Consider the following 57671-nt stretch of genomic DNA (forward strand, 5'->3'; position numbering starts at 1 on the left):
CTGCACCCCGTCCACGGTGACCTGGCTGACTCCCTTGATGTCCTTGAGGACGGGGACGACGGAGGTGTCCAGCGCGTCGGAGAGCGACTGCTGGTCGCGCCCGGCGGCGGAGGCGGCGAGGACGACGGTCGGGATGTCGTCGGTGCCGCCGGCCACGACCTGCGGGTCCACGCCGTCGGGCAGCTGGGCGCGGGCGCGGTTGACCGCCTGCTGGACGTCGGCGATGGTCCGGTCGGACTTGCCGCCGTAGTCGAACTGGGCCATGAGGACGGCTGAGCCCTCGCTGGCCGTCGAGTTCACGCTCGTGATGCCGTCCACGCCCTGGATGTTGTCTTCCAGGGGTTCGACGACCTGCTTCTCGACCACATCGGGCGAGGCGCCCTGGTATGGCGCGATGACCGAGACCATGGGCAGGTCGATGGAGGGCAGGAGCTGCTGTTTGAGCTGCGGGACGGCGATGGCGCCGAAGGCTATGGCGATGAGTGCCATGAGCGCTATCAGCCCACGCTGGACGAGGCTGAGGCGGGACAGCCAGGACATGGGTGCCAGGTCTCTCTCTCGGGACGGAGTGGTGCCGGTGGCCGCGGTGGTACGTACGTACGGGCAGACACCTGTGCCGCCTACACCTTCGCCCACCGGGGGCGCCGAGTTGTCCGCCCCAAGTCCCCTTCTCCCGCTGCCCGCGTACTACGGGCGGAGTACGTCAGCCTCCACCCGAGGGCCGCACGAGCCCGCTCTCGTACGCCGCCACGACCAACTGGGCCCGGTCGCGGGCGCCGAGCTTGGACATGGTGCGGTTGACATGCGTCTTGATCGTCAGCGGGCTGACATCGAGGCGCTCGGCGATCTCGTCGTTGGACAGACCCGCGCCGACCTGCGCGAGCACCTCACGCTCCCGGACGGTCAGCGCGGCCAGCCGGTCGCCCCCGGGCCCGTCAGGCCCCTCCTGGCCACCGCCCCCCGGGCCGCCCTGGGCGAGGAACCGGGCTATGAGGCCCTTGGTGGCCGCCGGGGACAGCAGGGCCTCGCCCTTGGCGGCCGTACGGATCGCGGAGAGCAGTTCGACGGGCTCGGCCCCCTTGCCGAGGAAGCCGGAGGCCCCGGCGCGCAGCGCGCCGACCACATAGTCGTCCACCTCGAACGTGGTGAGGATGACGACCTTCACCTGGGCGAGCGCGGGGTCGTCGCTGATGGCGCGGGTCGCGGCGAGGCCGTCGGTGCCGGGCATCCGGATGTCCATCAGCACCACGTCGGCGCCGCTCTCGCGCACCAGCCGCACCGCCTCGGCCCCGTCGGCCGCCTCGCCGACGACCTCCATGTCCGCCTCGGAATCGACCAGCACCCGGAACGCGCTGCGCAACAGCGCCTGGTCGTCGGCGAGTACGACGCGGATCATGCGGGGGTCTCCTTGGGGCGCGCTGTGGTCTCCAGCGGCAACCGTACGTGGATCCGGAATCCGCCGCCGGGCAGCGGACCGGTCTCGCACACGCCGTGCAGCGCCGCCGCCCGCTCCCGCATACCGATGAGACCGTGTCCCCCGGTCCCGGCTCCGGTCCGCGCATCGAGGCCGGACCCCGAACCGGAAGCGGAGGCGCCCGGCTCGGAACCGGGCTCGTGGCCGGGGCCGCGGTCCGTGCCGTCGTCGGCGCCCGCCCGGGTGGGGTGCCCGGCGCCGTCGTCCACGACGGTGATCTCCAGGTCGCCGCCCGCGCGGCGGATGCCGACCTCGGCGTGCGCGCCGCTGCCCACGTGCTTCTGGACGTTGGTGAGCGCCTCCTGCACGACCCGATAGGCCGTCAGGTCCACGGCAGAGGAGGGCTGTTGCTGCGGCACGCGCCCGGCGGGCGGCGGCGGTGCGGACAGGTCGAGGGAGGGATCGACGGACAGATCGACGGAGAGCCCGGCTCTGCGGAAGCCCGCCACGAGGTCGTCCAGCACCGCGAGCCCGGGGGCCGGTTCGGTGGGCGCCGCGCTCTCCCCGGACTGGCGCAGCAGCCCGACGGTGGTCTGCAACTCCCCCAGCGCGTGCCTGCTGGCCTCGCGTACATGGGCGAGGGCCTGTTTGGCCTGGTCGGGACGGGTGTCCATGACGTGTGAGGCGACGCCGGCCTGGACGTTGACCAGCGCGATGTGGTGGGCGACCACATCGTGCAGCTCCCGGGCGATGCGCATCCGCTCCTCGGCGACGCGCCGCCTGGCCTCCTCCTCGCGGGTGCGCTCGGCCCGCTCGGCGCGCTCGCGTATGGCGGCGACGAAGGCCCGCCTGTTGCGCGCGGCCTCGCCCACGGCAGCGGCCAGTCCCGTCCAGGCGAAGATGCCGAGGTTCTCCTGCGCGTACCAGGGCCGGGCGCCGAAGAGCATGGCGGCGCCGGTCAGCAGCACGACGGCGGCGGCACCCACGCGCCAGCCGGTGGTGCGGTCCATGGTGCTGGTGACGGTGTAGAGCGCGATGACCGCGCCGAGGACGAGAGGGACCTGGCGGTCGGAGCCGGCGCCCGCACCGGGGCCGATGACGAGGGCCGTGACCGAGATCAGGCTGGTGAGCGCCAGCACCGGCAGCGGCGCCCGGCGGCGCAGCACCAGCACTCCGCAGGCGAGCGCTGCCAGCAGCACCGTCCGTCCGCTGATCTCGTGCTGCGCGAAGTGGTGGGTGCCGTCGGAGGCGCGGGGTCCGGTGGCGGCGCCCAGGAGAATGAAGGCGAACGTGCCGAGCGCGACCAGAACATCGACGGCGTGGGGGTGTGCGCGAAGTCGCCCACGGATCTCGCTGAGTGTCACAGCAGGCACCGTATGCCCGGCTCTCTTGAAGTCTGCCGCTGTCCCGCTTCTCCGGGGCCGGGCGCGGCACCGGCTCCCGGCACCCGGCTCCCCGAGAAACGGGACAAGGGGGCTAGCCCGGAATGAGTCCTTCGTCGGTGAGCATCTCCCGTACCTCTTCGAGGGACGCCTCGGGTGAGGGGAGGATCAGCTCCGAGGGTTCGAGGGCGTCGTCGGGAAGGGGGGAGCCCAGCCGGCGCACCGCGTCCAGCAGCGCGCTCAAGGTACGGCGGAAGCCTGCCTCGTCGCCGCTCTCCATCTCGGCGAGCAGCTCGTCATCCAGCTTGTTCAGCTCGGTGAAGTGGCTGTCATCCAGCTTGACCTGGCCTTCACCCATGATCCTTACGATCATGCCGGTCTCCTTCGCGGGCTCGCGGTTCACTCCTTCTCGCGGGTCACTCCTTGTCGAACTTAGGTGTGTCCTGCGGCTGCTGTGCTCCCGACTGGCCCGTCTGGCCCTGCTGGCCGGCACCCTCGATGGCCTGCTGGCCACCGGAGGGGCCGCCCGCCAGCTCCGCCTTCATCCGCTGAAGCTCCAGCTCCACATCCGTACCGCCGGAGAGGCGGTCCAGCTCGGCGGTGATGTCGTCCTTGGCCATGCCGGACTGGTCGTCCAGCGCGCCGGAGGCGAGCAGCTCGTCGATCGCGCCGGAGCGGGCCTGGAGCTGTGCCGTCTTGTCCTCGGCCCGCTGGATGGCCATGCCGACGTCGCCCATCTCCTCGGAGATGCCGGAGAACGCCTCACCGATCCGGGTCTGCGCCTGGGCCGCGGTGTAGGTGGCCTTGATGGTCTCCTTCTTCGTCCGGAAGGCGTCCACCTTGGCCTGGAGGCGCTGGGCCGCCAGCGTCAGCTTCTCCTCCTCGCCCTGGAGCGTCTGGTGCTGCCCCTCCAGGTCGGTGACCTGCTGCTGGAGGGCCGCCCGGCGGGAGAGCGCCTCCCGGGCCAGGTCCTCGCGCCCGAGGGCGAGGGCCTTCTTGCCCTGGTCCTCCAGCTTGGTGGACTGCCCCTGGAGCTGGGTCATCTGCAGCTCAAGACGCTTGCGGGAGGTGGCGACGTCGGCCACGCCCCTGCGCACTTTCTGAAGCAGCTCCAGCTGCTTCTGGTAGGAGTAGTCAAGCGTTTCGCGCGGGTCCTCAGCCCGGTCCAGGGCCTTGTTGGCCTTCGCGCGGAAGATCATCCCCATACGCTTCATGACACCGCTCATGGGCCTCGCGCGCCCCCTTCGTAACGGACTCAAGCCCTCGGCACATATACAGACCCCAGGGTACGGGGCCTTGTTCCATTACCGCACCGTTCCAGCGTGGATGCGCTCCTCCTGTAGGACGATCAGGAGCGTGACCTCTCCGGCGCAGGGAGTAGGCGGCACTCAGCAGTGAGGACGGGCGTTGCGGGATCGTGCCCCCGGCGACTGGGGCCCACTCCTGACGACACCGTACTCTTGCAGTGTGTTCCGAAGCCGTTCGAAAGAAGGTCAGACCGCGTCACCCCAGGTGAGCGCGGCCGAGACCAAGCAGACCCGCGACCCCGAGGCGCCCAAGGGCCGCCCCACCCCCAAGCGCAGCGAGGCTCGGGGGCCACGGCGCTCCATGGCCTCGACGCCGATGAACCGCAAGGACGCCGTCAAGCGTCAGCGGGAGGCCCGGCGCGCCGACATGGCGAAGCAGCGCGAAGCGCTGGCCAGCGGCGACGAGCGCTACCTGCCCGCCCGCGACAAGGGCCCGGTGCGGCGCCTGGCGCGGGACTTCGTGGACTCGCGGTTCAGCGTGGCGGAGTTCTTCCTGCCCATGGCCGTGGTCATCCTCGTGCTGAGCATGCTCCCCTCGCTCCAGCTCAAGAACATCTCGCTGGTGCTGTGGCTCGTGGTGATCCTGTTGATCATCGTGGACTCGATCGGCGTGGCCGTACGCCTCAAGAAGCGGCTGCGGGAGCGCTACCCCGACGAGCCCAAGCGCGGCGCCGTCGCCTACGCGCTGATGCGGACCCTCCAGATGCGCCGGATGCGCCTGCCCAAGCCGCAGGTCGCTCGCGGCGAGAAGCCCTGATCCGGCAGGAGCTGCTCGCCCGGCAGCTCGATGAGGGCATCGCCGCTCACTTCGAGGTGGGGCGCCGGCTCCGGGTACTCGACGTCGGGCTGGGCGAGGGCAACCAGTCGCTGCGGCTCGTGCGCGCCGGGCACCAGGTCACCGGCCTGGAGTCCGATCCGGCGCTGCTGGACCGGGTGCGGGGTTCGCTGGAGCGGGAGCCGGAGGGCATACGCGAGCGGTTCCGTGTCGTGCCCGGAAGCGGCCAGGACACGGGCGCGCACTTCCTCCCCGGTACCTTCGACGTGGTGCTCTGCCACGACGTACTGGACCAGGCCCGCGACCCGCACAGCACGCTGGCCGGGCTCGCCCGGGTGCTGGACGCGGGCGGGCTGCTCTCGGTGGTGATACCGAACGTGACGGCGCGGGCGATGCGTCCCGGGCTGGCCGGGGACTGGCAGGGGACGCTGCGGGCCCTGGGCGGCCCGGCCGCCGAGGGGGCCGAGGACCCGGACCGTTTCCTGCGGCTGGAGTCGCTGACGTCGTTCCTGGCGCGGATCGGTGTGCCGCTGGTGCGGTGGTACGGGGTGGGGGTCTTCGCGCCGGGCGCCGCAGAAGATGCTGAGAACGCCGAGAACGCCGAGGCCAGGGTGGACGCCGAGGAGCGGGCCGGGCGCACCGACCCCTACCGTGCGGTGGCGGCCTCGCTGCACCTGTGCGGGGCACGCGGCTGATACGGGGCGCCGGGAGCTGAGGGGCTGGAGCCACACGGGAGTCCTTGACGACCGTCACCGGTTGAACCGGTGACGGTTGCGGACCGGGCCCCCGGCCCTACACCGGGGGCCCGTCCGCTTCGGTCAGTGCACATCGGCCCCGCAGGTCAGCGGGCGGGGCTCACTCGACGGCGCCCGTGCCCTCGGCGACCTCCGTCTCCTCGCCGCCCGAGGTCTGCGCGTGCAGGCTCATGGGGCCGTAGACGGTGGCGCCGTCCTCCAGCAGGGTCACCTGATCGGCTCCTCCGTCCAGCAGGTCCTTCCACACCTCGCCGATCCACGATTCCGCGTCCCCCTGGGTGGGGAACTCCTCGGGCTGGACCGCCGGTTCCGTCTCCGAGCCGTCGGACTTCTCGAACCGCCACGTCCACGCCATCAGTGCCTCCCGAGATCGCCGGTTGCTCCCGGAAGCGTAAGCGCTCCGCCAGAGGTCCGGTACGCGGTCCGCGGGAGAGCCGTGGCTTGTCGCGCAGTTCCCCGCGCCCCTTCGGGGCGCTCCCGAACCGCACCTGACTTCCCCGGCCCGCACCGGTCCCCGGCCCGCACCGGTCCCCTGTGCGCACGCGGCGGCGGGTCGCGAGACGATCGGGGGGTGGAACTCACTCTGCTCGGCACCGGCGAGCCCGCCGGACTCCCCCGACCCGACTGCCCCTGCGCGCGCTGCGCCGCCGCCACCGGCGAGGAGGCGCGGGCGGCGACCGCGCTGCTGATCGACGGCACCCTGCTGCTCGATCTGACCCCGGGGCCCGCCTTCGCCGCCGCGCGGGCCGGGCAGACACTCAGCGGGGTACGCCAGGTCCTGCTCTCCCACCCGCACGACGGACCCGCGCTGGAGGTGCCGGCCGGACTGCCCGCGCCCGTGCGGGTCGCGGACCGGCAGGAGCTGGCGCTCATCAGCGGGCACCGGGTGCGGGCGCTGGCGCTGGACGCGCCGGGCACCGGCTACGAGGTGACCGGGCCCGGCGGGGAGCGGCTGCTGTACCTGCCGCCGGGCACGGCGCCCGCCGGGGTCGGGGAGGCGGGCCGGCCGGGTCCCTCGTACGACATGGTGCTGCTGGACGTGCTCGGGCGGCCCGACGCGCTGGCGCGGCTGCGCGCGGTGGACGCCGTGGACGCGGCCACCGACGTACTGGCCGTCCACCTCGGGCACGACGGCGCGCCGGGCCCCGAACTGCACCGCCGGCTGGCCGCCGCAGGTGCCCGCGCGGTGCCGGACGGCACGACGCTCGCGGTCGGCGCCTACCACGCGGTCCCCGACGTGCCGCGCCGCACCCTCGTGCTGGGCGGGGCGCGCTCGGGCAAGTCGATGGAGGCGGAACGGAGGCTGGCTGCGTTCCCCGGCGTGGTGTACGTGGCCACCGGGGGCAGCCGCGAGGGCGATCCGGAGTGGGGCGACCGGGTGGCCGAGCACCGGGAGCGGCGCCCGGCGTCCTGGCGTACCGAGGAGACGTGCGACCTGGTGCCGCTGCTGGCGGCGGACGGGCCGCCGCTGCTGATCGACTGTCTGTCGCTGTGGCTGACGCATGAGATGGACGAGTTGGAGGCGTGGGACGACACTCTGTGGGCCAAGGGCGGCGCGGGCCGGCTGCGGGAGCGGGTCGGCGCGCTGGTGGCGGCGGTACGGGCCACGCGGCGGCGGATCGTGGCCGTCAGCAACGAGGTGGGCTCCGGGGTGGTGCCCGCCACCCCTGCCGGGCGGCGCTTCCGCGACGAACTGGGCCGCCTGAACGCGGCGTTCGCCGCCGAGTGCGAGCATGTGCTGCTCACCGTGGCGGGCATCGCCACCCCGCTGCGCTGAGTGCCGGGCCGCGCCGGGGCTCAGGCGGCGCCGGGGTGCCGCACGGGGTGGCGCACAGCCTGCCGTACGGGGTGGTGAAGGGCGGGTGGGCGTCACGTACGCTCAGCGACCATGAGTGAGCGCCTGGACCTGGACGACTTCTCCGACCTCATCGAGCGCCCCCACGGGAGGCTGCGCCGGGAGGCCGAGGAGCGTCGGACGCTGACCGGACTGCCGCCGCAAGCCCTGGGGCGGCTGGACGAGTTGGGCGAGTGGCTCGGCTCGGCGCAGGCCCGGGTGCCGGTACGCCCCGTTGCCGCGCCCCGGCTGGTGGTCTTCGCCGGTGACCACGGCGTGGCCGCACAGGGCGTCTCGGCCCGCGCCGCCGGAACCGCCGTCGAACTGGTGCGGGAGATGCTGGAGGGCGCCTCGCCCGCAGCGGTGCTGGCCCGGCGCTTCGAGGTACCGGTGCGCGTGGTGGACATGGCGCTGGACTGCGCCCCGGACGAGCTGCCCACCGAGGTGACCCGGCACCGGGTGCGCCGTTCCTCGGGCCGGCTGGACACCGAGGACGCGCTGACACCCGAGGAGGCCGAGGAGGCGTTCCGCGCGGGCATGGCCGTCGCCGACGAGGAGGCCGACGCCGGCACCGATCTGGTGGTGCTCGGTGACCTGAGCGTGGGCGGCACCACGGCGGCCGGGACGCTGATCGCCGCGCTGTGCGGCACGGACGCCTCGGTGGTGACCGGACGCGGCGGGGGCGGCATCGACGATCTGACGTGGATGCGCAAGTGTGCCGCGATCCGGGACGGGCTTCGCAGGGCCAGGCCGGTACTGGGCGACCAGCTCCAGCTGCTGGCCACGGTCGGCGGCGCCGACCTGACCGCGATGACGGGCTTCCTCCTCCAGTCGGCGGTGCGGCACACGCCGGTCATCCTGGACGGAGTGGTCTCGGCGGCGTGCGCGCTGGTGGGCCAGCGGGTCGCCTTCCGGGCCCCGGACTGGTGGCTGGCGGGCCAGACCACCGGCGAACCCGCGCAGGCCAAGGCGCTGGACCGGCTGGCCCTCGATCCGCTGCTCGACCAGGGCGTCGCGGTGGGCGGCGGCACCGGGGCACTGCTGGCGCTGCCGCTGGTGCGCGCCGCGGCGGCGCTGGCCGCCGAGCTGCCGGCCGGTGAGCCCGGCGAGCCCGATGGGAGCGCGCCCGGCGACGCGGAAGACGCGGGGGCGGACTCCACACCGGGTGGCCGGGGCGCGGTGGACGCCACCTGAGCCCCAGGGCCGTACCAGAGCTGAGCCCGGGGCCGTACGGAAGCTGAGCCCAGGGCCGGTACGGGGCGCGGACGCCGCGCCGCCGCGAACCACCGGCACCCCGCCGCGCACGGCCACCCGCCGTGCGGGCCCCGCATCGTCCCACTGTCCGTTTCACCCCACATGTCACATATGCTCCCCGCATGGGAGAGCACGTGCCCACATCAGCGCGCCCGGGGGCGCGCGAGTACGCCTCGGCCTTCGTCGTCTGGTATCTGCGGGCCGCCACCGTCGTCAATCTGCTCGGCGCGGTCTGGATCTCCTTCGGACGCGATCTCAAGCGGCACAACGACGGCGACTTCTTCACCCCCCACCTGGTGGCGCCCGGATTCACCGGCGCGCTGTTCGTAGCGGTGCTGGCCGTCACCATGCGGCGGCGCAAGCGCGCGGCGTGGATTCTCAACTTCGCCATGGGGGCCTTGGTCCTGGCGCTCTACACGGCGGTCATGGCGACCTTCCCCCAGCTGCGGACGCACGCGTTCAACTGGCTCTCGTGGTCGCTCACCGCCTTGTTCGTGCTCTGCCTGCTGGCCGGCCGCCGGGAGTTCCCCGCCAAGGGCGATCGCGCCAACCCCCGGCTGGCCCTGGCCGTCGCCTTCGGCGGGCTGCTGGTGACCACCGCTTTGGCCACCGTCCTGGTCACCGTCACCAACCAGTCGCCGCAGGGCAGCCGCTCGGACCTGGGCAGCCGGATGGCGTACGCGGTGGGGCGGCTGGTCTTCATCGCCGGTACCGAGGACCGGGTGGACGGCATCATCATCCCCGGCTGGGTCGATGTGTTCATCAACATCATGGCCGCGCTGCTGTTCCTGCTCGTCCTGCTGGCCGCCTTCCGCTCGCGCCGCGCGACCCCGCCCATGACCGCCGAGGACGAGGAGCAGCTGCGGCGGCTGCTGGCGCAGCACGGCGAGCGCGACTCCCTCGGCTACTTCGCGCTGCGCCGGGACAAGAGCGTCATCTGGTCCCCCACCGGGAAGGCCGCCATCGCCTACCGCGTCGTCGGCGGCGTCTCCCTCGCCTCCGCCGATCCCATCGGGGACCCCGAAGCCTGGCCCGGCGCCATCGACGCCTGGCTCGCCGAGGCCGAGGAGCACGCCTGGTCGCCCGCCGTGATGGGTGCCGGCGAGGTCGCGGGCACCGTCTACGCCCGGCACGGCCTGGCCGCGCTCGAACTGGGCGACGAAGCGATCGTGGAGACCGGGGACTTCACCCTGGAGGGCCGCGCGATGCGGGCCGTGCGGCAGGCGTACAACCGGGTGCAGCGCGCCGGGTACCAGGTGCGGGTCCGGCGCCACCAGGACATCCCGCCCGCCGAGATGGCCTGGCTGACCCAGCGCGCCGAGCGGTGGCGCGACGGGGAGAACGAGCGGGGTTTCTCCATGGCGCTCGGCCGGCTCGGGGACCCTTCCGACGGGCACTGCGTGATGGTCGAGTGCCGCGACTCCCAAGGCAGGCTGCGCGCGCTGCTCTCGTTCGTGCCCTGGGGACGCGAGGGGCTCTCGCTGGACTTGATGCGCCGCGACCGTGCGGCGGAGAACGGGCTGGTGGAGTTCGCCGTCCTGGAGCTGATCCAGCGTGCCCACGAGGTGCACGTCACCCAGATCTCGCTGAACTTCGCGATGTTCCGCTCCGTCTTCGAACGCGGGGCGCAGCTGGGCGCCGGGCCCGTGCTGCGGCTGTGGCGCTCGCTGTTGAGCTTCTTCTCGCGCTGGTGGCAGATCGAGTCGCTCTACCGCGCCAATGTGAAATACCGGCCGGTGTGGGAGCCGCGCTTCATCCTGTTCGCCAAGAGCAGCGAGCTGCCCAGGATCGGCTTCGCCGGCGCGGTCGCCGAGGGCTTCTTGGACATCCCCCTCGTCTCCCGCTTCATGAGGCGCACCCCGTGAGCGGCCCGGAGACCCCCAGGTGAGCGGCCCGGCCGCCGCCCGCGCCTGGGCGCTGGAGGCCGTACGGCGCGAGTGGCTGCCGCTGTGCCGGGACGCGCGGGACACGCTGGCGGCGCGCAAGGCCGCGGCCCTGCCCGTCACCCTCGGCTGCCTGTGTCTGGCCCTCGCCTTCCAGCTGTGGCAGGACTCCGGCCCCGGGGGGCACGCCATGGTGCACCGGCTCGGCGGGATCTCGGCGGGGCTGCCCTGGTGGGAGGCCCTGGCCCGCACACCCCTTTCGCTGTTCGTCCCGGCCGCCGACCTGCCGCTGTGGGGCGCGCTGGTCCAGGTGCTCGTCCTCTTCGGCCTCGCGGAGGCCACCGTGGGGTCCGCGCCCACGCTGGCGGTCGCCTACCTGGGGACGCTCGCCGGTACGTGGTACGCCCGGCTGGGCATCGCGCTCGGGCCCGGGTTCCCCGTCCTGGGGCTGCCTGCCGATACCGCCGCCATCCATGACACCGGCCCCTCGGCGGCCGTCGTGGCGCTGGTCGCGTATGTGGCCTGGTGCTACCGCGCGTGGCTCACCTGCGTGCTGGTGGTGCTGGCGATGGCCGCCGAGTACGCGCTGATGCCGAACCTCGCCGCGCGCGAACACCTGGCCGCCGTGGGCCTGGTGCTGGTGCTGTGCGCGCTGCGGGTGCTGCGCCCGCCCCGCGGACTCCGCCCGGCCCCTCGCCCGCGAGCGGCCCCCGGGTAGCCTGCACCCTCGTGAACAGCCCCCCGCCCGGTGCCGAGCGCGCCTCACTCGCCGAGGGCGTGCGGTTCGCCCTCGGCACGCTGACGCTGCTGCCGGTACGGGTCACCCGCTGGGACCGCCCCGCCGCGCGCCGGGGCATGGAGTGCGCCCCGCTGGCCGGGCTCGTGGTGGGGCTCGCCGCCTCGGCCGTCGCCACCGCGCTGCTGGTGTGCGGGGCCTCGGCGCTGCTCGCCGGGGCCGTGGCGGTGGCCGTGCCCGCCGTGCTCACCCGGGGCCTGCACCTGGACGGGCTGGCCGATGTCGCCGACGGGCTGGGCAGCGGCAAGCCCGCCGAAGAGGCCCTGCGGATCATGAAGCGGTCCGACATCGGCCCGTTCGGCGTCGTCACCCTCGTCCTTGTGCTGCTGGGGCAGGCCGCCGCGCTGGCTTCGCTCTACGGCGCGGGCTGGGCGGCCGGCGCGGCGGGGTGTGTCCTCGCGGCGCTGACGGGCCGCACGGCGCTGACCCTCGCCGCGCGGGAGGGGGTGCCGGCCGCCCGGAGCGGAGGGCTGGGCGCGGCCGTCGCCGGGGCGGTGCCCCGGACCGGCGCGCTGCTGGTGGCGGGCGCCGTCCTCGTTCTCGCCGCCGCGAGCGGACTCCCGGATCCGGGCAGGGCACTTGGCGCCGTGGCCGCCGCCGCGCTGGGGCTGGGGGCTTCCCAACTGCTGCTGCGGCACTGCCTGCGGCGGTTCGGCGGGGTGACCGGCGATGTCTTCGGCGCGCTCGCCGAGACCGCCGCGACGGTGACCCTCGTCGCGCTGACCGTTCTGTGACCGCTTGCCGCCGTCGCGGCGGTCCGCCGCGACGGCGGGGACGGCGGGGGCACAGCCCGGAGGTGACGCGCCGGCGGCACTCCCCACCCCTCAAACACTCGACGGGTACGGTCAGTTGGAGACCGCCGGGCCGTACCCGCCCCCGCCGCGCCGTCGCGCCGGGCAGGAAGCGGGTCGCGATACCGGCCCGCAAGGCGGGCAGAGGCGGGCATACGATGCCCGAAGCGTCGGAAGCCGTTGGCGTATCCCCTTCGGCCACTTCAAGGAAGAAGGTCACTCCCACCGTGTCAGCACTGACTCTCAGCACCTCGTCCGCGGCGGCACTGCGCGCGGACGCCGTCGTCGTCGGTATCGCCAAGGCGTCGTCGTCGGACAAGGCCGCCAAGGCCGCCGTCGTGGTCGCCCCCGGCGGCGAGACCGTGGACAAGGCGTTCGGCGGCAAGCTCGCCGCGACGCTGGAGACGCTCGGCGCCGGCGGCGGCGAGGGAGAGGTCACCAAGCTCCCGGCGCCGGCCGATGGCCTGAAGTCTCCCGTCGTCGTGGCCGTCGGCCTCGGGCAGGCGCCGGACAAGAAGGGCGCGTACGAGCCCGAGACGCTGCGCCGGGCCGCCGGTGCCGCGGCGCGCGCCCTGGCCGGGACGAAGAAGGCCGGCTTCGCGCTGCCCGCCGGGGACGCGGAGTCGGTGGCCGCCGTCGCCGAGGGCGCGCTGCTGGGCGCCTACTCCTTCACCGCCTACCGGGGCAAGGAGGACAAGGCGCGTCCGCAAAAGAACGAGAAGGACCAGAAGTCGCAGAAGGCCAAGGGCGCGGGCAAGGACGCGCCGCTGGCCGAGATCGCCCTGCTGGGTGCCAAGCCGCGGGACAAGGCGCACAAGGCCGCCGCCGACCGCGCGCTCGTCCTCGCCGAAGAGGTGCACCGCGCCCGCGACCTGGTCAACACCCCTGCCAACGGCCTGAACCCCAAGACCTTCGCCGCCGAGGCCAAGGCCGCGGCCAAGGAGCACGGCCTCACCGTCGAGGTGCTGGACGAGAAGGCACTGGCCAAGGGCGGCTACGGCGGCATCCTCGGCGTGGGTGTGGGCTCGGCGCAGCCGCCGCGGCTGGTGCGGATCGGCTACACCCACCCGAAGGCCAAGAAGTCCGTCGCGCTGGTCGGCAAGGGCATCACCTACGACTCGGGCGGCATCTCCCTCAAGCCCGCCGGTCACAACGAGACGATGAAGTGCGACATGAGCGGCGCCGCCGCCGTCTTCGCGGCCGTCGTCGCCGCGGCCCGGCTGGGGCTGAAGGCCAACGTCACCGGCTGGCTGGCGCTGGCCGAGAACATGCCCTCGGGTTCGGCCACCCGCCCCGGCGACGTGCTGACCATGTACAGCGGCAAGACCGTCGAGGTGCTCAACACCGACGCCGAGGGCCGGCTGGTGCTGGCGGACGCGCTGACCCGCGCCTGCGAGGAGAAGCCGGACGCACTGCTGGACGTGGCGACGCTGACCGGCGCGATGATGGTGGCGCTGGGCTCCCGCACCTTCGGGATCATGGCGAACGACGACGCGTTCCGCACCGCCGTGCACGAGGCGGCCGAGGAGGCGGGCGAGGGCGCCTGGCCGATGCCGATGCCCGCCCACCTGCGCAAGGACATCGACTCCCCGACCGCCGACATCGCCAACGTGGGGGGCCGCATGGGCGGTGGCCTGCTGGCCGGCGTCTTCCTGAACGAGTTCGTGACCGAGGGCACCGCCTGGGCACACCTGGACATCGCGGGCCCGGCCTTCAACGAGGCGGCACCGTTCGGCTACACACCCAAGGGCGGCACCGGCTCCGCCGTGCGCACGCTCGTACGGCTCGTGGAGCGCACCGCCACCGGGGAGACCGCGTGACGCGACAGGCCGCGTGACGGGAGACAGCGTGACCGGAGACAGTGTGACGCACGCGACCATGTGACGCGCTGCTGACGGCGCGTGCGCACAGCTCCGCCGCACAGCTCCGTCGCGCGGCTGACCGGCACGGTCACCGACGGCAGGCCCACGGCCCCGTTCGCTCTCGGCGATCGGGGCCGTGGACCTGGGGCCCTACTTTCAGGTACTGGGGGCCCGCGTCCCGGTTTCCCGCAACAAGTGCGAAGATGGTTTCCCGGCAGGACAGGGCCCCCGCACGGCTTGGCAGCAGCCAATCCGCTGACAACAGGGCCGAGCAGACGACAGCAGCGGCCGAACCTCAAGCCGCCCGGTCACAGGAGACCGGTTACGGCGTACCCATGCATGGAGGACGTGACGTGGCGAACGACGCCAGCACCGTTTTCGACCTAGTGATCCTCGGAGGCGGTAGCGGTGGCTATGCCGCTGCCTTTCGCGCCGCGCAGCTCGGTCTGGATGTCGCCCTCATCGAGAAGGACAAGGTGGGCGGCACCTGCCTGCACCGGGGCTGCATCCCGACCAAGGCGCTCCTGCACGCCGGCGAGATCGCCGACCAGTCGCGGGAGAGCGCCGAGTTCGGTGTCAAGAGCTCCTTCGAGGGCATCGACATGGCCGGTGTCCACAAGTACAAGGACGGCGTGATCTCGGGGCTCTACAAGGGCCTCCAGGGTCTGGTCTCCTCCCGCAAGGTGACGTATGTGGAGGGCACCGGGCGCCTGTCGTCACCGACCTCCGTGGACGTCAACGGGCAGCGCTACGAGGGCCGGCACATCCTGCTGGCGACCGGCTCGGTGCCCAAGTCCCTGCCGGGTCTGACCATCGACCACCAGCGCATCATCAGCTCCGACGACGCGCTGGTCCTGGACCGGGTCCCGAAGAACGCGATCATCCTGGGCGGCGGCGTCATCGGCGTCGAGTTCGCCTCCGTATGGAAGTCCTTCGGCACGGACGTGACCGTGATCGAGGGCCTCAAGCACCTGGTGCCGGTCGAGGACGAGAACAGCTCCAAGCTCCTGGAGCGGGCCTTCCGCAAGCGGGGCATCAAGTTCAACCTCGGCACCTTCTTCGACAAGGCCGAGTACACCGATGACGGTGTCAAGGTCACCCTGGCCGACGGCAAGGAGTTCGAGGCCGAGGTGCTGCTGGTCGCCATCGGCCGCGGCCCCGTCTCGGAGGGCCTGGGCTACGAGGAGGCCGGGGTCGCGATGGACCGCGGCTTCGTCACCGTCGATGAGTACTGCCGCACCAGCGTGCCGACGGTCTCCGCGGTCGGTGACCTCATCCCGACCCTCCAGCTCGCGCACGTCGGCTTCGCCGAGGGCATCCTCGTCGCCGAGCGGCTCGCCGGGCTGAACCCGGTGCCGGTGGACTACGCCGGGGTGCCGCGGGTGACCTACTGCAACCCGGAGGTGGCCTCCGTCGGCCTCACCGAGGAGCAGGCCAAGGAGCGGTACGGCGCGGACAAGATCGTCACGCTCAAGTACAACCTCGCGGGCAACGGCCGTAGCAAGATTCTGAAGACCACGGGCGAGGTCAAGCTCGTCCAGGTCCGCGACGGTGCCGTGGTCGGCGTCCACATGGTCGGTGACCGCATGGGTGAGCAGGTCGGCGAGGCCCAGCTCATCTACAACTGGGAGGCGCTGCCCGCCGAGGTGGCCCAGCTCATCCACGCCCACCCGACGCAGACGGAGGCACTCGGCGAGGCGCACCTCGCGCTGGCCGGGAAGCCGCTGCACTCCCACGACTGATCACCGAGTCCGTCAGGGCGCGACCCATCCGCACAGCTTTTAAGGAGCACCAGAAACCATGGCGGTTTCCGTAACCCTGCCGGCGCTCGGCGAGAGCGTCACCGAGGGCACCGTCACCCGCTGGCTGAAGGCCGAGGGTGAGCACATCGAGGCCGACGAGCCGCTGCTGGAGGTGTCCACCGACAAGGTCGACACCGAGATCCCGGCCCCCGCCTCCGGAACGCTGGCCTCCATCAAGGTGGCCGAGGACGAGACGGTCGAGGTCGGCGCCGAGCTGGCCGTCATCGGCGCGGCCTCTGGCACCCCGGCCCCCGGCGCCCCGGCCGCCGAGCCGGCGCAGGAGGCCGCCCCGGCCCCCGAGCCGCAGGCCGCACCCGCGCCGCAGGCCCCCGCACAGCCCGAGCCCGCCGCGGCCCCGGCGCCCGCCGCCGGTTCGGCCGAGGGCACCGAAGTGGTACTGCCCGCGCTGGGCGAGTCCGTCACCGAGGGCACCGTCACCCGCTGGCTCAAGCAGGTCGGCGAGGAGGTGGCCGAGGACGAGCCGCTGCTGGAGGTGTCCACCGACAAGGTCGACACCGAGATCCCGGCTCCGACGGCGGGCACGCTGCTGGAGATCGTGGTCGGCGAGGACGAGACGGCCGAGGTCGGCGCGAAGCTGGCCGTCATCGGCGCGGCCGGTGCCGCTCCGGCGCAGGCCGAGGCCCCCGCCCAGCCCGCCCCGGCACAGGCCCCCGCCCCGCAGCAGGCGGCGCCCGCGCAGGAGCAGCCCGCTCTCGCGCAGCCGGCCGCACCGCAGACGCCCCCGGAGCCGACCCCGGCCCAGCCGGCGCCCGCCCAGCCCGCCGCACCCACGCAGCCGGCCCCCACGCAGCCGGCCCCGGCGCAGCCCGCTCCGGCGGCCACCGCGCCCGCGGCTCCCGCCGCCCAGGTTCCGGCCGCGGCGCCCGAGAACGACGGCGCCTACGTCACGCCGCTGGTGCGCAAGCTGGCGGCCGAGCAGGGTGTGGACCTCTCCTCGGTGCGCGGCACCGGGGTGGGCGGCCGGATCCGCAAGCAGGACGTCATCGCGGCGGCCGAGTCCGCCAGGCAGGCGCCCGCCGCGGCCCCGGCGGCCTCCTCCGCGGCTGCGAAGTCGCCCAAGCTGGAGGCTTCGCCGCTGCGCGGCCAGACGGTCAAGATGCCGCGTATCCGCAAGCTCATCGCGGACAACATGATGAAGGCGCTGCACAGCCAGGCGCAGCTGTCCACCGTGGTCGAGGTGGACGTCACCCGCGTGATGAAGCTGCGGGCCCGCGCCAAGGACGCCTTCGCGGCGCGTGAGGGCGTCAAGCTCTCCCCGATGCCGTTCTTCGTTCAGGCGGCGGCCGAGGCGCTCAAGGCGCACCCGGCGGTCAACGCGCGGCTGAACGACGACGGCACCATCACGTACCACGACGTGGAGAACGTCGGTATCGCGGTGGACTCGGAGAAGGGCCTGATGGTCCCGGTCATCAAGGAGGCCGGGAACCTCAACCTGGCGGGCATCGCCCGCAAGACCGCCGAGTTGGCCAAGAAGGTCCGCGAAGGCGGCCTGGGCCCGGACGACATGTCCGGCGGCACGTTCACGATCAGCAACACCGGGTCGCGGGGCGCGCTCTTCGACACGATCATCGTGAACTACCCGCAGGTGGCCGAGCTGGGCATCGGTGCGACGGTGCGCCGCCCGATGGTCGTCAACCACCCGGACCTGGGCGAGACCATCGCGATCCGCGACATGGTCTACCTGACGCTCTCCTACGACCACCAGCTGGTGGACGGTGCCGATGCCGCCCGCTACCTGGCGGACGTCAAGGCCCGCCTGGAGGCAGGCGAGTTCGAGGGCGAGCTGGGTCTGTAGCCGCGGCCCCGGCCGACCGCCGGGTCCGCTCGCACATGACGGTGCCCCCGCCCTCCGGTGAATTCCACGGGCGGGGGCACCGTCATGTCGCGGTAGTCGCGGTACGCGAACGCGGGCGCGAGCACTCCAGCATGTGACTCCACTGCGGTGACGGATCACTCACCGTACGCAGTGGCACCGCGTGCCGGGTCAGGTCGTATCGTCTAGGGGCCCCACCCTCTCGTCGCGAGGAGTCCCCTCATGACCCCGCCCGTCGTCCAGTCGCTGCGCGAGCAGATCCGCGAGCACATCGTGGAGGGGATCGTCAGTGGCCGCTGGAAGCCGGGCGAGCGGATCGTGGAGCGCCGGATCGCGGTGGAGCTGGAGGTCAGCCAGACCCCGGTGCGCGAGGCCCTGCGGGAGCTGGAGACGCTGCGGCTGATCGAGTCGGCGCCGAACAAGGGCGTCCGGGTCAAGGAGCTGTCGGCCGCCGACCTGGAGGAGATCTACCCGGTCCGGGCGGGCCTGGAGCAGATCGCGGCGGAGCTGGCGGCCCCCCGGCTGGCAGGCGACGCCTCCGCGCTGCGCCCGCACGTCGAGGCCCTGTACGAGGCCGACCGGCTCGGCGACGGGGAGGCGCAGGTGCGGCACACGGTGGCCTTCCACCGCGAGCTGGTGCGCGCGGCGGGCAACAGCGTGCTGCTGCACACCTGGGAGGGCCTGGGGATCGAGGTGTGGACCGCGCTGTCGATCCGCTGGCTGGGGACGGTGCAGCAGTCGTACGCGGAAGAGCACGAGGCGGTGCTGGCCGCCATCGAGCGCCGCGATCCGGCCATCGGTCCCCTGGTCAAGGCCCACGTGCTGGGCTGCGCCCCGGCTCCCCGTTCGTAGCCCGCGCGGCAGGCGGCGGAAGGCACACCCCGACAGGACGCCGAGAGGCCCCTGGACACTCCGGGAGGGGCCGTCCGAGAGGTCCCGCGACCGCCCCCCAGGGCCCCCAGGAGGGACCCGGAGCGTGCTCCTGGGGGCAGGGAAGCGTGCTCTTCGGAGGGTGCGGGCCCGGCCGGAAATACCTGGCACAGAGTGCCCTGTTTCGGGGCACGGAATGCCAATTTCGGTGAGCGGACGGTTTTTACTCGGACATCCTTTGATCGATCATCGATCACAGGCGTACAGTCCCTTCGTTGGGTGCCCCCTGTCCTGCCCGTCAGGGTCCACAACCCACCGCACAACGCCCCCGTGACCCGTCCGAGGGCCCCCACGTCCGGAAGGTGGCCACCATGCCCGATCCCGTACGCCCGCCGTATCCGAGCGAGCTGGACCAGCTCCCGGACCGTGATCCCCAGGAGACCGGCGAGTGGCGCGAGTCGCTCGACGCTGTCACCGACCACGCGGGCGGCGACCGTGCCGCATACCTGGTACGTCGAACCGTCGAGCACGCCCGGCACAGCGGGCTGAACGTGCCCGGCCTGCTGGAGACGGACTACGTCAACACCATTCCCACCTCGGCCGAACCGGAGTTCCCGGGCGACGAGGCGCTGGAATCCCGCATCACCGCCTGGAACCGTTGGAACGCCGCCGCCATGGTCACCCGTGGCAGCCGCTCCGGCCTCGGCGGCCACATAGCGACCTTCGCCTCGGCGGCCTGGCTCTACGAGACCGGCTTCCAGCACTTCTTCCGCGGCAAGGAAGGCGCCGACGGGGGCTCGGGCGACCAGCTCTACGTCCAGGGCCACGCCTCCCCCGGCGTCTACGCCCGCGCCTTCCTCGACGGACGGCTCAGCGAGGACCACCTCGACCGCTTCCGCCAGGAGGCCGGGGGGGAGGGCCTGCCCTCCTACCCGCACCCGCGCCGCCTCCCCTGGCTGTGGGAGTTCCCGACGGTCTCCATGGGCCTGGGCCCGATCTCCGCGATCTACCAGGCGCGCTTCAACAACTACCTGGCCAACCGGGGCATCAAGGACACCGCCAACTCCCACGTGTGGGCGTTCCTCGGTGACGGCGAGATGGACGAGCCGGAGTCGACCGCCTCCCTCGCCCTCGCCGGGCGCGAGCAGCTCGACAACCTCACGTTCGTCATCAACTGCAACCTCCAGCGGCTCGACGGCCCCGTCCGCGCGAACTTCAAGATCGTGCAGGAGCTGGAGGCCCAGTTCCGGGCCGCCGGCTGGAACGTCATCAAAACCCTGTGGGGCGCCTCCTGGGACGAGGTCTTCGCGCTCGACACCACCGGCGCGCTCACCCGCCGCCTGCGCGAGGTGCCCGACGCGCAGTTCCAGACGTACGCCACCCGCGACGCCGCCTACATCCGCGAGCACTTCTTCGGGGCCTCCCCCGCGCTCGCCGAGATCGGCAAGCTCCTGACGGACGACAAGATCATCGAGCTGTTCAAGACCTCCCGCGCCGGCCATGAGCCGCGCAAGGTCTACGCGGCGTACAAGGCGGCCGTCGAACACAAGGGCGCCCCGACGGTGATCCTCGCCCAGACCGTCAAGGGCTGGACGCTCGGCCCCGGCTTCGAGTCGCGCAACGCCAACCACCAGATGAAGAAGCTCACCGGCAAGGAGTTCCGCGCCATGCGGGACCTGCTGGAGCTGCCCATCCCGGACAGCAAGCTCGACGACGACCTGGTGCCCTACATCCACCCCGGCCCCGACTCCCCCGAGGTGCGCTACCTCCAGGAGCGGCGCGCCGCCCTCGGCGGCCCGGCCCCGGCCCGCAAGGTGCACCCGGTCGGGCTGCCCTCCCCCGCCGACAAGCCGTTCGACGCGCTGAAGAAGGGCTCCGGCTCGCAGGAGATCGCCACCACCATGGCGCTGGTCCGGCTGGTCAAGGACCTGATGCGGGAAAAGGAGACCGGCAAGCGCTGGGTGCCGATCGTCCCCGACGAGGCGCGCACCTTCGGCATGGAGTCGCTCTTCCCGTCCGCCGGGATCTACTCCCCGCTCGGCCAGAACTACGACCCGGTCGACCGCGACCAGCTCCTGTACTACAAGGAAGCCAAGGACGGTCAGATCCTCAACGAGGGGATCACCGAAGCCGGTTCGCTGGCGGACTTCACCGCCGCCGCGACGTCGTACGCCACCCACGGCGAGCCGATGATCCCGTTCTACATCTTCTACTCGATGTTCGGGTTCCAGCGCACCGCCGACCAGTTCTGGGCACTCGCCGACCAGCTCGGCCGCGGCTTCGTCATCGGCGCCACGGCCGGCCGCACCACCATGACCGGCGAGGGCCTCCAGCACGCCGACGGCCACTCCCACCTGCTGGCCTCCACCAACCCGGCGGCCGTCTCCTACGACCCGGCGTTCGCCTACGAGGTCGGCGTCATCGTCAAGGACGGCCTGCGCCGCATGTACGGGCCGGACGCGGACCAGCAGGAAGACATCTTCTACTACCTGACGGTCTACAACGAGACCAAGGTCCAGCCGCCCATGCCGTCCGGTGACGGCGTCGAAGAGGGCATCCTCAAGGGCCTCTACCGCTTCCGCGAGGCGGACACGGCGGTGGCCGCCGCCGACGACGCCCCCCGCATCCAGCTGCTGGCCTCCGGTACGGCCATCCACTGGATCCTGGAGGCACAGCGCATCCTCGCCGAGGAGTGGGGCGTCGCCGCCGATGTGTGGTCGGCCCCGTCCTGGACGGAGCTGCGGCGCGAGGCCATGGACTGCGACGCGGCAGCGCTGCGCGGCGAGGCGCGGGTCCCGTATGTGACCCGCGCGCTGGAGGGCGCACCGGGCCCGGTACTGGCCGTCTCCGACTGGATGCGGGCCGTGCCCGACCAGATCTCCCAGTGGGTCGAGCAGGACTGGTCCTCGCTCGGCACGGACGGCTTCGGCCTCTCCGACACCCGGGAGGCCGCGCGCCGTCACTTCGGCGTGGACGCGGAGTCCGTCGTCGTCGCCGCGCTTTCCCGCTTGGCGCTGCGCGGGGATGTGAAGCCGGATGAGGTCCGGCGGGCTGCGGAGAAGTACGGGCTGGCGTAGCCCCCGGCCTCCGGCCGGGGGTGCCCCCAGCCTCCGGCCGGGGGTGCCCCCGTACTCGTCCCGCACCTGGAGGCTTCCGGTCCTTTGAGCGCTCTTGCTCGATGAGCGGGCGCTCAATGGTTCAGATGTGGCGTTCAGGGAACATGGGGCGAGCAAGGGCGGGGAGACGGGGCTTCCACGGGGACCCCACCCAACTGCCCCCCCCAGCCGGGGGGGGCAGTTGGGTGGGGTCCCGGACGGCGAGGCCAACGGCGTTGGGGGGGGCGAAGCCCCCGTCTCCCTACCTTTGTTCGCTCCCATGTTCCCTGAACGCCACATCTGAACCATTGAATGCGGGAGCATTGAGCAAGAGGGCTCAAAGGACCGGAAACCTACGGGGAGGGCACGCGTATGGGGGTACACCCGGCCGGAGGCTGGGGGCGTGCCTCGCGTCTCATCAAGATGGTGCTGCTTCTTCAGGCGCGGCGGGAGATGACCGCCGCGGAGCTCGCCGCAGAGCTGGAAGTCTCCGAACGCACCGTCTCCCGTGATGTGCTGGCGCTGTCCGAGGCGGGCGTGCCCGTGTACGCGGACCGGGGGCGGGCCGGGGGCTACCGGCTGGTGGGGGGCTATCGCACCCGGCTGACGGGGATGGGCCGCAGCGAGGCGGAGGCCCTGTTTCTGTCGGGGGTGCCGTCCGCGCTGCGGGACATGGGGCTGGCCGACGCGGCCTCGGCGGCGAAGCTGAAGGTCTCCGCCGCGTTGGATCCCGCGCTGCGGGACGCGCACGACAGCACCGCGCAGCGTTTCCATCTGGACGCGCCGGGCTGGTGGCAGGCTCCCGGGAGGCCCGCGCTGCTGCCCGCGCTCGCGGACGCCGTGTGGTCGGACCGGCGGGCCGCCGTCCGCTACCGCCGCAAGGACGGCGAGGTCGCGCGTGAACTGGAGCCGTACGGGCTGGTGCTGAAGGCGGGGCAGTGGTATCTCGCGGCGCGCGTGCCGGGGGGCGAGGGTGACCGGTACCGGGACGCGTGGCGGGTCTATCGCGTGGACCGGTTCACGGAGGTGACGGTTCACGATGACGTCTTCGCCCGGCAGGACGGCTTCGACCTGTCCGCGTTCTGGGCGGAGCACGCCGCCGCTTTCGCCCGCGCGATTCTGCGGGCCGAGGTGACCTTGCGGCTGTCGGAGGCGGGTGCGCGCCGACTGCGTCATGTCACCGACGGCGTCGCCGCCGAAGAGGCGCTGAGCGGCGGTTCCGTGGACGGCGAGGGGCGCACGACGGTGCGGCTGCGGGTGGAGAACGCGGAGGTCGCCTACAGCCAGCTGTCCGGGCTGGGGCCGGAGTGCGAGGTGCTGGCGCCGCCGTCGCTGCGTGCCCGTTTCGCGGAGGCGGCGCGGCGGACGGCGGCGCTGTACGCGGCGGACGACGGGGCTGCCGGGCCCGCCTCCGCCGCGGCGGATCAGCGGTAGCCGGTCACGTCCGCCGCTTTGCCGGGGTGCTGGATGTCGGTGATGTAGCGCCACGCGTCGGGCGCTGAGCCGTCCACGTCGGTGAAGCCGTAGACCTGGGCCAGGCCGCCGCTGGAGAGGGACTGGCCGTTGAAGCGGGCGAAGTCGGTGTCCGCGGCGAGCGCGGCGACGGCGCGGCCCACGTATACGGGGGTTTCGGAGATCGCGAAGTGCGGGTCCTGCGCGCAGCCCTCGCGCCAGTTCTCCTCGGTGACGTGGAAGTGGGTGTCGAGCATCGCCTCGGAGCGCAGCCAGCCGGGGGTGAGGCAGACGGCGGTCGTGCCGTGTTCCTTCGTCTCCTCGGCCAGCGCGCGGGCCAGTCGGAGGGGTCCGGCCTTGGCGAGGTCGTAGTAGACGGGCTCGCGGTAGTTGCGGTTGTACTCCTCGGTGCCGTCGGTGACCTCGACGACCAGCCCGCCGGGGCGCCGGATCAGCAGCGGCAGCGCGTAGTGGGCGGTGATCAGGTGGCTGTCGAGGCCGAGCCGCAGCACGCGCAGGCCGTCGGCCAGGTCGTGTTCCCAGATCTTCTTGCCGAATCCGACGAACCGGTCGCCGCCCCACAGGTCGTTGACCAGGATGTCGAGCCGTCCTTGCTCGTTGTCGATACGCGCCATCAGCTCGGCCACCTGTGCGGGCAGGAGATGATCGACCACGGCGGCCAGGCCGGTACCGCCGTGCTCCTGGCCGGCCTCGGTGGCCAGCTCGGCGGTCTCCTCGATGGTCTCGGTGGACCTGCCGACCTCGCTCACCCGGCGGGCCCCGGCGCCCGGGCGGCCGTCGCCGCGGGTGGTGCGGCCCGTCGCGTAGACCGTGGCGCCGGCGCGGCACAGCTCGACGGCCATGGCGCGGCCCGCTCCCCTGGTCGCCCCCGCGACGAGCGCGACCTTTCCGGCGAGCGGCCCCGGCCGGATTCCCGCGGTCCCGGCTGCCTCGTCCTCCGGGGCATCCCCTGTGGACCGTTCGCCGTGTGCGGCGTGTGCGTTCACGTACAGCTCCTCGTCCGATGCTTCCCTTACCGGCGACCACGCTGGCAGGAATACCGGTCAGCTTCTGTCGGGTATCGGGAGCGGGTTCCGGCCGCGTATAACGACACAGCCGCATCTGGCGCACTCCACGTGCGTGGCGGGGCCACAGGCCCGATGCTGGGGGCGTGATGGACGAGACGGAGTTCTGGGAGCTGATCGACTCCACCCGCCGGGCCGCCGAGGGCGACCCGGAGGAGCAGGCCGATCAGCTCGTCGCCCAGCTGACCAAGCTCGACCCGGAGGCCCTGACGTTCTTCGCCCGCCACTTCGAGTCCCGCTACAACCGCGCCTACCAGTGGGACTTGTGGGCAGCGGCCTGGATCCTGCTGGACGGCGCGAGCGACGATGTCTTCGACGCGTTCCGCTGCTGGCTCATCGGGCAGGGCCGGGAGGTCTTCGAGGGGGCGGCGCACGACGCCGACGCGCTGGCCGAGCTGCTTGCGGACTTCGACCCCGAGCTGGACGGCGAGGCGGAGGACCTGGGCTTCGCGGCGGACGAGGCGTACGAGCAGCTCACCGGCACCGTACTGCCCGACCTCGGGCTGCCCGAGCCGCCGCCCGATCCGGAGGGTGTGGCGCTGAACATGGAGGACCCGGCCGCGCTGGCCGAACGCCTGCCCGAGCTGTGGGCCCGGTTCAGAGCCGACGAGTAGCCCGTCCCCTCCGGCCTGTGGAGCGGGCCCGGCCGGTGGGCGGCCCAGGTCCGTGCGGCTGATCCGGCCCGCGGGGTGGCTCCGGTGCGGCGCGGCACGCGGTCTAAGGTCGCCCCATGCGTATCGCCGTCACCGGTTCCTCCGGACTCATCGGGTCCGCGCTCACCCGCTCCCTGCGCGCCGAGGGGCACGATGTCCTGCGCCTGGTGCGGCGGCCCGCGGCTGCCGCCGACGAGGTCGAGTGGAGCCCCGCCCGGCGGTACGTGGACACCTCGGGGCTCGCCGGCTGCGAGGCCGTCGTCCACCTGGCGGGGGCGGGGGTGGGCGACCACCGCTGGACCGCCGCGTACAAGCGGGAGCTGCTGGAGAGCCGGGTGCTCGGCACGACGGCCATCGCCGAGGCCCTCGCCTCGCTCGACGCGCCGCCGCACACGCTCATCGTCGGCACGGCCGTCGGCTACTACGGCGATACCGGCGACCGCGCCGTCGATGAGACGGCGGGGCCCGGCGAGGGCTTCCTCGCCGAGCTGTGCCAAGCGTGGGAGGCGTCCGCGCGGCCCGCGGAAGAGGCCGGAATCCGTACGGTGTACGGCCGGACAGGACTGGTGGTTTCCCGCCAAGGGGGCGCCTGGGGACGGCTCTTCCCCCTGTTCCGCGCCGGGCTCGGCGGACGGCTGGGGAACGGGCGCCAGTACTGGAGCCATATCGCGCTGCACGACCATGTGGCGGCGCTCAGGTTCCTGCTGGCGGAGCGGTCGCTCGCGGGGCCGGTGAACCTCACCGCGCCCGAGCCCGTCACCAACCGCGAGGCCACCGCGGCGATGGGGCGCGTGCTGCACCGCCCCACGCCGTTCGCGGTGCCCGGCTGGGCGCTGCGGATCGCGCTCGGGGAGTTCGCCTCGGACGTGCTGGGCAGCCAGCGGGTGGTGCCGACGGCGCTTTTGGGGGCGGGGTTCACTTTCGCGTTCCCCCGTCTCGACGACGCGATCCGCGCCGCGCTCGGCTGAGCCCGCGGTTCCCTCCCGCCGCCCGGCCGCCCCTGCTCCCGGGGTCCGGCCGCCGGGTGTGCCCCAGGGCGCCCCCTCGCGCGACGTACCGGTGGCGCGGTTCGCACGCCGACGCTACAACGCGGGTATGACGCGTGCCGCTTGGGGCATCAGGACGAGAGCGCACGCACAAACGGACCCGCACCGCGCGTCGACGACGGGGAGGAACCGTGCTGATCAGCAGCGCACGCGCAGGCTCAGGGCACACAGAAGAGGACGGTGAGGGAGCGGATGCCGTCGGCCGGGACGAGGCGGCGGATGTGGTGATCGTCGGTGCGGGGCTCGCGGGACTCGCCGCCGCGCACCGGCTGACGGACGCGGGACTCCGCGTCGTGGTGCTGGAGGCGGCCTCCCAGGTCGGCGGCAGGCTGCGTACCGAGCGGGTGGCGGGCTACCGCCTCGACCGGGGCCCGGGCCTGCTCACGCTGGACCAGGACGCGGGTGCTTTCGCACAGTTGCCCGCGCTGGACTCGCTGGTGCTGCGCCCGTTCGCGCCGGGCGCCCTGCTGCACTCCGAGGGCCGCAGCCTGCGCGTCGCGTCGCGCGGCGCGGACCGTACCTTCCGGACGGGGAGGGCCGCCAAAGCCGCCCGGGCAGCCGGGACCGCCAGGGGCGACCGGACCGCCGGGAGGAACAGCGCACACCCCGGAACCGGCGCGGCCGGGAGTGCGGCCGGAGGCGCCGCAGGCGGGGAAGAGACGCCCCGTGCGGAACTGCCCCCGCGCACACGGCTCGACCGGCGCACGAGGGGCACAGGGGGCGCGCTCACCACGGCGCGCGCGCTCTCCGGGGCCAGGAGCCGCGCCGATATGTCCGACGCGCTCGATCTGGCCCGGCTGCGCGCAGCGCTGGACCGCTATGCGGCGATGCCGCAGCAGAGTCTGCTGGAGCGGCCCGAACTCCCCGCTCTCCAGGCCCTGTCGGCGCGCGGGCTGCCCGCCCGTACGGTCGATTCGCTGGTGCGTCCGCTGCTGACGGCGCTGCTGTCCGACCCGGATCTGACGACGACCAGCCGGGTGGCGGACCTGACGCTGCGCGGTTTCGCGCGCGGGGGACTGTGCGTTCCGGCGGGCGGCCAGGGAGCGCTCCCCGAACTGCTGGCCGCCGCGCTGCCCGCCGGTACGGTCCGCACGGGCGTGCGGGTGACCTCGGTGAGCACCCACTCGGTGGGGACGGCGGGGCACGGTTCCTTCCCCTGCGAGGCGGTGCTGGTGGCGACGGGCGCCCGCTCGGCGGCCGAACTGCTGCCGGGGCTGCGCGTGCCCGGATTCCACCCGGTGACGGTGTTGCACCACGCGGTCGAAGAGCCGCTCCCCTGGAGCCGGTACGACCCGCGCGGGGCCTCGTTCACCGTCTGGGCCGGGCGGGCGCGGCGAACGGACCGCGCCGCGCACCGCACTCCGCGTATGCACCGCGCACCGCGCGTCGGCCGTCTGCCCCGCTCCGGACGCACGGAAGGCGGCGTTCCCTCCGGCGGACCGGGGGGCGGCGGACCGGGGCTCGGCGGACCGGGGGCCGACACGTATCCGGTCAGCCATACCTGGGTCGCCTCCGCCGTCGATCCCTCCCGCGCCGAGCCCGGCCGTACGCTCGTCACCTCCGTGGTGCTGGGCGCGCAGGCGGGCGAGCCGCCGGCGGCGCTGGACAAGGCCGCGCGGCTCCAGCTCTCCGGGGTCTACGGCACGTGCACGGACCGCTGGGAGCTGCTGGCCTCCTACTACGACCAGGACGCGGTCCCCGCGATGCCCGCGCCGCACGATCCGCGGCGGCCGGTGCGGGTGCTGGCCGGGCTGTATGTCTGCGGTGACCACAGGGACACCAGCACACCGCGCGGAGCGTTGCGTTCCGCCGAGCGTGCGACGGAGGAGATCCTGCGGGACTTCGGGCGTCCTGCGATGCCGGGAGAGCTTCCCGAGGAGACTGCCGCCTGATTCGAACAAAAATCCCGAACTCCCCAATGACCAGCGGGTTTTGTCAGTAGGGCGGGGTAGAATAGGGGGAGTTTCCAGCAAGCGCACCGACGATCTGGAGGAGGCCGTCGATGACTGCTGTCCGTACTCGCACCTCTCGTTCGCACCCCCGTCCCACCGCACATCAGCAGCCGTTGCCGAAGATGTCCACGCTGCCCGTCCTGCCGAAGAAGCCGCTGCCGGCCGGGCGCCCGAGGGAGTGGTACGAGACCCATAACCGCCAACTGAAGGCGATGCGCATCGCCATAGCGCTGCTCGACACCGGTGTCTACAGCGCAGCCCAGGCCGGCAATCCCACGATCAGGTACACCGCCGAGCGCATCGGGGTCCACCCCCCGTCCCTCACGACCTGCCACTTGGTGCGGGCCCTGCTCCCGTAACGGCCGCGCAGGGCGTCGGCCCACACGTCACATCCCTCGCCCCGTGCGCGTCCGGACGCGCACGGGGCGAGCGCCCCCAAAGGGGCGCGGGACCGTAGTCATGTGCGGCTCCGCCGCGTGGCGCGACCAGCCCAGCTCACACCCGCACCCTGCCAAACACCCCCAGAGGCATCCCGGACTCGGCACCGGCAGCAGCACGGTGGGCAACACAAAGACAGCCGGTCACACCCCGGAGCGCCACAGGCCAGGCCGCCTGGCCGCAGACGTGCCCAGTCCCGCCGGGCCGTCGAACGGCCAGTTCGGCGACGCATGGCGGCGCAGGTCGGCCTCCGTGTAGCGGCGGCAGTCGCGGTGCCACACGAGGATGCCCGACATCCAGTTCTCCAGCTCGCGCACATAGCCGTCGAGGGTGGCGCGCGCCTCGTCGTCCAGCGTGAAGTCGTCGTAGAGGACGGGCAGTTCGTGCGCCGCGACGTGCTGGAACTGGCGCATGCGCGAGGTCATCAGGTCATCCACGATGCGCAGCGCCGTCGGGTAGTCGCAGTCGAAGAAGTTGCGCACGACGAGCAGCCCGTTGTGGATCTCCCCCTCGAACTCGATCTCCTTCTGGTAGGAGAAGACGTCGTTGAGCAGGCAGCAGTAGTCGGCCGCCGCGTTCTCCAGGGACTTCACCGGGCGGCTGCGGTAGACCGCCTCCGGCACGGTGTCCGGGTGGGCGAGGCGGCACAGGCTCATGGTGAGGTCGGAGCCGAAGGTCAGCCGGCGCATCTCGATGTAGTCCACCGGGTCGGGGATACGGTTCTGCGCCTGGTTGTTCAGCTCCCACAGCCAGCTGTCGGCCATGACCTCGACGGCCCTGCGGAACGTGCGGCGTCCGGCCGCGCTCATCGGGCCCCCCGGACCCCCCTGGCACACCGTGCGCGTCCACAGGTCGGACAAGGCGCGCTCCAGCGGCCCTGCGGGCGGCGGCACGGGTTCGTCCTCGACGGGCATGAACGCGGAGAGCCGTTCCGTGCACAGCTTGGCCCCGGCCAGGTCGCGGGTGCGGCCGAAGCGGGCCGGATAGTAGTCATCGCCCCAGGTGCCCCAGGCCAGCCAGGCCGAGGTGAGGTCGAGCTGGTCAGGGGTGGCGCCGGGGTGGATGCCCGCCGCGCACAGCGGCAGGTCGTAGTCGCGGGCCAGCCGCTCGTCCCACACCCGGCCGCCGGGCACGTCGGGCTGCGGGCCCAGCAGGCCCGTCGCGTGCGCCCAGGCCACGACCCGTTCCCTGGCCCCGCCCAGGTGCGGGCTGAGCCGCGCGGTGAACGGCATCTCGAAGTCGGGCAGTCGGGAGGGGCCGGTGCGCTCGTACGGTACGTGGCTGAAGGCGCGGGCGCGCCGCACGTGGGCGCGGGCCCAGCTGGCCGCGAGGCCGGCCGCCGAGGTGCCGAGCCCGGTGGGCCCGAACGACGGTGCGGCGGGCGCCGCTGACGGGCTCCGGTGACCGGCTGCCCGGTTCATGTAGCGGCTGGAGCGCAGGTGCCATTCGTGACCGCCGGACTGCCAGTCCTGGAGCCCTTTGACGTACGCGGCGAGATCGGCGCGGGCCGCCGGTCCCAGGCCCTTCTCCTCGCACAGCGCGGGCACTTCGCTCAGCGCGGTGTGCTCGAACTGCTGGAGCCGGGAGGTGAGCAGGCCGTTGACGGATTCGGCCGCCTCCTGCGTGGTGCAGTCCAGGAACGTCTCCAGGACGAGGACGCCGTTGGACAGTTCGCCCTCCTCCTGGATCTCGCGCTCGTAGGAGAAGAGGTCGTTGCGCAGGTGCACGGCGTCCGAGAAGGAGTCGCGCAGCACGCACAGCGGGCGCGAGGCGGCCACCTCGGCGGGGACCTCGGCGTGCGCGGCGAACTCCACCAGCCCCGCCGACCAGGGGGCGCCGCCGACCTTGCGGCGCATCTCGATGTACTCGACGGGGTTGGGCACCCGGCCGATGTTGATGTTGGACAGCTCCCACAGCGACTCGTTGAGGAGGTTCTCGGTGCTCTCGGCGAAGCGGGCGCGCCAGCCCTCCGACATCGACGGCACGGTCCTGGCCCACAGGTCGGCCAGGCCCGCCTCGACGGGGTTGACCGGCTCGGGCACCGGCGCCGCGCCGTCCCGCGGCACCGACAGCGGCATGAACAGCGGCAGCCGGTCCAGATACGCCTTGGCGCCCTCGCGGTCCTGGCCGCGCTTGAACTCCTCCAGGAAGTGGTCGTCGAAGAAGAAGACCCACACGTACCAGTCGGTGACGAGGCTGAGGTCGGGCCCCGTGGCGTCCGGGTGGGTGTAGGAGCACAGGAGCGCGTAGTCGTGGTCTTCCAGATCCTGGGTGTCCCAGATCCCCGAGCCCTCCAGCATGCCCATCTCGCGGGCCCACTCGCGGGTGTGGGCGCGGGCCTCGTCGAGGTGGCGGTTGAGCCGGGCGGGGTAGGGGACGTAGAAGTCGGGCAGTTCGAAGGGTTGCGGCAACGTGTGGTTCCCCCCACTCAGGCACGGCGGACCGCGGCCTCGGCGGAGTCGGGCGACGGCCTCGGCGCGGCGGATTGCGGCCTCGACCTACCCCGGCGTCTCCCGGGGCCACCCTTTTACACTCGAAGGTGTGACACGTGGGCGGAGCCCGGTCGAACAGACCGGCCTCGAAACGCACTCCCCCTGTCCGCTGTTCCTGGCGAAGCAGGTGGGCGAGCCGGGCTCGTTCCCGCGGCGCCTGATGCCGTCTTCGGACGCCTCTTCGCGGGGGCGGCGGCCCCCGGGCCCGTTCGCCGCGCTCTGCCCGTGTGGAAGACTGCGGCGTACAACAATTCGATCGAGGCGGCAGAGGCCAGGAAGCCGGTGTGAACCCGGCACGGTCCCGCCACTGTGACCGGCCGGCGCCCGCGAACGCGCGGCGCCCGGCCGGGAGTCAGACACTGGGCTGCCGCCTTACCTCGACGCCAGGGGACGAGGATCCTCTGAGGAGGCGCCATGACTCGGCCGATACCGGCCGGGGCCCGCCGCGCTGTGCGCGCGGGCCTCACCTCGCTGCTGCTCTTCCCCCTTGCCGCCTGCGGTGGCGGCGGAGCGAAACCGGCCGCCGCGGGCGGCGGCACCCCCGCCAAGGGCTTTCCGTACACGGTCACCAACTGCGGGGTGAAGACGACCTTCACCGCACCGCCCAAGCGCGCCGTGACGATGAACCAGCACGTCACCGAGATCCTGCTGGCCCTCGGTCTCCAGGACAAGATGGCGGGCACCGCCTACCTCGACGACGCGATCTCGCCGCGCTACGCGAAGGCGTACGGCAAGGTCAAGGTGCTGGCCAAGAAGTACCCGTCCGCCGAGACACTGCTGGCGGCCGGCCCGGACTTCGTCTACGGGGGTTACGCCAGCGCCTTCGACAAGACGGAGGGCCGCGAGCGGGCCGCGCTCAAGGACAGCGGCGTCGCCACCCGGCTGAACCTGGAGAGCTGCACCAAGGACGCGGGGGTGGACACCCTCCACCGCGAGATACGCGAGGTGGGCCGCGTCTTCGGTGTCCCCGCGCGTGCCGAGGCCCTGCTCAAGCGGCAGGACCGGCAGCTCGCCGCGACGGCGAAGCGGCTCGAGGGCGTGCGGAAACCGTCCGTTTTCGTCTACGACAGCGGCGACAGTTCCGCGTTCACGGCGGGCGGCGCGGGGATCGGCAACGACATCGTGAGCCGGGCCGGGGGCCGCAACGTCTTTTCCGGCATCCACAAGACCTTCGCCGATGTGTCCTGGGAGAAAGTCGTCGCGCGCAAGCCGGAGGTCGTGGTGATCTACGACTACGGCGGCACTCCCGTCGCGGCGAAGAAGAAGCGGCTGCTGAACGACCCGGCGCTGGCGGACGTCCCGGCGATCAAGCATCGCCGCTTCGCCGTGCTCCCGCTCTCCTCGGCCGTGCTCGGCCCCCGGGTGCCGGACGCGGTGGACGCGCTGGCCCGGCAGCTCCACCCGGACGCGTAGGCCGTGGGGGGCGGAGGACGCGGGGGCCCGCTGCGGTTCCTCGTGGTGACCGGGGTGCTGGGCGCCCTGCTGGTGCTCGGCGCGGTGGCGGGGCTGGCGCTGGGGTCGGCCCGGATACCGGTCGGCGAGGTGTGGCGCGTGCTGACGGGGCAGGCGCAGGCGGGGCCGTTCACCACGATCGTGCTCGATGTGCGGCTGCCGCGGGTGCTGCTGGCCGCCGTGGTGGGGGCGGGGCTGGCGCTGGTGGGCACCGTGCTCCAGGCGCTGGTGCGCAACCCGCTGGCCGACCCGTTCCTGCTGGGCATCTCCTCGGGCGCCTCCACGGGGGCCGTCGTGGTGGTGGTGCTCGGGGTCGGCGCCGTCTCCATGCCGTTCGGCGCCTTTGTGGGGGCGATGGCCGCGCTGCTCGTCGTCTACGCGATGGCCCGGCGCGGCGGGACGCTGACCACGGGGCGGCTGGTGCTGGCGGGGGTGGCGGTGCAGTACGTGCTCTCCGCGCTGACGAGCCTGCTGCTGGTGACTTCCTCGCAGGCCGAGCATCTGCGGGCGATCCTGTTCTGGACGCTGGGCGGCCTGGGCCAGGCCCGCTGGCACAGCCTGCTGCTGCCTGCGCCGGCGCTGCTGGTGGGGCTCGTGCTGCTGCTGGCGCTGGCCAGGCCGCTGGATCTGCTGCTGGTCGGCGAGGAGGGTGCCACCGTGCTGGGGCTGGATGCCGGGCGGTTCCGCGCCGCGGCGTTCGTGCTGGCCTCGCTGGTGACAGCCGTGCTGGTGACGGCCGCGGGGGCGATCGGCTTCGTCGGGCTGATGGTGCCGCACGCGGCGCGGATGGCGGTCGGCGCGGCGCACCGCGCGCTGTTGCCGGTCTCGGCGCTGGGCGGGGCCGTCTTCCTGGTGCTGGCCGATCTGGCGGCGCGTACGGTCGCGGCGCCCGAGGAGATTCCGGTCGGGGTCCTGACGGCGCTGACGGGCGGCCCGTTCTTCCTGTGGCTGCTGCGGCGCGGACAGCGCGCCGAGGGGGTGCCGGCGTGAGCACACGGGAGGCGCGGGCGGGGGCGGCCCGGTTGCGGGTGGCGGAGGTCTCGTACGCCGTACGCGACCGCATGCTCCTCGACGGCGTGACGCTGGAGGCCGGCCCCGGGGAGACCGTGGGCGTCGTCGGTCCCAACGGCAGTGGCAAGACGACCCTGTTGCGCTGCGTCTACGGCACCCTCTCCCCCGCCGCCGGGCGCATCCTGCTGGACGGCGCGGAGGCGGCGGCGCTCGGCGTCAAGGAGCGGGCGCGGCGGGTGGCGGCGGTGCCGCAGGAGGCGAGCGGCGGCTTCGAACTGACCGTACGGCAGGTGGTGGCCATGGGCAGGTCCCCGCACAAGCGGTTCTGGGAGGCGGATACGGCCCGCGACGCGGAGTACATCGAGGCGGCTCTGGAGCGGACGGGCGGCACGGCGCTGGCCGAGCGGAACTTCGACGGGTTGTCCGGCGGCGAGAAGCAGCGCGCGCTGGTGGCCCGCGCGCTGGTCCAGGCGCCGTCCCTGCTCGTCCTCGACGAGCCGACCAACCACCTCGACGTGCGCTACCAGCTCGAACTCCTGGCCCTCGTGCGCGGCCTGGGCACCACCAACCTGCTGGCGCTGCACGACCTCAACCTCGCCGCGCACTTCTGCGACCGGCTGTATGTGCTCGACTCCGGCCGCGTCGTTCGCAGCGGCACGCCCGAGGAGGTGCTGACGGCGGAGATGCTGGCCGAGGTGTACGGCGTGCGGGCCGAGGTGAGCACCCATCCGACGACCGGGGCACCGACGGTGGTCTACCTGCCCCCGGACCCGGCCTCCGCACCCCGCGAAGGCCGGGTGAGCGCGCGATGAGGGAGCAAGGGGAGACCCAACACCCGCCCAGAGAAAGGGAGTTGGATGACCCTCCCGCACGGGCACTGGACGAGCTGACGGCGCTGACCGCTCTCACCGGGCTCGCCTCGGCGCACGGGGCCCGCTACCACCTCCTGGCGGGCGAGCCGCCACCCTCCGAGGCCGCCGCATGGCTGCCCGCCGACCGGCTGCTCGCGCCCGGCACCCCGGAGCTGGAGCGGCTCCTGGATGCCGAGCACCAGGGCAGCGGCCACCGTACACGGCACGCCGCCGCGCTCACCCTGATCGCCGTCTACGCCGGACGCGTCACGGCCGCCGCCGTACTGAACTGGGCACTGGACGGGCGAGTCTGGGACCTCCGGCCGCACAACGTCCTGGTCAGACCGGGGCAGCACGGTATCGACGGGGTCCGGATGCGCGTGCCGGCGCTGCTGGCCGACCCCGCGGCAGCACCGGGAGCGGCAGCAAAGGCCCGGCGAGCCGCGCTTCCCGCGCTGCACGAGGCGGTGCTGGACTCCCATCTGCTGCCGCTCGCCGAGGCGCTGCACCGCGCCACCCGGGCCGGTCTTCGGCAGTTGCACGGCGGGGTCGCACACGGCTGCGCCACGGCGCTGTGCGCTCCGCCGCGCCTGGACGCGGAGGAACTCGCCGCACGCTGGGCCGAGTTCACGGCGCCACTGCCCGCGCTGGCCCGGCTCGGGGAGCCGGTGGCGGTCGTCGGCGCCACCGGCCGCCGACACCTGCGCTATCTGCGCCGCACCTGTTGCCTCTACTACACCAGCGCGGAGTCCGTACGCTGCGCGAGCTGCTGCCTCACCCCGCGCGCCGAGCGGATCCGCGCCTACGCGGCCCGTCTCGGCGCCACTTGAGACGAGGCCGCCTCGGCGCCACCTGAGACGGCGCCGCCGCTGCCCGTGGACAGCGCCGTGGCGATCGTGGATACGATCGCCGTACTGCACCGGTATCGCACAGACGTACGGGGGATTTCAGGTGTTCGGAATAGTCAGGCCCTGCCGCCATCGCCTCTCCGAGGCGCTCAGAACCGAGTGGATGGCGCACCTGTGCGGGCTGTGCCTCACCTTGCGCGGGGACCACGGGCAGTTCGCGCGGATCGCCACCAACTACGACGGGCTGCTGGTGTCGGTGCTGACCGACGCGCAGACCGGCCGCGCCGACGCCGGCCGGCGCACCGCCGGGCCGTGCCCGCTGCGCGGTATGCGTACCGCCTCGGTGGCGCGGGGCGAGGGCGCGCGGCTGGCGGCCTCCGTCTCCCTCGTGCTGGCCTCGGCCAAGGTCCGCGACCACATCGCCGACGGCAACGGGATGCTGCGCCGCCGCCCGCTCGCCCTCGCCGCGCGCAAGGTCGCGCGCGGCTGGGACCGGGCCGGTGCGCGCTCGGGCGGCACGCTGGGCTTCGATACGGCGGTGCTGGTCGAGGCGGTGGACCGGCAGACCGGTATCGAACTGCTCGCGGGCCCCGGCACCCCGCTGACGGCCGTCACCGAGCCGACGGAGACGGCCACTTCGGCGGCGTTCGCCCACACCGCGAAGCTGGCGGGGCGGCCGGGGAACGCCGCGCCACTCGCCGAGGCCGGACGGCTGTTCGGGCGGCTGGCGCATCTGCTGGACGCCGTGGAGGACCGCGCGGCGGACGCCGCCGAGGGCGCCTGGAACCCGCTGACCGCCACCGGCGCCGGACTCGCCGAGGCGCGGCGGCTGTGTGACGACGCGCTGCACGGCATCCGCCTGGCGCTGCGCGAGGTCGAGTTCGCCGACCCGGCGCTGGCCCACACGCTGCTGGTGCACGAGCTGCCCCGTTCGGTGGACCGCGCGTTCGGCACCACCACCTGCGCCCACCAAGGGCAGCAGCCGGGCGGCCCGTACCCGTTCGGCCGGCAGCCACCGCAGGGTCAACCGGCCTACGGCCAGGGGCCGCTGGGGCTCAACGGGCCCCAGCACCCGTACGCGGGCGACCGGATACCGCCCGGCGGCGGAGACGGCGGCCACAGCGGCGGGCCGGGGGGCTCCGGCGGCTGGGGGCCCCACCTGCCGCCGGAGCCGCCCGGCCGGAAGCCGCCGCGCGGGCTCCTCGCCGGGTGCGGGGTGTTCCTGGGCCTGTGCTGCACCTGCAAGATGTGCTGCGCGAGCGAGTACGAGGGCCCCTGGTCCCGCAAGTCCCGCGAGGGCTGCTGCCAAAGCTGCGACGGTTGCGATTGCTGCGACAGCTGCGATTGCTGTGAGTGCTGCGGCTGTTGCGACTGCGGGGGCTGAGGCCGGACCTCGCCGTCCGACGCTCCACACCGGGCGGGCCGGTGCGGGGCAGCGCCGCGCGGGGCCGTGCGGTGCGGGTCCAGGATTCTGCAAGGACATGGCAAGGGATCCGTCACACCGGCCGGGCAGAGGCTCTTCAGAAGACGCGCAGCGATCTCGAAGAGTCGGGGGTGGCCCAGTTTGTCTGCGTTCGAAGAGGCATTACCTGCATTCGAAGAAGCACATGGCCTCATACACGCTCCGGGGAAGGAGCCGGGCGGCCGTCAGTGGCTCACCATGACGGACCGCAAGACGGTGCTGGTGGTCGTGCACACCGTCGTCTACGGGCGGCGGCTGCTCGACATCTTCCCGCTGCTGGGGGCGGACTTCAGGGTTCAGGTGCTGTTCACAGCGCCGCCGCACGCCTTCCAGGACGGCGTGGAGCAGTTCCTGCGGGGGCTCGGCAGCGCGGTGGTGCCATGGAGCCAGGCGGTGCGGATGCGCTTCGATCTGGCGCTGGCGGCCGGTCCGCGCGGCATGGAAGAGGTGCGGGCGCCGGTCGTCATGGTCCCGCACGGGGCGAACTTCCTGAAGCGCATGGTGGGAGAGGCCAACTCCCCGGTCCCCGGGCTGCGTCCGGGCGACCTGGCACCGGGCGGCGGGAAGCTGCCCGCCGCCGTGGTCCTCGCACACCGCGCCGACACGCGGGAGCTGGCCCGGACCTTCCCTGGGGCGCTGCCGCTCGCCGCGGTGGCCGGGGACCCGGTGCACGACCGGATGACGGCCAGCTTGCCGGCGCGGGAGCGCTACCGGGCGGCGCTCGGTCTGCGCGCGGGGCAGAAGCTGCTGGCGCTGACCACCACGTGGGGGCCGCGGTCGTTCTTCACCCGCTTCGAGGCGTTACTGCCCTGGCTCGCCGAGCAGGCAGGGCGGGCGGACATCCGCGTCGTGGCGCTCATCCACACCAACGTGTGGTCCGGCCACGGCGCGTGGCAGGTGCGGTCGTGGCTGTCCCGGTGCCGCGCGTGGGGCGTGCACCTCGTCCCGCCGACCGCCGACTGGCGTGCCACCGTCCTGGGCGCCGACTGGGTCATCGGCGATCACGGCTCGGCCACGCTCTACGCGACCCTGACCGGGGCCCCGGTCCTGCTGGCCGCGACACCCGAGCAGGAGATCAACCCGCGCTCCCCGGCCGCCGCGTTGGCCCGCGTCGCGCCCGCCCTCAGTCCGGCCCGCCCGCTGACGGAACAGCTCGCGTACGCGGCGGAGGAGTACCGGCCGGAGGAGTACGCGCCCATCACGAGCCGGATCACCTCGGAGCCGGGGCGGTTCAGCCGGAACATGCGCGCCTTGATGTACCGGCACCTGGGCCTGGGCCAGCCCGCCTACCCGGCCGAGACACGGCCCTTGCCGATGCCGCCGCCGCTGCGGGAAGGCGACGCGGACGAGGTGTGGGAGGTGACCGCGTGAACGGGCGGGAGGCGGAGGGGCGCGCGCTGCGGCGGCGCTCCCGGGCACCGGCATCGACGCGGGTGTGGCTGTGCGGCGAGGCCGCGGACGGGCGCGGGCGCACGGGTCTCGCGCTGGCCGCCGCGCAGCCGCTGACCGACGGGTTCGTCGCCACGGCGGTCGTCGGCCTCGGCCGCCGGGGCGCCCCGCGACAGCCGTACGCCCCGCGGCGGCCGGGCGGTTCGGGGCAGCCGCGCGCGCTGCGGCAGCGCGGGCCGGTCGAGCGGGGGCTGCATCTCGCGCTGGACGTGGACGGGAACGCTCCGGCCGGACTGCTGGAGTGCGCCGACGTCCTGTACGGGCACCGCCCCCGGCCCCGGGGCGTGCTTCCGGCCCTGTCGCGGAGTCTGCTGGCGCAGTACCCCGGCTGCGCGTTCGTGGCCCTGCCCGGGGCGGGAGGGGTGTGGGCGGGAGCCGCGCGGACGGGTCCGACCCTGTGGTTCGCCGCACCCCACGGCGCCCGGCTGCTGCCGTCGTGCCTGTACGGGTGGCTCACGGCGGGCCACCTGGCCGGTGGGCCGGAGGTGGCGGGCGTCAGGATTCTGCCGTGCCTCCGGAGCGAGCCGGGCCGTCCGCGTCGCCTGGCCCGCGCGGGCGGTGGGGGGCTTCGGACTCGTCCTGCCCCGCCGGGCCAGGAAGGCGGCGCAACCGGTCCCGCAGCCGTGCCGCGTCGTGTGAGCTGACGCCGCTCCAGGCCGCGAGCCCCTGCTCGTACCAGGCGCGCGCGGCTCCGGCGTCGTGCTGGGTCTCCGCCAGGAGGCCCAGCATCTCCAGTGCGCGCCCCCGCCAGTGCGCGGAGCCCGCACGGGTGAACTCCTCCAGGGCGCGGGCCAGTTCGCGGGTGCCCGCCCCCATGTCACCGGCCCGGCCGTGCGCGAACCCGAGGAAGGCCAGCGCGCGGGCCTCGTCGTGCGGGTCATCGACGGTGCCGAGCGTGCGGTGCGCATGGGCGAAGTGCTCCACCGCCGCCGTCGGGTCTCCTGCCTCCAGGGCGATCTCGCCCAGAACGATCCGCGCCAAAGCCGCGCCCCGCAGGTATCCGATGCGCTCCCACACCTCGATCGCCTCCCGCAGCACGGGCACGCCCTCCGAGCCCCGGCCCGACTCGTACATGCAGGCACCGATCCCCAACAGAGCCTGCCCGTAGGGGCGTTCGGCGCCTTCGGCGCGGGCGGACGCCAGGGCCATCCGGTACCACTCGATGGCTTCCGGCAGCCGGCCGAGGCTGCTGAGGCCCGCCGCTCCCGAGGTGAGCATCTGCCGCTCGGCGGTCGCGTCGCATGCCTGGCGGGCGGCGGTCAGGCCGAGCCGGTGCGCCTCGATCCAGTCGTCGTAGTGGCGCAGCCGCAGGAAGAGCGGCCACATGCTGTCCGCGAGCTGCCAGACGGCGTGGTGCCACTTCCTGGCAGCGGCTTCCCTGAGCAGGCGCATCAGGTCGAGCCGCTGCGCGTCCAGCCAGGTCAGCGCGGCGGGCGGACTCTCGAAGCGCGCCACCAGCCCGGGCGGCGCCGCGTGTTCGCGGGCCAGTGGCCGCCGTGCGGGGACCAGCAGCCGTTCGGCCTCCGCGACGGCCGCCAGCCGCACATCGAAGGCCCGCCGCACGGTGGCCTCCCGGGTATCGTCGTCCGCCGCCGCACGTGCCCGCTCGGCCGCGTGCAGCCGTACGAGGTCGTGGAAGCGGTATCCCGCCGCGCCGTGGTCCTCCAGCAGGTTCGCCTCGGCCAGCGCCTCCAGCCGGGTCTCCGCCTCCGCGGGTGGCACCTGGCAGACGGCGGCGGCGAGGCGGGTGTCGAAGGCCAGCACGGGCAGCATCCCGAGCGCGCGGTAGAGCTGCGCCACCGGCTCGCTCAAGCCGGCGTAGGACTCGTCCAGCACTCCTCGCACGGCCCGTTCCCCCTCCACGTTGAGTACGGTGAGCCGCTCCTGTTCGCTGGAGAGCGCCTCGGCCATCGTTCCCACCGGCTGTTCCGGCCGGGCCGCGAGGCGCGCCGAGACCAGGCAGAGTGCCAGCGGCAGCCCCGCGCACAGCGCGACCACGCGTGCGGCTGCGGCGCTGTCCCGCTCGATGCGCTCGGAGCCGAGGCCGCGCCGGAGCAGTTCGGTCGCGGCGACGGGTGGCAGGGAGCCCAGCTCGTGCACGTCGGCGCCGTCCGTCCGCAGGCCGGTCAGCCGCCTGCGGCAGGTGACGGCGACAAGGCTGTCCGCTCCGCTCGGCAGCAGGGGCCGCACCTGTGCGGCGGTGAACGCGTTGTCCAGCAGGACGGCGATGCGCAGTTGGGCCGTCGCCGAGCGCCACAGCGCCATCTGCTCGGCCAGCCCGGCTGCCGGGGGCGCTCCGACGGCCCGCAGAAACTGTCCGAGCACCTCGCCGGGGGAAGCCGCGCCGTGTGCGGCGTGGCCCCGGAGGTCGGCGTAGAAGTGGCCGTCCGGGTACTCCTCGGTGAGGCCGCTCAGCCAGCGTGTGACCAGTGTGGTCTTGCCGACGCCCGCGGGGCCGGTGACCACGATCAGGGGTGGCGCGGAGGCTCCGCGCCGGGCGTGGAGTTCGTTCAGCGCGCGGATGTCGGATTCGCGGTCGGTGAAGTGGCGGGAAACAGGCGGCAGTTGGCGCGGGATCGGCCGGGGCGCGGGCGGCAGGTGCGCGTGAATGCCGCCGTGCACCGCTCCGGCCTGCACCGTCATTCCGCTGAGTGTCACCTGGCCGTCGATGATGTTGCGCGCGGGAGCGGCGCCGTCCGCGCGGGGCGCCTCCTCGGCTCCGGTATGCGGCGCATGGCCCCCCGCGGGGTGCGCCACGTCTTCCGGGGGCCGCGCCGCGCCTTCCGTGCGGTGCGGTTCCTCGCCTCCGGCGAGGTGTGAACCGTCGCTGTCCGCGCCCATATACCGCTCCCGCCCGACGTCCCCGTACATGCCCGGGACATATGACACCACCGTTGAACAGCTCTTTATGCCTTACCCAGCGGCAATGCCCCCAACGAGCCCTATCCGGCCAACAGTTCGGTGCGCCCCGGCCCTCGTCGCCGTCAGGCCGCCGAGAAGTGTTCGCGTGCCCAGGTGGCGAACGCGGTGACCGGAATACCGAGGGAGCGAGCGGTCTGCGGGTAGGCCGGCTGGACGACGGCGTTGTTCCACTCGTGGCCGGCGCCCCACGCCGGCATGCCTGCCGCGAGCGCCTCGGCCAGGTCCATCGAGGGCGCCACCACCGGAACGCCCCACACCGCGGACAGCGTGCGGGCGATCTGCCGCATCGTCAGCCGGTCACCGGCCAGTTCCAGCCGCACCTCGTGGAAGCGGTCGGGATCCTGGACAGCGTGCGCGACGGCGGCACCGATGTCCGCCGCGGCCACCAGTGCCAGCTCACTGTCCGGCTTGAGGACCGTCGCCAGCCCGCCTTCGGGGCCGTGCGGCACGAGCGCGCGCAGATTGTCCATGAAGAACGCGGGCTTCACCACGGTCCAACGGGCGAAGCCCGCCTGGCGCACCGCATCCAGGATCCGCTGCTTGGTGGTGAAGTACTCCTCCATGGCCGACCAGCGCCCTTCGGCCCAGCCGGGGGCCTGCGTATGCCGTCCGACACCGGCGGTGGAGGACTGGACGAACTGCCGGACCCCGGCGGCCTGTGCCGCCGCGATCAAGTTCGTGGCCTGGGCCAGTTCTCCGGCAAAGTCCACGCTGGTCTCCGTCATCGGCGGCATCTGCACGGAGAAGACCGCGCCCACTCCGCGCACCGCCGGAGCGAGGGAGTCCGGGTCGGCGAGGTCGCCCCGGACGAGTTCCGCGCCCTCGGCCTCGATGGCCTTGGCGCGCGGCGCGTGCGGGTCGCGCACCAGCGCGCGGACCGGCGTGCCCACGGCGAGCAGCGCCCGGGCCGCCGCCCCGCCCTGACGCCCGGTGGCGCCGGTGACCAGCACTGATTCAGCAGAGGTATTCATGATCGCGGCATTCCTTCTGGCTCGGCAGACAGAAACGGCGGGGCCCGCCGTTTTCTGTTGGATACGATATGGCGGGCCCCGCCACTTAGCAACATCACCCCTCAGCGACACCCCTCAGCGACATCACCACCCGGCGTCATCACCACCCAGCAACCTGGAGCGACCATGACCGGTCAGCGCTCGGACGCGCTGCGCAACTACCAGCGGATCCTCGCCGTGGCCGAGGACGAGATCGCGGAGTCCGGCGCGTCGGCCTCCCTCGAACGAGTGGCCCGCCTCGCGGGCGTCGGCTCGGGCACCGTCCGCCGCCACTTCCCCACGCGTCAGGCCCTGCTCGAAGCCGTCTTCCGGGAGCGCGTGCAGGCCCTCTGCGCGCGGGCGGGCGAGCTGAGCGACGACGGCGACAGCCGCGCGGCCCTGCTCTCGTGGCTGGCTGACCTCGTGGACTACTCGGTCTCCGCCCGCGGCTTCGCCGACACCCTCGCCTACGAGCCGCCCACCGAAGCCGCTTCCCCCGCCTCCTGCGGGACAGCGCTCGAAACCGCCGCCGCCACACTGCTGCGGCACGCCCAGCGGGACGGGGCCGTCAAGCCGGACGTGACCAGCCACGACCTGCTGACCGCCGCAGTGGGCATCGCACTGGCCACCGAACACCACCAGACTCCCGCCCGGCAGGCCGCACGCCTCCTGGCCATGTTCGTGGAGGGCCTCAGCCCCCAAGGACGCCCGAGCACGTCTCCGGGCAGGGCGTAGCCGGGGCCCACCGGCCGGTCGATGGCCGCCGACTCCCCGCCTACCGCGTGTGCTCCGTCCGCTCCGGGGCACCCGCGCCAGAAGCCGTCGGTGCGAGGTATCGGAGGGGTTATGGGGATATCCGTCGCAAGGGCGTACAGCCGGGGCAACACGCGCAGAGCGAGGGCCAACGCGCGCCCCGTGGTCAGTGGGGCCGCGCGGGCCGGGTTCGCGGCGCGCGGCGTCATCTATCTGCTGGTGGGGCTGCTGGCGCTGCAAGTCGCCTTCGCGGGCGGCGAGAAGGGCGGGGGCGGGCAGGCCGACCGGGGCGGCGCTCTGCAGGAGGTGGCGCGGCAGCCGTTCGGCGCCTTCCTGCTGTGGGCGCTGGGGCTCGGGCTGGCGGGCATGGCGCTGTGGCGGCTGTTCGAGGCGCTGTTCGGCGCGGCCGAGCCGGACGGGCACAAGGTGCGCAAACGGCTGCTGTCGGCGGCCCGCGCGGTCTTCTACGGGTTCGTCGGCTACTCCGTGCTGGCCTTCGCCGCGGGGGACAAAGGAAGCGGAAGCGGCGCGAGCGACAAGCAGTCGCAGGATGTGACGGCCAGGGCCCTCGGACTGCCGGGCGGGCAGTGGCTGGTGGGGATCGCGGCGGCCGGAGTCGTCGTCGCGGGCGGGTGGATGGCGGTGAGGGCGCTGCTGCGCAAATACCACGACCAGCTGCGCATGGGCCGGCTGTCGCGCGGCCAGCGGCGGCTGGTGGACAGCACAGGTGTCGCGGGCGGGGCGGCACGGGGGCTGGTATTCGCGGCGGCGGGCGCGTTCGCGGTGCGGGCGGCCGTCGAGTACGAGCCGGACAGGGCCAAGGGCCTGGATGACACCCTGCGCTCCTTCACCGACACCCCGGCGGGACCGTGGCTGCTGGCGGCGGTGGCGCTGTGCCTCGCGCTCTTCGGGGTCTTCTCCTTCGCGGTCGCGCGCTGGCGCAGGGTGTGACGTACCGGTACGGGAACTCGTGACGCCCCGGTGCGAGGTAACGCGACGTAAGCGGAAGGGTCCCGGGAGCGGCGGACTGCCACTCACGGGACCCTTCTCCTGCGCCCGGATGCCTCTCCGGAGCCGAGGGGATTCCCGGCGCCGGAGCCCAGGGAGATCCTCGGCTCCGGCGCGTCCGGATGCCTCGGCTCAGCGCGGCGAGCGCGTCAGCTCAGCGCGGCGAGCGCGTCAGCTCAGCGCGGCGAGCGCCTCGTTGAGGGTCTTCGAGGGGCGCATGACGCCCGCGGCCTTGGCCGGGTCCGGCTGGTAGTAGCCGCCGATGTCGGCCGGGGAGCCCTGGACGGCGAGCAGCTCGTCGACGATGGTCCGCTCCTGCTCGGCCAGGGTCTGGGCGAGCGCGGAGAACGCCTGCGCGAGCTGGGTGTCCTCGGTCTGCCAGGCCAGCTCCTGCGCCCAGTACAGGGCCAGGTAGAAGTGGCTGCCGCGGTTGTCGATGCCGCCGAGCTTGCGGCTGGGCGACTTGTTCTCGGCGAGGAAGGTGCCCGTGGCGCGGTCGAGGGTGTCCGCGAGGATCTGGGCGCGCGCGTTGCCCGTCTTCTGCGCGAGGTGCTCGAAGCTGACCGCGAGCGCGAGGAACTCACCCAGGCTGTCCCAGCGCAGGTAGTTCTCCTTGACGAGCTGCTGCACGTGCTTGGGCGCCGAGCCGCCGGCGCCGGTCTCGAACAGCCCGCCGCCGTTGATCAGCGGGACGACCGAGAGCATCTTGGCGCTGGTGCCCAGCTCCAGGATGGGGAACAGGTCGGTCAGGTAGTCGCGCAGCACGTTGCCGGTGACGGAGATCGTGTTCTCGCCCCGGCGGATGCGCTCCAGGGAGAAGGCGATCGCGTCCACGGGCGACATGATCTCGATGCGCAGGCCCTCGGTGTCGTGCAGGGCGAGGTACTGCCGGACCTTCGCGATCAGGTTGGCGTCGTGCGCGCGGCCCGCGTCCAGCCAGAAGACGGCCGGGTCGCCGGTCGCACGGGCCCGGGTGACGGCGAGCTTGACCCAGTCCTGGATCGGGATGTCCTTGGTCTGGCACATCCGGAAGATGTCGCCCTCGCCGACGGCCTGCTCCAGCACGGCTTCGCCCGCGCCGTCCAGCACCCGCACCGTACCGGTGGTGGGGATCTCGAACGTCTTGTCGTGGCTGCCGTACTCCTCGGCCTTCTGCGCCATCAGACCGACGTTGGGCACCGAGCCCATGGTGGCCGGGTCGTAGGCGCCGTGGGCGCGGCAGTCCTCGATGACGGCCTGGTAGATGCCCGCGTAGCTGCTGTCCGGGATGACCGCGAGGGTGTCCTGCTCCTGGTCGTCCTTGTTCCACATGTGGCCCGAGGTGCGGATCATCGCGGGCATGGACGCGTCCACGATGACGTCGCTGGGCACGTGCAGGTTGCTGATGCCCCGGTGCGAGTCGACCATCGCCAGGTCGGGGCCCTGCGCCAGCTCGCTGTCGAAGGACGCCTTGATCTCGGCGCCCTCGGGGTGCGACTCCAGGCCCTTGTAGATGCCGCCGAGACCGTCGTTGGGGGTGAGCCCGGCGGCGGCCAGCTTGTCGCCGTAGGCGGCGAACGTCTTGGGGAAGAACGCGCGCACCGCGTGACCGAAGATGATCGGGTCGGAGACCTTCATCATCGTCGCCTTCAGGTGCACGGAGAAGAGCACGCCCTCGTCCTTGGCGCGGGCGACCTGCGCGGCGAGGAATTCGCGCAGCGCGGCGACGCGCATGACGGAGGCGTCCACGACCTCACCGGCCAGCACCGGCACCGACTCGCGCAGCACGGTGGTGCTGCCGTCGTCGCCGGTCAGCTCGATGCGCAGCACGCCGTCCTCGGCCAGGACCACGGACTTCTCGGTGGAGCGGAAGTCGTCGCCGTCCATGTGCGCGACGTTGGTCTTGGAGTCGGCCGACCAGGCGCCCATGCGGTGCGGGTTCGAGCGGGCGTAGTTCTTGACCGAGGCGGGGGCGCGCCGGTCGGAGTTGCCCTCGCGCAGCACCGGGTTGACGGCGCTGCCCTTGACCTTGTCGTAGCGCTCGCGTACGTCGCGCTCCTCGTCGGTCTTCGGGTCGTCGGGGTAGTCCGGCAGCGCGTAGCCCTGCTCCTGGAGCTCCGCGATGGCGGCCTTGAGCTGCGGGATGGACGCCGAGATGTTCGGCAGCTTGATGATGTTGGCCTCGGGCGTCTTGGCCAGCTCACCGAGCTGGGAGAGGGCGTCCTCGATGCGCTGCCCCTCCTCCAGACGCTCGGGGAAGCCGGCGATGATCCGCCCGGCCAGCGAAATGTCGCGGCTCTCCACGGCGACACCCGCCGTGGAGGCGTATGCCTCGACCACGGGCAGGAACGAATACGTCGCCAGGGCCGGGGCCTCGTCAGTGTGCGTATAGATGATGGTCGAGTCAGTCACCGCTACTCCGCTTCGCGTCTACATCGTCTCGACATCAAGATATCTCGTGGTGCGGCCCATGCGGACAGCGCCCCTTTCCCGGAAATCTCCGGGACGGCCGGAGCGGGCGGTACGGCGTCCCGGCGGCGGGCCCCGCGGAGAGCCCGGCCCGCCACCCCCGGACGGCCCGCCGGTCCGCCGGTCCGCCGGTCCGCTGTCAGCCCTGCCAGCCCGGCACCACGAACACTCCCCAGGTCACCAGCGGTACGACGATCACCAGGCTGAAGCCCCACGCCATCAGTCCGCCGGGGGTGCCGTCACAGCAGCGGATCCCCCCACGCTGGTGCCGCCACCCGCGCGGGTGTCCCGACATCGGCGGCCCCCCAGAGCGAACTGACGTTCCTGGCCGACTCGTTCACCACCTACGCCGAACCCGCCATCGGCCGCGCGGCCACCGAACTGCTGGAGCAGGCGGGCCGGCGCGTACGGCTGGAGAGCCGCGGGTGCTGCGGACGGTCGAGCCTGTCCAAGGGCCTGGTGGACGACGCCCGCACCCAGGCCGCCCACCTCTCCCGGCCGCTCACCCAAGAGAGCGCCCCCGGCTCCCCCGTCGTCGGCTGCGAGCCCTCCTGCCTGATGACGCTGCGCGACGAGCACAAGGCCCTGCTCCCCGGCGACCCCGCCGTCCAGGACCTCGCCGGACGGGTCCGCCAGGTGGAGGAACTCCTCGTCGAGGCCATCGACGAGGGCCGCCTGCACCTGCGCGACGACACCTGGCCCGCCAACCGCCGCCTGCTCTACCACGGCCACTGCCACCAGAAGCCGAGGCCGGCACCGCCGCGACCCTCGCGCTGCTCTCCCGCATCCCCGGCGCGCGGGTCGAGGTTGCTGACCTGGGCGTTTACCGGGAGACGCGACCGTTCTGAGCAACAATCAGGGATTCGGACATTTCACCCCTCGGTTCAACGAAGCTCCACCACGCATCCCACTGAACGCAGGATACGAACGAGAAGTTCGCCTGTGCGGCTGACCGCCGTGAAGACAGAGCCGCTGGGTGCCGCGCACAGAGCGAGAACGTCCCGGCCTCCCACCAGCCCTTACGCCGGGCGCTCGCCCGAGAGTCCGCTGTCGGCTTCGGACCGAGCCCGAGGTACTCCGGGACGACAGCCACGAGGGCGCGCACCCGTTCCCGGAGAATAGACAGGCGTCCATGCCGATTTCCCCCCGCAGCGATCGCGCATCGTGCTGGAGCGGAGAAGAGCGCGCATGGGCGACCTGAAGGTCTTCCGGGCCCAAGGCGGTCGGGCGACGGAGATACCGGGTGCGGCGGCGGAGCGGGAGTTGCAGTCGCTGATCGAGCCGACATGGAAGCGTTGCCCGGCCTTCGATTCCCGGCCACGGAATACCGGACCGGTCGGCACCGGGGCCGGGGGCGCTCGGGCTGGATGAGAGCGGCACTCCGGTTGAGCCCGATCCGGCGAAGGGGCCGAGAACGGTGCCAGCGGGAGGGCAGATCTTCACCAGTTCCTGCATCACCTCGACCGGCCTCCGCGTGATGTGCACCTGCCCCTTGCGAGGCTGGCCGGCGGTGTAGCGGCCAGGAAGGCAGAAGGGGTTCCGATCGGCATCGGCGGGCCCTGGCGCCCCGGACGATGTACTCGCAGGCCCTGCCTGAGCCATCCCTTCCGCGGGCGGGAGGCTGGCTCGTGCTACCAGGCGATCCCCCGGCATATCCACCCCGCCGCCTGCGACCCATCGGTCGTCACGGGGAGTTGGCGCCAGTCGGTGAGGGTTTCAGGCAGGAGCAGCGCGACTTTCGCCGCAGCCGCCGACCGCGACAGGCGATTCGGCGACGGCGGATCCTTCCGCGCTGCGGCGCGGTAGCCGTACGCGGATGGGGACGCACTGCCGCCTACAGCGGCGGGACCCGCGTCACCTATCGACAACGGAGAGGCTCCTGCCGTGAATTCCGGGGCCGCCAACAGCAACCGCGCGGCGCCGCTGGCGGAGCCTGCTCCCGGATCGCGCGTCCTCGGCCTCAGACCGTCGGCGCCGGCGCCGGGTAGGTCGGGTACTCCGTGCCGGAGACGTGCTGGACGACGCGGATGACCTGGCAGGAGTAGCCGAACTCGTTGTCGTACCAGAGGTACAGGATCGCGTTGTCGCCCTCGACCTTCGTGGCACCGGCGTCCACGATCGAGGCGTGGCGCGAGCCGATGAAGTCGCTGGAGACCGCGTCGGGTGCGCTGATGAAGTCGATCTGACGCTTGAGCGGTGAGGTCAGGGAAACCTCGCGGAGGTGGTCGAGCACCTCGGCGCGGTCGGTTTCCCGGGCCAGTTGCAAGTTGAGGATGGCGATCGAGACGTCCGGCACCGGGACCCGGATCGAACTGCCGGTGATCTTCGCCTGGAGGTCGGGCAGCGCCTTGGCGACGGCGGAGGCGGCGCCGGTTTCGGTGATGACCATGTTGAGCGCCGCCGAGCGGCCACGGCGTTCCGAGTTGTGGTAATTGTCCAGCAGGTTCTGGTCGTTGGTGAACGAGTGGACGGTCTCCACATGGCCGCGCAGGACGCCGTATTCGTCCGCCATCGCCTTCAGCGGCGGGACGATGGCGTTGGTGGTGCAGGACGCGCAGGAAATGATCTGCTCGTCCGGCTTGATCATGTCGTGGTTGACGCCGTGCACGACGTTGGGCACATCGCCCTTGCCCGGTGCGGTCAGTACGACCTTCTCGATGCCCGGCCGCAGGTGCTTGGAGAGGCCCTCGCGGTCGCGCCACCTGCCGGTGTTGTCGATGAGTACGGCGTCCTCGATGCCGTACTCGGTGTAGTCCACCGTCGTCGGGTCGTCGGAGTAGATCACCTGGATCTCGTTGCCGTTGGCGATGATCCGGCTGTTCGTCTCGTCAACGGTGATGGTGCCCTGGAACTGGCCGTGAATGGAGTCGCGGCGCAGGAGCGAGGCTCGTTTGACCAGGTCCTGGCCGGCTTGGCCGCTGCCCTTGCGCACGACGATGGCCTTCAGCCGCAGCCCGTTGCCGGAGCCGGCCTTCTCGATGAGCAGCCGGGCGAGCAGCCGCCCGATGCGGCCGAATCCGTAGAGGACGACGTCGCGCGGCCGACGGCACGCGATCTTGTTCGCGCCCGTCGCCCCGGCGACCGCCTCCGCGGTGAACTCCGCCACCGGGAGGCCGCGGTCGTCGGACTTGTACGTCGCGGCGAGCATGCCGATGTCGATCTGAGAGGGCCCGAGGTCGAGGTCGGCCAGAGCCCGCAGGAACGGCAGGGTCTCGGTGACCGAGAGTTCCGCACCGGCGATCTGCCGGGCGAACCGGTGGGCCTTGAGGATGCTGACCACTGATTTGTTCACCAATGAGCGGCTGTGCAGCAGGACGGTCACGTCCTGCTCGCGGTGCAGCTTCCCGATGATCGGGATCATGGATTCCGCGATCTCCTCGCGGTGCTTCCAGTTGGTGAACGCGTCATCGTTGGCAGTCACAGATTTATCTTTCGAGCTAGGCGGTGCTCACATGATACCCCCGCCTTTCCGCGCGTTCGAACAGGGTTCCCCTCTGCCGGGAAGGGCGGCGTTCCCCTCTGCCGGGAGCACGATGACGGCCCGCCCCCGCCGCGCCTCTTCAGGGGCGCGGCGGGGGCGGGCGGGGCACGGCAGGGATACCGCAGCGGCGCGGCAGGGACGGGGCAGCGGCGCGTAAGCCGGTCACGCGGCGCTCTTCTCCTGGGTGCGCACCCCGCCGGTACGGCGCTTCAGCAGGCGGAACGCGATGAGGACCAGCACCCCGCCGAAGACGAGGGCCACGGCGGCCGAGGTGAGCTGGAGGGCCCAGTAGTGGGAGAAGGGGTGGTAGTCGCGGTAGTAGCTGACAGCGTGGATCTTGTCGTACGCGGCCTGGCAGTGGGCCTGGCCGGCGCCGCACTCCGGGAGGGGGTGGCGGGCGCCGCTGGAGGTGATGACGCCCTCATCGACCCCCAGTCCCCCGCCTGCCGGTGCGCCGGGCCCCAGTCCGCTGACGCGGGTCGCGCTGGGCCACAGGTAGGGCCGCGCCAGGTTGAGGGCGCCGAAGGCGCCTGCCGTGACGAGGACGGAGGTGAGGAGGGCGGGCAGGGCGCGGCGCCAGGCCAGGCCGGCCAGGGCACCGGCGGCCAGGCCGACCAGCGCGAGAGCGACGATGACGGGTCCGCCCGTCAAGAAGGTCGCCGGGTCGTACCAGCTCTTGGCCGTGTCGATGTGGCCCCGCCCGGAGGTCCAGGCGACGTGGTGGAGCCCGCCGAGCAGTCCGGCGCCCACGGTGACGAGGGCCGCGGGGACGGCGAGTTCGACGGCGAGCCAGCGGGCCGGGGACACCGACTGGGTCCATGCCAGCCGCGCCGTGCCCGTCTCCAGCTCCCGGCCGGTCAGCGTGGCCCCGGCCCAGGCGGCGACGAGGAAGGGGACGGCGAAGACGGCGTAGGTGAGGTACTGGTAGACGTCCTTGTAGAGCAGGATCGCGGGCTGATCGTAGGTGCACCGGGTGTTCATGCCGCACGCGTCGTACTGCCGCCAGGCCGCCGCCGCGGCCTCGGTGAGCGGACCCGACAGCCACAGCAGCGCGGCCGAGAGCACGAGCACGAGCCCCGCCCAGATCCACAGCGCCGGCCGGTGCAGCCGCAGCTGCCAGCGGGCCTGCCGGGATACGGCGGCCCGCCGGGGCTCCGCCGACGGGGGCCGGGTGGGCTCGGGGGCGGTGGGGGCAACGGCGGTCATGCGACCGTCTCCTCGGAAGTGGCGGACGTGGATTTGGACGTGGATGACGTGGCTGTGGACGTGGAGGCCGGGGCGCCGCCGGGGTCCGGAGCCGGTCCGGGATCCGTCATCGGCACGGGGTCGAGGGTCAGCGAGGGCGCCGCCGGGGTGCGCAGGTGGGCGAGCACCAGTTCCTCCAGGGTGGGTTCGCCGGCCTGCCAGTCGTCGGGCAGCGGGCCGGCGGGACGGATGAGGGCCGTGAGCTGCCGCCCGGTCGTACGCGCCTCGACCACGGTGTGCGGCCCCATCCCCCCGCAGGCGCCGCTTCCGGTTCGGGTTCCGGTTTCCGTTCCGGCGCCGGTTCCGGTTCCGCCGTCGGCCTCGGTCTGGGCATGGGCATGGGCGTTCGCGTTCAAGTGCACGTTGGCGTCGGGATCGGCGTGGGGACCGGCGTCGGCCGGAGCGCCGGCCTCCGGCGCGGGGCGGACGACGAGGCGGTGGGCGGCCAGCAGCTCGTCGATGTCGCCCGCCAGGCGGACGCGCCCGCCATGGATCAGCAGCAGGAAGTCGCAGCAGTCCTCCAACTCGGCCAGCACGTGTGAGGACAGCACGATCGTGGTGCCGTGCTCCGCGGCGGTGGCCATGAGGATGCCCAGCAGCTCGCGCCGGGCAAGCGGGTCCAGGTCGGCCATCGGCTCGTCCAGCAGCAGCAGTTCGGGCCGCTTGGCCAGGGCGACGGCGAGCACCACGCGGGTGCGCTGACCGCCGGAGAGCGAGCGGATGCGCGCCTTGGGGTTCAGGTCGCCGCCGGCCACGATGCGCTCCGCGGTGGCCGCGTCCCAGCTGCCGGGGTTGAGGTCGGCGCCCATGCGGAGCGTCTCGGCGACGGTGAGCTGCGGATACAGCGGCTTGGTCTGGTCGACGAACCCGATGCGCGGCCGGGCGTCGGCGGGGTGCCGGCCGAGCACGGTGACCGTGCCCTCACTGGGGGCGATCAGCCCGGCGGCGAGCCCCATCAGCGTCGACTTGCCCGCACCGTTGGGCCCCACGACGGCGCAGACGCGACCGGCGGGCAGCCGGAACGCGCAGTCGCGCAGCGCCCACATCCCCCGCCGCTGAAACCGTTTGCCGAGCCCGGCCGCCTCGATGGCGGTCATGGTCATCGTCGTTCCTCTCTGGTGGTCGCGAAGTGCTCGTCCAGCACGGCGGCGAAGAGCGCGGCCACGTCGTCCCGCTCCAGCCCGGCCTCCCGGGCCCGCTTCACCCATCCGTCGAGTTCGCTGCGCAGCGGCGAGTCCTCAGACACGGCGCCGAGCGCTTTGCGAACGAAGGTCCCGAGCCCCCGCCGCGCCTCGACGAGGCCCTCCCGCTCCAACTCGCGGTAAGCCTTGAGCACGGTGTTCGGGTTGACGGCCAGCGCCTCCACGACTTCGCGTGCCGCGGGAAGCTTGTCCCCGGGCTTCAACATGCCGAGCCGCAGGGCGTGTTTGGTCTGCTGGACGATCTGCAGGTAGGTGGCGACACCGCTGCGCCGGTCGATGCGGTATTCGACCATCCGGCAACCACCCTTTCACTAATTGAGTAGTGAAAGGGTGCGCGAGCGCGGACACACTTGTCAAACGCCGGAGAGATTGCCGGAGAGATGGCGGGGAGACGCCGATGAGATGGCGGGGAGACGCCGGGAAGACATGGAGAGCCCGCCAGACCAGAAGCAGACCTGACCGGACGGAAGCAGACAGAACAGATGGAACAGATGGAAAGGGAACCACGGATGCCCCACCCGCGACCGGACCAGCCCACCGCCCTCCCGCCCACCCGGGACTCCGCGACCCTGCTCGTGGCCGCGGTCATCCTCCACGACAGGGCCACCGACCACGTCCTGCTCCTCCAACGCGGCCCCCAGGCCAAGTTCGCCCCGAATCACTGGGACTTCCCCGGCGGCAAGAACGACCCCGGCGAGCCCGTCACCGCGACGGCGATCCGCGAACTGCACGAAGAGACCGGCGTCACCGTGGGGCCGAAGGACCTCCGCCTGGCCCATGTCATCCACAACGCCTGGGGCGTCGATGCCCCGGGCGGCTTCGTCACGGTGGTCTTCTCCGCCGACGAGTGGTCCGGCCACCCGGAAAACCGTGAGCCGCACAAGCACGCCCACGTCCGCTGGACCCCCACCACCGCCCTCCCCACCCCCTTCGTGAAGTCCACCGCAGCCGCCCTCCACCACCACCTGACAGGCGACGGCCCCCAGATCTCGGAGAGCGGGTGGGGGTAGGGCCGGGCGACGGCGAGGCGGAAGCCGGCGCTCGGGATCGGTGGCGGCAGGCGGGGCCGCCCGCCCCTGGTCGGTGGCGGTCCTCCCACCGGAGTGCGCGGCGGCCGGGTCGTCACCGAGGACATCTACTGAGCGATCCCGAATGGGACGATCACCCGGCGCCGAGGTCCTGAACCGCGCATCGCCATCCAGCCGTACAAACACCGCAAGGCCGCCACCGCCCGCAGCGACAACAGCGCCCGGGGCCAGCGGACCGACGTGCCGCACCTGACGACACCCCACCCTCCGCAACCCGACCGCCACAACCGTCGTCAGAAGCGTCGCTGAGGGGCGGGCTGCTCCGCCCCACGAGTATGCGTTCACCGCCGGTGGACCGGGACGTGCTCAGCTTCGGTGCGGCTCCCGATCAGGTGCGCGGTGGAGGGCGGTGAGGCGGGCGGTTTCGTCGTCGCGGAAGTTGCGGACTTCGGCGCAGCGTTGGCTCATGACGAATTCGCCGAGGGGGAGGCAGAGGTCCATGCGTTGGATGCAGACGCCGATCATGAAGGGGCCGTTCTTGGCGCGGTACATGCGCACGCCGTAGTAGCCCTCTTGGCACGGAACCGAACCCGCGATGCGGTGCACGTTCAATAAGCGCTTCTCGACGAGTCGGCAACTCCGGTCCACCTTTCGCAGGGCCTTATGGGCCGTAGGTTCAAGTTCCCTCCCCCTGAACTGCTGTGCGGAGGGCCCTGCCGGGAGCCATCCTCGGGGCCCGGTCCCCAGGTCGCTGTCACCCTCCCCGCCTCGTCCGAGTCGAGAGCGAGTGCCTTCTCACCGCACCCTCGATACGGGTCGCCCCTCGCAAGAGCCCACGGTCCTGGTGGGAGGGGCCGAGCAAGAACGGCGAGGGCCGCCGTCCCAGGAGTCGGGATGGCGGCCCTCAACAAGGCTGACGCAGCATCAGCAATTCGGGCTCCCGGTGCACATCCGGTGCACACGAGGATGGACATGAGCTGGGAACAACGAGAAACGTTGAACGCTGTTTCCACAGGTCACAGCAGGTTCCCCAGTCAACCCCGCAGGTGGCCCGAACCGGCGTTTTAGATGTCGAAGTAGAGCTCGAACTCGTGCGGGTGGGGCCGCAGCTGCATCGGGGCGATTTCGTTGGTGCGCTTGTAGTCGATCCAGGTTTCGATCAGGTCGGCGGTGAAGACGCCGCCGGCCTGGAGGTACTCGTTGTCGGCCTCGAGGGCGTCGAGGACGGCCGGGAGCGAGGTGGGGACCTGGGAGACGTCGGCGTGCTCTTCGGGGGCCAGCTCGTAGAGGTCCTTGTCGATGGGCTCGGCGGGCTCGATCTTGTTCTTCACACCGTCGAGGCCGGCCAGGAGGAGGGCCGAGAACGCCAGGTAGGGGTTCGAGGACGGGTCGGGGGCGCGGAACTCGACGCGCTTGGCCTTCGGGTTCGAGCCCGTGATCGGGATACGCATGGCCGCGGAGCGGTTGCGCTGGGAGTAGACCAGGTTGACCGGGGCCTCGAAGCCGGGGACCAGACGGTGGTAGGAGTTCACCGTCGGGTTGGTGAAGGCCAGCAGGGAGGGGGCGTGCTTCAGGATGCCGCCGATGTAGTAGCGGGCGGTGTCCGAGAGGCCCGCGTAGCCCTGCTCGTCGTAGAAGAGGGGGTCGCCGCCCGCCCACAGGGACTGGTGGACGTGCATGCCGGAGCCGTTGTCGCCGAAGATCGGCTTCGGCATGAAGGTGGCGGTCTTGCCGTTGCGCCAGGCGGTGTTCTTGACGATGTACTTGAACAGCATCAGGTCGTCCGCCGCCGCCAGCAGCGTGTTGAACTTGTAGTTGATCTCCGCCTGGCCGGCCGTGCCCACCTCGTGGTGCTGGCGCTCGACCTCAAGGCCCGCGCGGCCCAGTTCCAGGGAGATCTCGGCGCGCAGGTCGGCGAAGTGGTCGACCGGCGGGGCGGGGAAGTAGCCGCCCTTGTAACGCACCTTGTAGCCGCGGTTGGTGCCGTCCTCCAGGGCGCCGGTGTTCCAGGCGCCGGCCTCGGAGTCGATCTCGTAGAAGGCGCCGTTCGCCCTCGTCTCGAAGCGGGCGCTGTCGAAGACGTAGAACTCCGCCTCGGGGCCGAAGAAGGCGGTGTCGGCGATGCCGGAGGAGGCGAGGTACGCCTCGGCCTTCTTCGCCACGTTCCGCGGGTCACGGCTGTACTGCTCGCCGGTGATCGGGTCGTGGATGAAGAAGTTGATGTTGAGGTGCTTCTCGGAGCGGAACGGATCGACGCGCGCCGTGGACAGGTCCGGGACCAGGGCCATGTCGGACTCGTGGATCGCCTGGAAGCCGCGGATCGACGAGCCGTCGAACATCAGGCTCTCGGTCGGGTCGAAGGACTCGGCCGGCACCGCGAAGTGCTGCATGACGCCCGGCAGGTCGCAGAAGCGGACGTCGATGAACTTGACGTCGTTGTCCGCGATGTATTTCTTGGCCTCGTCGGCGTTCTGGAACATCCAAGTCCTCCTAGTCCCGCCGCGTCGGGACGGGCTTGCTCCGGGGCGCGGGCACAGTGCGGGGGCGCGCCTGGTGACCGACCATAGGCAGGGGCCATTTCTCCAGCATGACCCGATTGTTTCGCCGATGTTAACCAGCAGGCGGCGGCCGGCGCCCGGCTTCGGCGACGTGCCGCGCCAGCGGGGTGCGCGGGGGGCCGCGGGCGGGGGAATACGGCGCGATACCGTTGACGGGTGGACAACAGGGAAGCAATCGGATCGTGGCTGTCCGGTCCCCGCGCTGCCGCGGAGGACATGGGAGCCGACTTCGGCTACCGCGGGAAGCGGCTCGGCCTTCCCGAGGACGGACCCGGATCCATCGCGCCGATCGGCCGCAGGTTCGGCGCGATCTTCATCGACTGGGCGATCGCGGCCGTCATCGCTTTCGCGCTGACCGACCGCCGGATCGAGGCCACCAACAACTGGGCCCTGGTCGTCTTCCTGGTCATGACCCTGCTGACTGTCGGAACGGTCGGCTCCACCCTTGGCAAGCGGCTGCTCGGCCTCCGCGTCGTCTCGCTGAACGGCCTGGGCAAACTGCCGGTGTGGCGCACGCTTGTGCGTACCGTGCTGCTGGGGCTCGCCATCCCCGCCCTCATCTGGGACCGCGACAACCGGGGGCTGCACGACCGGCTCTCCGGCGCCGTCCAGGTACGGATCTGAACCACCCAGGTGCGGATCTGACCCGTCCAGGCGTGCGGATCCGGCCCACAGCTCTTGACGTGCGCGGGCTGCCGCCGGGCGCCCACCGCGTACGAGAGGGCGGGCCCGTCTCGCGGGCCCGCCCTCTTCTCGTTTTCCTGTTCTCCACCGGGGTCGTCCGCCGTTCTCCCCCGGGAGGCTCGGCGTCCTCGGGAGGAGTCAGTGCGTCCCCGGGAGGCGTCAGCGGCCGTTCGGCCCCTTCGGCAGCTTCATTCCCTTGGGCATCGGGCCCTTGGGGACGGGCATGTTGCTCATCAGGTCGCCGAGTGCGCGCAGCCGGTCGTTGACCTGGGTGACCTGCGCGCCCTGGAGCACCCGGGGGAGCTTCATCATGTGGGTGCGCAGCTTCTTCAACTCGACCTGGCCCTCGTCATGGCCGACGACCACCACGTGGACGGGGACGTCGCCCACGACGCGTGCCATCTTCTTCTTCTCCGACGCCAGCAGGCTCCGCAGCCGGTTGGGGTTGCCCTCCCCCACCAGGACGATGCCCGCCTTGCCGACCGCCCTGTGGACGACGTCCTGACTGCGGTTCATCGCGACGGCCGGGGTCACATGCCAGCCCCGCTTGAAGTTCTCCAGTACGGCCGCCGCCGCCCCGGTCTGGCCCTCCATCTGCCCGAAGGCGGCCCGCTCGGCACGGCGGCCGAAAACGATCGCGCACGCGAGCAGCGCCAGGAGCACGCCCAGGATGCCCACGTAGACGGGGTGGCCGATCAGGAAGCCGATCGCGAGGAGTACACCGAAGGTGACGAGCCCCACGCCGGCCAGGATCCAACCGATCTTCCGGTCCACGCGCCGGGTCATCTTGTACGTCTGGGCGATCTGCTTGAGCCGCCCAGGGTTCTCGGTGTTGTTGTCCTTCCTCGCCATGGGGGGAAGTTTACGGTGCGGGATGCCCCGCGGTCCCCTCGGCCCAGCCCTCCCCCGGCGCTGCCCCGGTCGTCCCCCGGCCCCGGGTGGCGGCTCAGCCGGCGGAATTCGCCTTGGGCCGGGAGACCGCCTCGAAGACCTGCTCCGCCTCGTGGCGGGCGCGGGCCCTGCGGCGGTCTTCCAGGACGGCCGTCCACGCGTTGTGCCGCGCTGTGCGCCGGCCGCCGGCCAGCAGGAACTGCTCCAGACCCTCCAGTGCGCGCAGGGTGGTCCGCACAGTGATCCCCTCCGTCTGTGATGCGGCGCGCGGTGTCGCGGCCGGTATCGCGGTCGATGTGGCGGTGCGTGGTTTCAGCGTCACGCCTCGGTGTTACCAGCGGATGACCGGAGGGTCAAAGTCCACGAAAGCCTGTGCGGCGAAGCTCACTCCCGAGCCCGCCGCACAGCTCCCGTCCGTCCACATTCGTCCCGTACGCGCACCGCGCCCCTCTCGCCGTACGCGCACCGCGCGCGTGCTACGCCGCCGAGGTGGCAGACGTAGCGGACGCAGCCTCCTGCGCCTCCTGTCCGGCGGTGCTCGTGTGCACGCCCTGGCGGGCGTCGATCGCCTGCTGGTAGAGGCGGCCGGCGCGGTACGAGGAGCGGACCAGCGGGCC

Annotated in this window: 48 protein-coding genes and 1 riboswitch (2 of these 49 cut by a window edge); of the genes, 27 read left to right on the forward strand and 21 right to left on the reverse strand. The window is 72.6% G+C overall.

Annotated features, from left to right (window positions below; translation table 11 throughout):
• The 5 genes from ABD339_RS06020 to ABD339_RS06040 all read right to left on the reverse strand — a co-directional run.
• Window positions 1–540 carry the start of an efflux RND transporter permease subunit gene (locus tag ABD339_RS06020; RefSeq protein ID WP_344562891.1) on the reverse strand. Its footprint begins 2601 nt before the window's first position, so 540 of the gene's 3141 nt are visible here — the first part of the coding sequence; it begins with the start codon at window positions 538–540; its stop codon lies beyond the left edge, outside the window.
• Window positions 541–703: 163 nt separating this feature from the next.
• Entirely contained in the window at window positions 704–1396 is a 693-nt protein-coding gene (locus tag ABD339_RS06025; protein ID WP_344562892.1) for a response regulator transcription factor, read from the reverse strand.
• A complete protein-coding gene (locus ABD339_RS06030; RefSeq protein ID WP_344562894.1) occupies window positions 1393–2787 on the reverse strand; it encodes a sensor histidine kinase in 1395 nt (464 codons plus the stop codon). The genes ABD339_RS06025 and ABD339_RS06030 overlap by 4 nt, the downstream gene beginning before the upstream one ends.
• A 103-nt stretch (window positions 2788–2890) precedes the next feature.
• Window positions 2891–3169, reverse strand: coding sequence for a PspA-associated protein PspAA (pspAA, locus tag ABD339_RS06035; protein WP_344562896.1), 279 nt, complete (start codon window positions 3167–3169; stop codon window positions 2891–2893).
• A 43-nt stretch (window positions 3170–3212) separates the two neighbouring features.
• A complete protein-coding gene (locus tag ABD339_RS06040; RefSeq protein ID WP_344562898.1) occupies window positions 3213–4022 on the reverse strand; it encodes a PspA/IM30 family protein in 810 nt (269 codons plus the stop codon).
• Window positions 4023–4263: 241 nt separating this feature from the next.
• Here ABD339_RS06040 and ABD339_RS06045 point away from each other — a divergent pair, with 241 nt between their 5' ends.
• Window positions 4264–4860 carry a DUF3043 domain-containing protein gene (locus ABD339_RS06045; RefSeq protein ID WP_344562902.1) on the forward strand — a complete coding sequence of 199 codons (597 nt, stop codon included), beginning with the start codon at window positions 4264–4266 and terminating at the stop codon, window positions 4858–4860.
• Window positions 4857–5573 carry a class I SAM-dependent methyltransferase gene (locus ABD339_RS06050; RefSeq protein WP_344563107.1) on the forward strand — a complete coding sequence of 239 codons (717 nt, stop codon included), beginning with the start codon at window positions 4857–4859 and terminating at the stop codon, window positions 5571–5573. The genes ABD339_RS06045 and ABD339_RS06050 overlap by 4 nt, the downstream gene beginning before the upstream one ends.
• 160 nt (window positions 5574–5733) lie before the next feature.
• Here ABD339_RS06050 and ABD339_RS06055 read toward each other — a convergent pair whose 3' ends face one another.
• A complete protein-coding gene (locus ABD339_RS06055; RefSeq protein WP_344562904.1) occupies window positions 5734–5988 on the reverse strand; it encodes a hypothetical protein in 255 nt (84 codons plus the stop codon).
• 216 nt (window positions 5989–6204) lie between these two features.
• Between ABD339_RS06055 and ABD339_RS06060 the strand changes: the two genes are divergently transcribed.
• The 11 genes from ABD339_RS06060 (at window position 6205) to ABD339_RS06110 (ending at window position 23088) form a co-directional block, all read left to right on the forward strand.
• The gene (locus ABD339_RS06060) at window positions 6205–7410 is read left to right on the forward strand and encodes a bifunctional adenosylcobinamide kinase/adenosylcobinamide-phosphate guanylyltransferase (RefSeq protein WP_344562906.1); all 1206 of its coding nucleotides are present in this window, start codon (window positions 6205–6207) and stop codon (window positions 7408–7410) included.
• 111 nt (window positions 7411–7521) lie between these two features.
• Window positions 7522–8661 carry a nicotinate-nucleotide--dimethylbenzimidazole phosphoribosyltransferase gene (locus tag ABD339_RS06065; RefSeq protein ID WP_344562908.1) on the forward strand — a complete coding sequence of 380 codons (1140 nt, stop codon included), beginning with the start codon at window positions 7522–7524 and terminating at the stop codon, window positions 8659–8661.
• A gap of 182 nt (window positions 8662–8843) precedes the next feature.
• On the forward strand, window positions 8844–10586 hold the full coding sequence (locus ABD339_RS06070) for a phosphatidylglycerol lysyltransferase domain-containing protein (RefSeq protein ID WP_344562910.1): 1743 nt from the start codon (window positions 8844–8846) through the stop codon (window positions 10584–10586).
• Between the two features lie 19 nt (window positions 10587–10605).
• Window positions 10606–11322 carry a hypothetical protein gene (locus ABD339_RS06075; protein WP_344562912.1) on the forward strand — a complete coding sequence of 239 codons (717 nt, stop codon included), beginning with the start codon at window positions 10606–10608 and terminating at the stop codon, window positions 11320–11322.
• Window positions 11323–11333: 11 nt separating this feature from the next.
• Entirely contained in the window at window positions 11334–12134 is an 801-nt protein-coding gene (locus ABD339_RS06080) for an adenosylcobinamide-GDP ribazoletransferase (protein ID WP_344562914.1), read from the forward strand.
• Window positions 12135–12418: 284 nt separating this feature from the next.
• A complete protein-coding gene (locus ABD339_RS06085) occupies window positions 12419–14011 on the forward strand; it encodes a leucyl aminopeptidase (RefSeq protein WP_344562918.1) in 1593 nt (530 codons plus the stop codon).
• A gap of 377 nt (window positions 14012–14388) precedes the next feature.
• Window positions 14389–15795, forward strand: coding sequence for a dihydrolipoyl dehydrogenase (gene lpdA / locus ABD339_RS06090; RefSeq protein ID WP_344562920.1), 1407 nt, complete (start codon window positions 14389–14391; stop codon window positions 15793–15795).
• Between the two features lie 58 nt (window positions 15796–15853).
• A complete protein-coding gene (gene sucB / locus ABD339_RS06095; RefSeq protein ID WP_344562922.1) occupies window positions 15854–17671 on the forward strand; it encodes a 2-oxoglutarate dehydrogenase, E2 component, dihydrolipoamide succinyltransferase in 1818 nt (605 codons plus the stop codon).
• Window positions 17672–17911: 240 nt separating this feature from the next.
• The gene (locus ABD339_RS06100) at window positions 17912–18541 is read left to right on the forward strand and encodes a GntR family transcriptional regulator (RefSeq protein WP_344562924.1); all 630 of its coding nucleotides are present in this window, start codon (window positions 17912–17914) and stop codon (window positions 18539–18541) included.
• 389 nt (window positions 18542–18930) lie between these two features.
• Window positions 18931–21636: a pyruvate dehydrogenase (acetyl-transferring), homodimeric type gene (gene aceE, locus ABD339_RS06105; RefSeq protein WP_344562926.1), complete on the forward strand. Its 2706-nt coding sequence runs from the start codon at window positions 18931–18933 to the stop codon at window positions 21634–21636.
• Between the two features lie 390 nt (window positions 21637–22026).
• Window positions 22027–23088, forward strand: a complete 1062-nt coding sequence (locus tag ABD339_RS06110) for a helix-turn-helix transcriptional regulator (RefSeq protein WP_344562928.1) — start codon at window positions 22027–22029, stop codon at window positions 23086–23088.
• On the opposite strand, the gene ABD339_RS06115 is transcribed toward ABD339_RS06110, so the two are convergent.
• Complete coding sequence (locus ABD339_RS06115; protein ID WP_344563109.1) at window positions 23079–24038, reverse strand: SDR family oxidoreductase; 960 nt, start codon at window positions 24036–24038, stop codon at window positions 23079–23081. The two genes, ABD339_RS06110 and ABD339_RS06115, sit on opposite strands and share 10 nt — an antisense overlap.
• 242 nt (window positions 24039–24280) lie before the next feature.
• On the opposite strand from ABD339_RS06115, the gene ABD339_RS06120 reads away from it, so the two are divergent.
• From ABD339_RS06120 to ABD339_RS06135, 4 genes are all read left to right on the forward strand, one after another.
• Entirely contained in the window at window positions 24281–24805 is a 525-nt protein-coding gene (locus ABD339_RS06120; RefSeq protein ID WP_344563111.1) for a DUF4240 domain-containing protein, read from the forward strand.
• A gap of 116 nt (window positions 24806–24921) precedes the next feature.
• Window positions 24922–25812, forward strand: a complete 891-nt coding sequence (locus ABD339_RS06125; protein ID WP_344562930.1) for a TIGR01777 family oxidoreductase — start codon at window positions 24922–24924, stop codon at window positions 25810–25812.
• Between the two features lie 209 nt (window positions 25813–26021).
• Complete coding sequence (locus ABD339_RS06130; protein ID WP_344562932.1) at window positions 26022–27782, forward strand: FAD-dependent oxidoreductase; 1761 nt, start codon at window positions 26022–26024, stop codon at window positions 27780–27782.
• 182 nt (window positions 27783–27964) lie between these two features.
• Window positions 27965–28201, forward strand: coding sequence for a hypothetical protein (locus ABD339_RS06135; RefSeq protein ID WP_344563113.1), 237 nt, complete (start codon window positions 27965–27967; stop codon window positions 28199–28201).
• Window positions 28202–28423: 222 nt separating this feature from the next.
• On the opposite strand, the gene ABD339_RS06140 is transcribed toward ABD339_RS06135, so the two are convergent.
• Window positions 28424–30691, reverse strand: a complete 2268-nt coding sequence (locus ABD339_RS06140) for a terpene synthase family protein (protein ID WP_344562934.1) — start codon at window positions 30689–30691, stop codon at window positions 28424–28426.
• 330 nt (window positions 30692–31021) lie between these two features.
• A riboswitch (cobalamin riboswitch) is annotated at window positions 31022–31154 on the forward strand.
• A gap of 32 nt (window positions 31155–31186) precedes the next feature.
• Between ABD339_RS06140 and ABD339_RS06145 the strand changes: the two genes are divergently transcribed.
• From ABD339_RS06145 to ABD339_RS06170, 6 genes are all read left to right on the forward strand, one after another.
• Window positions 31187–32185 (forward strand): ABC transporter substrate-binding protein, encoded by a 999-nt coding sequence (locus ABD339_RS06145; RefSeq protein ID WP_344562936.1) that lies wholly within the window; start codon window positions 31187–31189, stop codon window positions 32183–32185.
• Window positions 32186–32188: 3 nt separating this feature from the next.
• Window positions 32189–33214: a FecCD family ABC transporter permease gene (locus tag ABD339_RS06150; protein WP_344562938.1), complete on the forward strand. Its 1026-nt coding sequence runs from the start codon at window positions 32189–32191 to the stop codon at window positions 33212–33214.
• Window positions 33215–33285: 71 nt separating this feature from the next.
• On the forward strand, window positions 33286–34047 hold the full coding sequence (locus tag ABD339_RS06155) for an ABC transporter ATP-binding protein (RefSeq protein ID WP_344563115.1): 762 nt from the start codon (window positions 33286–33288) through the stop codon (window positions 34045–34047).
• 41 nt (window positions 34048–34088) lie between these two features.
• Window positions 34089–34916, forward strand: coding sequence for a (2Fe-2S)-binding protein (locus ABD339_RS06160; RefSeq protein WP_344562940.1), 828 nt, complete (start codon window positions 34089–34091; stop codon window positions 34914–34916).
• A 121-nt stretch (window positions 34917–35037) separates the two neighbouring features.
• Window positions 35038–36318 (forward strand): DUF5685 family protein, encoded by a 1281-nt coding sequence (locus tag ABD339_RS06165; RefSeq protein WP_344562942.1) that lies wholly within the window; start codon window positions 35038–35040, stop codon window positions 36316–36318.
• 276 nt (window positions 36319–36594) lie between these two features.
• A complete protein-coding gene (locus ABD339_RS06170) occupies window positions 36595–37767 on the forward strand; it encodes a hypothetical protein (protein WP_344562944.1) in 1173 nt (390 codons plus the stop codon).
• Window positions 37768–38340: 573 nt separating this feature from the next.
• Here the strand turns inward: ABD339_RS06170 and ABD339_RS06175 are convergent.
• Together ABD339_RS06175 and ABD339_RS06180 are read right to left on the reverse strand one after the other, a co-directional pair.
• On the reverse strand, window positions 38341–40686 hold the full coding sequence (locus ABD339_RS06175) for an AAA family ATPase (RefSeq protein WP_344562946.1): 2346 nt from the start codon (window positions 40684–40686) through the stop codon (window positions 38341–38343).
• A 143-nt stretch (window positions 40687–40829) separates the two neighbouring features.
• A complete protein-coding gene (locus ABD339_RS06180; protein WP_344562948.1) occupies window positions 40830–41738 on the reverse strand; it encodes an NmrA family NAD(P)-binding protein in 909 nt (302 codons plus the stop codon).
• Window positions 41739–41903: 165 nt separating this feature from the next.
• Here ABD339_RS06180 and ABD339_RS06185 point away from each other — a divergent pair, with 165 nt between their 5' ends.
• Window positions 41904–42491, forward strand: coding sequence for a TetR/AcrR family transcriptional regulator (locus tag ABD339_RS06185; RefSeq protein WP_344562950.1), 588 nt, complete (start codon window positions 41904–41906; stop codon window positions 42489–42491).
• A 111-nt stretch (window positions 42492–42602) separates the two neighbouring features.
• On the forward strand, window positions 42603–43460 hold the full coding sequence (locus ABD339_RS06190; RefSeq protein ID WP_425575898.1) for a DUF1206 domain-containing protein: 858 nt from the start codon (window positions 42603–42605) through the stop codon (window positions 43458–43460).
• 228 nt (window positions 43461–43688) lie between these two features.
• Here the strand turns inward: ABD339_RS06190 and ABD339_RS06195 are convergent, their stop codons facing one another.
• The 6 genes from ABD339_RS06195 to ABD339_RS06225 all read right to left on the reverse strand — a co-directional run bounded on the left by ABD339_RS06195 (window position 43689) and on the right by ABD339_RS06225 (window position 52186).
• Window positions 43689–45908, reverse strand: a complete 2220-nt coding sequence (locus tag ABD339_RS06195; protein WP_344562952.1) for an NADP-dependent isocitrate dehydrogenase — start codon at window positions 45906–45908, stop codon at window positions 43689–43691.
• Window positions 45909–46184: 276 nt separating this feature from the next.
• Window positions 46185–46697, reverse strand: coding sequence for a hypothetical protein (locus ABD339_RS06200; RefSeq protein WP_344562954.1), 513 nt, complete (start codon window positions 46695–46697; stop codon window positions 46185–46187).
• 1228 nt (window positions 46698–47925) lie between these two features.
• On the reverse strand, window positions 47926–49386 hold the full coding sequence (locus ABD339_RS06210; RefSeq protein WP_344562956.1) for a glyceraldehyde-3-phosphate dehydrogenase: 1461 nt from the start codon (window positions 49384–49386) through the stop codon (window positions 47926–47928).
• 222 nt (window positions 49387–49608) lie between these two features.
• A complete protein-coding gene (locus tag ABD339_RS06215; protein ID WP_344562958.1) occupies window positions 49609–50652 on the reverse strand; it encodes an ABC transporter permease in 1044 nt (347 codons plus the stop codon).
• Window positions 50649–51794 (reverse strand): ABC transporter ATP-binding protein, encoded by a 1146-nt coding sequence (locus tag ABD339_RS06220; protein WP_344562960.1) that lies wholly within the window; start codon window positions 51792–51794, stop codon window positions 50649–50651. Before ABD339_RS06220 ends, ABD339_RS06215 begins: the two co-directional genes overlap by 4 nt.
• Window positions 51791–52186, reverse strand: coding sequence for a GntR family transcriptional regulator (locus tag ABD339_RS06225; RefSeq protein ID WP_344562962.1), 396 nt, complete (start codon window positions 52184–52186; stop codon window positions 51791–51793). The genes ABD339_RS06220 and ABD339_RS06225 overlap by 4 nt, the downstream gene beginning before the upstream one ends.
• Before the next feature lie 216 nt (window positions 52187–52402).
• Between ABD339_RS06225 and ABD339_RS06230 the strand changes: the two genes are divergently transcribed.
• Entirely contained in the window at window positions 52403–52903 is a 501-nt protein-coding gene (locus ABD339_RS06230) for an NUDIX domain-containing protein (RefSeq protein WP_344562964.1), read from the forward strand.
• Window positions 52904–53287: 384 nt separating this feature from the next.
• Here the strand turns inward: ABD339_RS06230 and ABD339_RS06235 are convergent, their stop codons facing one another.
• Together ABD339_RS06235 and glnA are read right to left on the reverse strand one after the other, a co-directional pair.
• Window positions 53288–53533, reverse strand: coding sequence for a hypothetical protein (locus tag ABD339_RS06235; RefSeq protein ID WP_425575899.1), 246 nt, complete (start codon window positions 53531–53533; stop codon window positions 53288–53290).
• Window positions 53534–53985: 452 nt separating this feature from the next.
• Complete coding sequence (gene glnA, locus ABD339_RS06240; RefSeq protein WP_344562965.1) at window positions 53986–55401, reverse strand: type I glutamate--ammonia ligase; 1416 nt, start codon at window positions 55399–55401, stop codon at window positions 53986–53988.
• Window positions 55402–55635: 234 nt separating this feature from the next.
• On the opposite strand from glnA, the gene ABD339_RS06245 reads away from it, so the two are divergent.
• Window positions 55636–56103 (forward strand): RDD family protein, encoded by a 468-nt coding sequence (locus ABD339_RS06245; protein WP_344562967.1) that lies wholly within the window; start codon window positions 55636–55638, stop codon window positions 56101–56103.
• Between the two features lie 219 nt (window positions 56104–56322).
• Here ABD339_RS06245 and ABD339_RS06250 read toward each other — a convergent pair whose 3' ends face one another.
• From ABD339_RS06250 to lipA, 3 genes are all read right to left on the reverse strand, one after another.
• Window positions 56323–57015 (reverse strand): DUF4191 domain-containing protein, encoded by a 693-nt coding sequence (locus ABD339_RS06250; protein ID WP_344562968.1) that lies wholly within the window; start codon window positions 57013–57015, stop codon window positions 56323–56325.
• Window positions 57016–57109: 94 nt separating this feature from the next.
• Window positions 57110–57292, reverse strand: a complete 183-nt coding sequence (locus ABD339_RS06255) for a hypothetical protein (RefSeq protein ID WP_344562969.1) — start codon at window positions 57290–57292, stop codon at window positions 57110–57112.
• Between the two features lie 238 nt (window positions 57293–57530).
• Window positions 57531–57671 carry the end of a lipoyl synthase gene (gene lipA / locus ABD339_RS06260; RefSeq protein ID WP_344562970.1) on the reverse strand. It continues 858 nt past the right edge of the window, so the window shows 141 of its 999 coding nt (coding positions 859–999); the start codon falls outside the window, past its right edge — the gene reads right to left on this strand; its stop codon occupies window positions 57531–57533.

The organism is Streptomyces axinellae (assembly GCF_039532135.1).
GTDB lineage: Bacteria > Actinomycetota > Actinomycetes > Streptomycetales > Streptomycetaceae > Streptomyces > Streptomyces axinellae.

What these genes read in the sequence shown, in the direction of transcription:
- ABD339_RS06135 (WP_344563113.1), top strand. Translation starts at nt 27,965, where the DNA reads ATGTCCACGCTGCCCGTCCTGCCGAAGAAGCCGCTGCCGGCCGGGCGC.
- ABD339_RS06070 (WP_344562910.1), top strand. Translation starts at nt 8,844, where the DNA reads ATGGGAGAGCACGTGCCCACATCAGCGCGCCCGGGGGCGCGCGAGTAC.
- ABD339_RS06065 (WP_344562908.1), top strand. Translation starts at nt 7,522, where the DNA reads ATGAGTGAGCGCCTGGACCTGGACGACTTCTCCGACCTCATCGAGCGC.
- sucB (WP_344562922.1), top strand. Translation starts at nt 15,854, where the DNA reads ATGGCGGTTTCCGTAACCCTGCCGGCGCTCGGCGAGAGCGTCACCGAG.
- ABD339_RS06175 (WP_344562946.1), bottom strand. Translation starts at nt 40,686, where the DNA reads ATGGGCGCGGACAGCGACGGTTCACACCTCGCCGGAGGCGAGGAACCG.
- ABD339_RS06225 (WP_344562962.1), bottom strand. Translation starts at nt 52,186, where the DNA reads ATGGTCGAATACCGCATCGACCGGCGCAGCGGTGTCGCCACCTACCTG.
- ABD339_RS06110 (WP_344562928.1), top strand. Translation starts at nt 22,027, where the DNA reads ATGGGGGTACACCCGGCCGGAGGCTGGGGGCGTGCCTCGCGTCTCATC.
- ABD339_RS06145 (WP_344562936.1), top strand. Translation starts at nt 31,187, where the DNA reads ATGACTCGGCCGATACCGGCCGGGGCCCGCCGCGCTGTGCGCGCGGGC.
- ABD339_RS06025 (WP_344562892.1), bottom strand. Translation starts at nt 1,396, where the DNA reads ATGATCCGCGTCGTACTCGCCGACGACCAGGCGCTGTTGCGCAGCGCG.
- ABD339_RS06230 (WP_344562964.1), top strand. Translation starts at nt 52,403, where the DNA reads ATGCCCCACCCGCGACCGGACCAGCCCACCGCCCTCCCGCCCACCCGG.
- ABD339_RS06120 (WP_344563111.1), top strand. Translation starts at nt 24,281, where the DNA reads ATGGACGAGACGGAGTTCTGGGAGCTGATCGACTCCACCCGCCGGGCC.
- ABD339_RS06190 (WP_425575898.1), top strand. Translation starts at nt 42,603, where the DNA reads ATGGGGATATCCGTCGCAAGGGCGTACAGCCGGGGCAACACGCGCAGA.
- ABD339_RS06250 (WP_344562968.1), bottom strand. Translation starts at nt 57,015, where the DNA reads ATGGCGAGGAAGGACAACAACACCGAGAACCCTGGGCGGCTCAAGCAG.
- ABD339_RS06180 (WP_344562948.1), bottom strand. Translation starts at nt 41,738, where the DNA reads ATGAATACCTCTGCTGAATCAGTGCTGGTCACCGGCGCCACCGGGCGT.
- ABD339_RS06055 (WP_344562904.1), bottom strand. Translation starts at nt 5,988, where the DNA reads ATGGCGTGGACGTGGCGGTTCGAGAAGTCCGACGGCTCGGAGACGGAA.
- ABD339_RS06170 (WP_344562944.1), top strand. Translation starts at nt 36,595, where the DNA reads ATGACGGACCGCAAGACGGTGCTGGTGGTCGTGCACACCGTCGTCTAC.
- ABD339_RS06220 (WP_344562960.1), bottom strand. Translation starts at nt 51,794, where the DNA reads ATGACCATGACCGCCATCGAGGCGGCCGGGCTCGGCAAACGGTTTCAG.
- pspAA (WP_344562896.1), bottom strand. Translation starts at nt 3,169, where the DNA reads ATGATCGTAAGGATCATGGGTGAAGGCCAGGTCAAGCTGGATGACAGC.
- glnA (WP_344562965.1), bottom strand. Translation starts at nt 55,401, where the DNA reads ATGTTCCAGAACGCCGACGAGGCCAAGAAATACATCGCGGACAACGAC.
- aceE (WP_344562926.1), top strand. Translation starts at nt 18,931, where the DNA reads ATGCCCGATCCCGTACGCCCGCCGTATCCGAGCGAGCTGGACCAGCTC.
- lpdA (WP_344562920.1), top strand. Translation starts at nt 14,389, where the DNA reads ATGCATGGAGGACGTGACGTGGCGAACGACGCCAGCACCGTTTTCGAC.
- ABD339_RS06100 (WP_344562924.1), top strand. Translation starts at nt 17,912, where the DNA reads ATGACCCCGCCCGTCGTCCAGTCGCTGCGCGAGCAGATCCGCGAGCAC.
- ABD339_RS06185 (WP_344562950.1), top strand. Translation starts at nt 41,904, where the DNA reads ATGACCGGTCAGCGCTCGGACGCGCTGCGCAACTACCAGCGGATCCTC.
- ABD339_RS06040 (WP_344562898.1), bottom strand. Translation starts at nt 4,022, where the DNA reads ATGAGCGGTGTCATGAAGCGTATGGGGATGATCTTCCGCGCGAAGGCC.
- ABD339_RS06215 (WP_344562958.1), bottom strand. Translation starts at nt 50,652, where the DNA reads ATGACCGCCGTTGCCCCCACCGCCCCCGAGCCCACCCGGCCCCCGTCG.
- ABD339_RS06125 (WP_344562930.1), top strand. Translation starts at nt 24,922, where the DNA reads ATGCGTATCGCCGTCACCGGTTCCTCCGGACTCATCGGGTCCGCGCTC.
- ABD339_RS06155 (WP_344563115.1), top strand. Translation starts at nt 33,286, where the DNA reads ATGCTCCTCGACGGCGTGACGCTGGAGGCCGGCCCCGGGGAGACCGTG.